Source organism: Streptomyces sp. WZ-12, assembly GCF_028898845.1.
In the GTDB taxonomy this organism is placed as follows: Bacteria; Actinomycetota; Actinomycetes; order Streptomycetales; family Streptomycetaceae; genus Streptomyces.
The window spans coordinates 5,309,579-5,366,200 of sequence record NZ_CP118574.1 but is presented as its reverse complement, the minus strand read 5'-3'; the positions used below and the strand labels follow the sequence as shown (position 1 = coordinate 5,366,200).

General features: G+C 71.5%; 52 protein-coding genes, 1 tRNA gene and 1 pseudogene (2 of these 54 only partly in view). 28 read left to right on the top strand and 26 right to left on the bottom strand.

Annotation, left to right across the window (positions count from 1 at the left end; all coding sequences use genetic code 11):
• Both PV796_RS23310 and PV796_RS23305 read left to right on the top strand, forming a co-directional pair.
• A protein-coding gene (locus tag PV796_RS23310; RefSeq protein ID WP_274915298.1) for a sodium:solute symporter family protein crosses the window boundary here: on the top strand, positions 1-666 show its 3' portion. The gene continues 1,002 nt to the left of window position 1, outside the view; 666 of the gene's 1,668 nt are visible here — the last part of the coding sequence; its start codon lies off the left edge, out of view; it ends in the stop codon at positions 664-666.
• Between the two features lie 21 nt (positions 667-687).
• On the top strand, positions 688-1,008 hold the full coding sequence (locus PV796_RS23305; RefSeq protein ID WP_274915297.1) for a hypothetical protein: 321 nt from the start codon (positions 688-690) through the stop codon (positions 1,006-1,008).
• Here the strand turns inward: PV796_RS23305 and PV796_RS23300 are convergent.
• From PV796_RS23300 to rsmI, 9 genes are all read right to left on the bottom strand, one after another.
• Positions 978-1,673, bottom strand: a complete 696-nt coding sequence (locus tag PV796_RS23300) for a response regulator transcription factor (RefSeq protein WP_274915296.1) — start codon at positions 1,671-1,673, stop codon at positions 978-980. The genes PV796_RS23305 and PV796_RS23300 overlap by 31 nt on opposite strands.
• Before the next feature lie 183 nt (positions 1,674-1,856).
• Positions 1,857-3,659 (bottom strand): ABC-F family ATP-binding cassette domain-containing protein, encoded by a 1,803-nt coding sequence (locus PV796_RS23295; RefSeq protein WP_274915294.1) that lies wholly within the window; start codon positions 3,657-3,659, stop codon positions 1,857-1,859.
• 159 nt (positions 3,660-3,818) lie between these two features.
• The gene (locus PV796_RS23290) at positions 3,819-5,192 is read right to left on the bottom strand and encodes a hypothetical protein (RefSeq protein ID WP_274915292.1); all 1,374 of its coding nucleotides are present in this window, start codon (positions 5,190-5,192) and stop codon (positions 3,819-3,821) included.
• Positions 5,193-5,304: 112 nt separating this feature from the next.
• A complete protein-coding gene (locus tag PV796_RS23285) occupies positions 5,305-6,243 on the bottom strand; it encodes a 4-(cytidine 5'-diphospho)-2-C-methyl-D-erythritol kinase (protein WP_274915291.1) in 939 nt (312 codons plus the stop codon).
• Entirely contained in the window at positions 6,240-7,139 is a 900-nt protein-coding gene (gene rsmA / locus PV796_RS23280) for a 16S rRNA (adenine(1518)-N(6)/adenine(1519)-N(6))-dimethyltransferase RsmA (RefSeq protein WP_274915290.1), read from the bottom strand. Before rsmA ends, PV796_RS23285 begins: the two co-directional genes overlap by 4 nt.
• Entirely contained in the window at positions 7,136-8,344 is a 1,209-nt protein-coding gene (locus tag PV796_RS23275) for a ubiquitin-like domain-containing protein (protein ID WP_376566181.1), read from the bottom strand. Before PV796_RS23275 ends, rsmA begins: the two co-directional genes overlap by 4 nt.
• A gap of 62 nt (positions 8,345-8,406) precedes the next feature.
• Positions 8,407-9,282, bottom strand: coding sequence for a TatD family hydrolase (locus tag PV796_RS23270; protein WP_274915287.1), 876 nt, complete (start codon positions 9,280-9,282; stop codon positions 8,407-8,409).
• A 33-nt stretch (positions 9,283-9,315) separates the two neighbouring features.
• Positions 9,316-9,789, bottom strand: coding sequence for a hypothetical protein (locus PV796_RS23265; RefSeq protein ID WP_274915285.1), 474 nt, complete (start codon positions 9,787-9,789; stop codon positions 9,316-9,318).
• 242 nt (positions 9,790-10,031) lie between these two features.
• Positions 10,032-10,916: a 16S rRNA (cytidine(1402)-2'-O)-methyltransferase gene (gene rsmI, locus PV796_RS23260; protein ID WP_274915283.1), complete on the bottom strand. Its 885-nt coding sequence runs from the start codon at positions 10,914-10,916 to the stop codon at positions 10,032-10,034.
• A gap of 108 nt (positions 10,917-11,024) precedes the next feature.
• Here rsmI and PV796_RS23255 point away from each other — a divergent pair, with 108 nt between their 5' ends.
• The 4 genes from PV796_RS23255 to PV796_RS23240 all read left to right on the top strand — a co-directional run bounded on the left by PV796_RS23255 (position 11,025) and on the right by PV796_RS23240 (position 15,650).
• A complete protein-coding gene (locus tag PV796_RS23255) occupies positions 11,025-12,764 on the top strand; it encodes a dolichyl-phosphate-mannose--protein mannosyltransferase (RefSeq protein WP_274915282.1) in 1,740 nt (579 codons plus the stop codon).
• 174 nt (positions 12,765-12,938) lie between these two features.
• Positions 12,939-14,591, top strand: coding sequence for a penicillin-binding transpeptidase domain-containing protein (locus PV796_RS23250; RefSeq protein ID WP_274915281.1), 1,653 nt, complete (start codon positions 12,939-12,941; stop codon positions 14,589-14,591).
• Positions 14,592-14,676: 85 nt separating this feature from the next.
• A complete protein-coding gene (locus PV796_RS23245; RefSeq protein WP_274915279.1) occupies positions 14,677-14,805 on the top strand; it encodes a hypothetical protein in 129 nt (42 codons plus the stop codon).
• Positions 14,802-15,650: a DMT family transporter gene (locus PV796_RS23240; RefSeq protein ID WP_274915278.1), complete on the top strand. Its 849-nt coding sequence runs from the start codon at positions 14,802-14,804 to the stop codon at positions 15,648-15,650. Before PV796_RS23245 ends, PV796_RS23240 begins: the two co-directional genes overlap by 4 nt.
• Before the next feature lie 119 nt (positions 15,651-15,769).
• Here the strand turns inward: PV796_RS23240 and PV796_RS23235 are convergent, their stop codons facing one another.
• Entirely contained in the window at positions 15,770-16,552 is a 783-nt protein-coding gene (locus tag PV796_RS23235; RefSeq protein ID WP_274915277.1) for an SDR family NAD(P)-dependent oxidoreductase, read from the bottom strand.
• A 92-nt stretch (positions 16,553-16,644) separates the two neighbouring features.
• Positions 16,645-17,835 carry a serine hydrolase domain-containing protein gene (locus PV796_RS23230; protein WP_274915276.1) on the bottom strand — a complete coding sequence of 397 codons (1,191 nt, stop codon included), beginning with the start codon at positions 17,833-17,835 and terminating at the stop codon, positions 16,645-16,647.
• Positions 17,836-18,036: 201 nt separating this feature from the next.
• Between PV796_RS23230 and PV796_RS23225 the strand changes: the two genes are divergently transcribed.
• Together PV796_RS23225 and PV796_RS23220 are read left to right on the top strand one after the other, a co-directional pair.
• Entirely contained in the window at positions 18,037-19,251 is a 1,215-nt protein-coding gene (locus tag PV796_RS23225) for a cytochrome P450 (RefSeq protein WP_274915275.1), read from the top strand.
• A gap of 133 nt (positions 19,252-19,384) precedes the next feature.
• A complete protein-coding gene (locus PV796_RS23220) occupies positions 19,385-22,729 on the top strand; it encodes a S41 family peptidase (protein ID WP_274919190.1) in 3,345 nt (1,114 codons plus the stop codon).
• A gap of 167 nt (positions 22,730-22,896) precedes the next feature.
• Here the strand turns inward: PV796_RS23220 and PV796_RS23215 are convergent, their stop codons facing one another.
• The 4 genes from PV796_RS23215 to PV796_RS23200 all read right to left on the bottom strand — a co-directional run bounded on the left by PV796_RS23215 (position 22,897) and on the right by PV796_RS23200 (position 26,655).
• A complete protein-coding gene (locus PV796_RS23215) occupies positions 22,897-23,100 on the bottom strand; it encodes a hypothetical protein (protein ID WP_274915274.1) in 204 nt (67 codons plus the stop codon).
• A gap of 146 nt (positions 23,101-23,246) precedes the next feature.
• A complete protein-coding gene (locus PV796_RS23210; RefSeq protein ID WP_274915273.1) occupies positions 23,247-24,125 on the bottom strand; it encodes an SDR family oxidoreductase in 879 nt (292 codons plus the stop codon).
• The gene (locus PV796_RS23205) at positions 24,122-25,108 is read right to left on the bottom strand and encodes an alpha/beta fold hydrolase (protein WP_274915271.1); all 987 of its coding nucleotides are present in this window, start codon (positions 25,106-25,108) and stop codon (positions 24,122-24,124) included. The genes PV796_RS23210 and PV796_RS23205 overlap by 4 nt, the downstream gene beginning before the upstream one ends.
• A complete protein-coding gene (locus PV796_RS23200) occupies positions 25,105-26,655 on the bottom strand; it encodes a flavin-containing monooxygenase (RefSeq protein WP_274915270.1) in 1,551 nt (516 codons plus the stop codon). Before PV796_RS23200 ends, PV796_RS23205 begins: the two co-directional genes overlap by 4 nt.
• 288 nt (positions 26,656-26,943) lie before the next feature.
• Here PV796_RS23200 and PV796_RS23195 point away from each other — a divergent pair, with 288 nt between their 5' ends.
• Positions 26,944-27,714 carry a MerR family transcriptional regulator gene (locus PV796_RS23195; RefSeq protein ID WP_274919189.1) on the top strand — a complete coding sequence of 257 codons (771 nt, stop codon included), beginning with the start codon at positions 26,944-26,946 and terminating at the stop codon, positions 27,712-27,714.
• Positions 27,715-27,748: 34 nt separating this feature from the next.
• Here the strand turns inward: PV796_RS23195 and PV796_RS23190 are convergent, their stop codons facing one another.
• Positions 27,749-28,552: an exodeoxyribonuclease III gene (locus PV796_RS23190; protein WP_274915269.1), complete on the bottom strand. Its 804-nt coding sequence runs from the start codon at positions 28,550-28,552 to the stop codon at positions 27,749-27,751.
• A gap of 82 nt (positions 28,553-28,634) precedes the next feature.
• Here PV796_RS23190 and PV796_RS23185 point away from each other — a divergent pair, with 82 nt between their 5' ends.
• The 4 genes from PV796_RS23185 (at position 28,635) to PV796_RS23170 (ending at position 31,683) form a co-directional block, all read left to right on the top strand.
• On the top strand, positions 28,635-29,117 hold the full coding sequence (locus tag PV796_RS23185; RefSeq protein WP_274915268.1) for a GNAT family N-acetyltransferase: 483 nt from the start codon (positions 28,635-28,637) through the stop codon (positions 29,115-29,117).
• Positions 29,118-29,229: 112 nt separating this feature from the next.
• Entirely contained in the window at positions 29,230-30,177 is a 948-nt protein-coding gene (locus PV796_RS23180; protein ID WP_274915267.1) for an ABC transporter ATP-binding protein, read from the top strand.
• Positions 30,174-31,157 carry an ABC transporter permease subunit gene (locus PV796_RS23175; protein WP_274915266.1) on the top strand — a complete coding sequence of 328 codons (984 nt, stop codon included), beginning with the start codon at positions 30,174-30,176 and terminating at the stop codon, positions 31,155-31,157. The genes PV796_RS23180 and PV796_RS23175 overlap by 4 nt, the downstream gene beginning before the upstream one ends.
• 139 nt (positions 31,158-31,296) lie before the next feature.
• Entirely contained in the window at positions 31,297-31,683 is a 387-nt protein-coding gene (locus PV796_RS23170) for a GntR family transcriptional regulator (protein ID WP_274915265.1), read from the top strand.
• 65 nt (positions 31,684-31,748) lie between these two features.
• Here the strand turns inward: PV796_RS23170 and PV796_RS23165 are convergent, their stop codons facing one another.
• The gene (locus tag PV796_RS23165) at positions 31,749-33,065 is read right to left on the bottom strand and encodes an ATP-binding protein (protein WP_274915263.1); all 1,317 of its coding nucleotides are present in this window, start codon (positions 33,063-33,065) and stop codon (positions 31,749-31,751) included.
• A 68-nt stretch (positions 33,066-33,133) separates the two neighbouring features.
• Positions 33,134-33,598, bottom strand: coding sequence for a hypothetical protein (locus PV796_RS23160; RefSeq protein ID WP_274915262.1), 465 nt, complete (start codon positions 33,596-33,598; stop codon positions 33,134-33,136).
• A gap of 280 nt (positions 33,599-33,878) precedes the next feature.
• On the opposite strand from PV796_RS23160, the gene PV796_RS23155 reads away from it, so the two are divergent.
• Together PV796_RS23155 and PV796_RS23150 are read left to right on the top strand one after the other, a co-directional pair.
• Positions 33,879-34,670 carry a MerR family transcriptional regulator gene (locus PV796_RS23155; RefSeq protein WP_274915261.1) on the top strand — a complete coding sequence of 264 codons (792 nt, stop codon included), beginning with the start codon at positions 33,879-33,881 and terminating at the stop codon, positions 34,668-34,670.
• A gap of 12 nt (positions 34,671-34,682) precedes the next feature.
• Positions 34,683-35,945, top strand: a complete 1,263-nt coding sequence (locus tag PV796_RS23150) for a glycosyltransferase (protein WP_274915260.1) — start codon at positions 34,683-34,685, stop codon at positions 35,943-35,945.
• Positions 35,946-36,264: 319 nt separating this feature from the next.
• On the opposite strand, the gene PV796_RS23145 is transcribed toward PV796_RS23150, so the two are convergent.
• From PV796_RS23145 to rfbB, 3 genes are all read right to left on the bottom strand, one after another.
• Positions 36,265-37,650, bottom strand: coding sequence for a class II 3-deoxy-7-phosphoheptulonate synthase (locus PV796_RS23145; RefSeq protein ID WP_274915259.1), 1,386 nt, complete (start codon positions 37,648-37,650; stop codon positions 36,265-36,267).
• 118 nt (positions 37,651-37,768) lie between these two features.
• Positions 37,769-38,638 (bottom strand): glucose-1-phosphate thymidylyltransferase RfbA, encoded by an 870-nt coding sequence (gene rfbA, locus PV796_RS23140; RefSeq protein ID WP_274915258.1) that lies wholly within the window; start codon positions 38,636-38,638, stop codon positions 37,769-37,771.
• A 59-nt stretch (positions 38,639-38,697) separates the two neighbouring features.
• Complete coding sequence (gene rfbB / locus PV796_RS23135; RefSeq protein WP_274915257.1) at positions 38,698-39,672, bottom strand: dTDP-glucose 4,6-dehydratase; 975 nt, start codon at positions 39,670-39,672, stop codon at positions 38,698-38,700.
• Positions 39,673-40,156: 484 nt separating this feature from the next.
• Here rfbB and PV796_RS42415 point away from each other — a divergent pair.
• From PV796_RS42415 to PV796_RS23095, 9 genes and pseudogenes are all read left to right on the top strand, one after another.
• Positions 40,157-40,570 (top strand): annotated as a pseudogene (locus PV796_RS42415) (acyltransferase); the annotation flags it as partial.
• Positions 40,571-40,618: 48 nt separating this feature from the next.
• Positions 40,619-41,095 carry an acyltransferase gene (locus PV796_RS23130; RefSeq protein WP_446750695.1) on the top strand — a complete coding sequence of 159 codons (477 nt, stop codon included), beginning with the start codon at positions 40,619-40,621 and terminating at the stop codon, positions 41,093-41,095.
• Positions 41,095-42,366, top strand: a complete 1,272-nt coding sequence (locus PV796_RS23125; protein WP_274915255.1) for a hypothetical protein — start codon at positions 41,095-41,097, stop codon at positions 42,364-42,366. The genes PV796_RS23130 and PV796_RS23125 overlap by 1 nt, the downstream gene beginning before the upstream one ends.
• Complete coding sequence (locus tag PV796_RS23120) at positions 42,363-42,941, top strand: hypothetical protein (protein WP_274915254.1); 579 nt, start codon at positions 42,363-42,365, stop codon at positions 42,939-42,941. The genes PV796_RS23125 and PV796_RS23120 overlap by 4 nt, the downstream gene beginning before the upstream one ends.
• 119 nt (positions 42,942-43,060) lie before the next feature.
• The gene (locus PV796_RS23115) at positions 43,061-45,283 is read left to right on the top strand and encodes a prenyltransferase/squalene oxidase repeat-containing protein (protein WP_274915253.1); all 2,223 of its coding nucleotides are present in this window, start codon (positions 43,061-43,063) and stop codon (positions 45,281-45,283) included.
• On the top strand, positions 45,280-46,521 hold the full coding sequence (locus tag PV796_RS23110; RefSeq protein WP_274915252.1) for an MFS transporter: 1,242 nt from the start codon (positions 45,280-45,282) through the stop codon (positions 46,519-46,521). The genes PV796_RS23115 and PV796_RS23110 overlap by 4 nt, the downstream gene beginning before the upstream one ends.
• Positions 46,518-47,444, top strand: a complete 927-nt coding sequence (locus tag PV796_RS23105) for an NADP-dependent oxidoreductase (protein ID WP_274915251.1) — start codon at positions 46,518-46,520, stop codon at positions 47,442-47,444. The genes PV796_RS23110 and PV796_RS23105 overlap by 4 nt, the downstream gene beginning before the upstream one ends.
• 122 nt (positions 47,445-47,566) lie before the next feature.
• Positions 47,567-48,505: an alpha/beta hydrolase gene (locus tag PV796_RS23100; protein WP_274915250.1), complete on the top strand. Its 939-nt coding sequence runs from the start codon at positions 47,567-47,569 to the stop codon at positions 48,503-48,505.
• 156 nt (positions 48,506-48,661) lie between these two features.
• Entirely contained in the window at positions 48,662-48,994 is a 333-nt protein-coding gene (locus tag PV796_RS23095) for an ArsR/SmtB family transcription factor (protein ID WP_274915249.1), read from the top strand.
• 427 nt (positions 48,995-49,421) lie between these two features.
• Here PV796_RS23095 and PV796_RS23090 read toward each other — a convergent pair whose 3' ends face one another.
• On the bottom strand, positions 49,422-49,742 hold the full coding sequence (locus PV796_RS23090; protein WP_274915248.1) for a hypothetical protein: 321 nt from the start codon (positions 49,740-49,742) through the stop codon (positions 49,422-49,424).
• A 132-nt stretch (positions 49,743-49,874) separates the two neighbouring features.
• Here PV796_RS23090 and PV796_RS23085 point away from each other — a divergent pair, with 132 nt between their 5' ends.
• The gene (locus PV796_RS23085; RefSeq protein WP_274915247.1) at positions 49,875-50,324 is read left to right on the top strand and encodes a hypothetical protein; all 450 of its coding nucleotides are present in this window, start codon (positions 49,875-49,877) and stop codon (positions 50,322-50,324) included.
• A 211-nt stretch (positions 50,325-50,535) separates the two neighbouring features.
• Here the strand turns inward: PV796_RS23085 and PV796_RS23080 are convergent, their stop codons facing one another.
• Complete coding sequence (locus PV796_RS23080) at positions 50,536-51,030, bottom strand: hypothetical protein (protein WP_274915246.1); 495 nt, start codon at positions 51,028-51,030, stop codon at positions 50,536-50,538.
• A gap of 606 nt (positions 51,031-51,636) precedes the next feature.
• On the opposite strand from PV796_RS23080, the gene PV796_RS23075 reads away from it, so the two are divergent.
• Positions 51,637-52,098 carry a hypothetical protein gene (locus PV796_RS23075; protein ID WP_274915245.1) on the top strand — a complete coding sequence of 154 codons (462 nt, stop codon included), beginning with the start codon at positions 51,637-51,639 and terminating at the stop codon, positions 52,096-52,098.
• Positions 52,099-52,328: 230 nt separating this feature from the next.
• On the opposite strand, the gene PV796_RS23070 is transcribed toward PV796_RS23075, so the two are convergent.
• Positions 52,329-52,511 carry a helix-turn-helix domain-containing protein gene (locus tag PV796_RS23070; protein ID WP_274919188.1) on the bottom strand — a complete coding sequence of 61 codons (183 nt, stop codon included), beginning with the start codon at positions 52,509-52,511 and terminating at the stop codon, positions 52,329-52,331.
• A 228-nt stretch (positions 52,512-52,739) separates the two neighbouring features.
• On the opposite strand from PV796_RS23070, the gene PV796_RS23065 reads away from it, so the two are divergent.
• The gene (locus PV796_RS23065) at positions 52,740-53,651 is read left to right on the top strand and encodes a hypothetical protein (protein ID WP_274915243.1); all 912 of its coding nucleotides are present in this window, start codon (positions 52,740-52,742) and stop codon (positions 53,649-53,651) included.
• A gap of 137 nt (positions 53,652-53,788) precedes the next feature.
• On the top strand, positions 53,789-55,414 hold the full coding sequence (locus tag PV796_RS23060; protein ID WP_274915242.1) for a hypothetical protein: 1,626 nt from the start codon (positions 53,789-53,791) through the stop codon (positions 55,412-55,414).
• Positions 55,415-55,673: 259 nt separating this feature from the next.
• Here the strand turns inward: PV796_RS23060 and PV796_RS23055 are convergent.
• Positions 55,674-55,746 (bottom strand) — tRNA-Ala (locus PV796_RS23055).
• A 76-nt stretch (positions 55,747-55,822) separates the two neighbouring features.
• Positions 55,823-56,622: the 3' portion of a divisome protein SepX/GlpR gene (gene sepX / locus PV796_RS23050; RefSeq protein WP_274915241.1), read on the bottom strand. It continues 235 nt past the right edge of the window; only the last 800 of its 1,035 coding nucleotides appear in the window; its start codon lies beyond the right edge, outside the window; its stop codon occupies positions 55,823-55,825.

Below are 56,622 nucleotides of genomic sequence, written 5' to 3'. Positions count from 1 at the left end.
CTGCCCAACGGCGTGCTGGGCATCGCCGTCACCGGCCTGCTGGCCGCCTTCATGGCCGGCATGGCCGCCAACGTCTCGTCCTTCAACACCGTCTTCACCTACGACATCTGGGCCAAGTACGTGAAGCGGGACCGGCCCGACGGCTACTACCTGCGCTTCGGCCGGCTGATCACCGCGATCGGCGTGCTGGCCTCGATCGGCACCGCGTTCATCGCCTCGTCGTTCTCCAACATCATGGGGTACCTCCAGACCCTGTTCTCCTTCTTCAACGTGCCGATGTTCGTGGTCTTCATCATCGGGATGTTCTGGAAGCGGGCGTCGATGAAGTCCGGCGTCTGGGGCCTGCTCGCCGGCACCACCGCCGCGATGGTCAACTACTTCTGGATCTACAAGCAGGGCATCATCGCCATCCCCACCGACCAGGGCGCCAACTTCGTCTCCGCGATCGTCGGCTTCGTCGCCGGCGCGGTGGTGATGGTCGCCGTCACGCTCTTCACCGAGCCCAAGCCGGCGGCCGAACTGGCCGGGCTGGTCTGGGGAACGACCGCACCGGGCCTGGAAGAGCCGCCCGCCGAGGGCGACGACGCCTGGTACCGCAAGCCCGCGCTGCTCGGCTGGGGCGCCGTCGCCCTCGCCGCGCTGTGCTACCTGCCCTACTCGCTCTGACCGACGCCCCGGAGACCCGCCATGTCTGAACTACAGCACGAAGTGAGCGAGTTGGAGCGCAGGTCGGCCACCGCCGCCCGGCTCTTCGACGTCCGGCGCATCATCGGCGGCCTGTTCGTCGTCTACGGCGTGCTGGTCACCGTCGCCGGGCTCACCGCCTCCGACGCGGACCTGAAGAAGGCCCAGGGCATCAACGTCAACCTCTGGACGGGCCTGGGCATGTTCGTGCTCGGGGCGGCCTTCCTGGTGTGGCTGCGGCTGCGGCCCATCGCCCCGCCGGCCGCGGCGGACGACACGGCCCCGGAGGATGCTCAGGAGGCCGGGCGCGACACGGCCGGCTGAACCCGCTGGACCCGCTCCAACAGGCCGGTGCGGGCGGCCAGCGCGGCCGCCTCCAACCGGGAGCCGACCTCCAACTTCATCAGCACCCGCTGCACATGGGTGCGGGCGGTGCTCGGCGCGATGTCCATGCCCGCCGCGATCACCCGGGTGTCCTCGCCCTCGGCGACCCGGATCAGCACCTCCACCTCGCGCGGGGTCAGCAGCGACAGCAGCCGCGCCCCCTCGTCGTCCGGCTGTGCGACGGGGTGCAGCAGCTCCTCGAACGCCTGCTGGAGCAGTTGCGGGGCGACCGCCGCCTCGCCCGCCCGGGCCTTGATCATGGCCCGCTCGACGCCCTCGATGCGCTCGTCGTTACGGACGTAGCCGGAGGCACCGGCGGCGAAGGCGGCGGCGATCCCGCGCGGACTGGGCACCGGGCCGAGCACCACCACCGCGATTTGCGGCCGCTCCTTCTTGATCCGGACGACCGGCTCGAACGCGCCCGGCTCGGCGGGCCCGGCGGTACCCAGCAGGCAGACCTCCGGCGCCCGGCTCACCACCAGCTCCGCGGCCCCGGCGCTGGGCGCGGCGGCCGCCAGGACGCGGTGCCCGCGCAGCTTCAGGGCCGAGGCGAGCGCCTCGGCGAGCAGGCGGTGATCGTCGACCACCATGAGCCGCACGCCCATCGAACCAGCCCCCTCCGCGTCGCTGCCCGGCTGTGTGTTCCCGGGAAGCTACACGCTCGGCTGCCGATCCGCTCCCCCTAGGCCGGAGAAGACCACCGGAACGCGGGAATCCACGCCATTCGGGGCCGATTGCCGCCCCCGCGCACGAGCCGCGCGCGGGGCGACGCGGGCGTCCGGCAGGGGCTACGCGTCCTCCGCCAGCTCCAGCCAGCGCAGCTCCAACTCCTCGCGCTGGCCGCCCAGTTCACGCAACTGGGCATCGAGCCCGGCGATCTTCTCGAAGTCGGTGGCGTGCTCGGCCATCTGCGCGTGCAGCGCCGTCTCCTTCTCCCCGATCTTGTCCAGTTGTCGCTCGATCCGCTGGAGCTCCTTCTGCGCCGCGCGATTGACCGCGGCCGGCTTCTTCGGCGCCGCGACGGCCGGCTGCGCGGGGGCCGGCGCCGCCGCCTCGATCACCTTCTGCCGGCGCTCCAGGTACTCGTCCAGGCCGCGCGGCAGCATCCGCAGCGCCGCGTCGCCCAGCAGCGCGAACACCCGGTCCGTCGTCCGCTCCACGAAGTACCGGTCGTGGCTGATGACGATCATCGACCCCGGCCACCCGTCGAGCAGGTCCTCCAACTGCGTCAGCGTCTCGATGTCGAGGTCGTTGGTCGGCTCGTCCAGGAACAGGACGTTCGGCTCGTCCATCAGCAGCCGCAGGATCTGCAACCGCCGCCGCTCACCGCCGGAGAGGTCCCCCACCGGCGTCCACTGCTTCTCCTTCGTGAACCCGAACTTCTCGCAGAGCTGACCGGCCGTCATCTCCCGGCCCTTGCCGAGGTCCACCCGGTCCCGGATCTGCTGGACGGCCTCCAGCACCCGCAGCGCCGGATTGAGCTCCGCGACCTCCTGCGAGAGGTAGGCCAGCTTCACGGTCTTGCCGACCACGACCTTGCCGGCCGCCGGCTGCTGCTCGCCGCCACTACGGGCGGCCGCCTCCAACGTCCGCAGCAGCGAGGTCTTCCCCGCGCCGTTGACGCCCACCAGACCGATCCGGTCCCCCGGCCCCAACTGCCACGTCAGGTGCTTCAGCAGCACCTTCGGCCCGGCCTGGACGGTCACACCCGCCAACTCGAAGACCGTCTTGCCGAGCCGGGTGGTGGCGAACTTCATCAGCTCGCTGCTGTCCCGCGGCGGCGGCACGTCCGCGATCAGCTCGTTGGCCGCCTCGATCCGGAACCGCGGCTTGCTGGTCCGCGCCGGCGCACCGCGCCGCAGCCACGCCAGCTCCTTGCGCATCAGGTTCTGCCGCTTGGCCTCCTCGGAGGCGGCGATCCGCTCCCGCTCGGCCCGCGCGAAGACGTAGTCGGAGTAGCCGCCCTCGTACTCGTGGACGGCGCCGCGCTGCACGTCCCACATCCGCGTCGCCACCTGGTCCAGGAACCACCGGTCGTGGGTGACGACCACCAGCGCGGACCGCCGGCCGGCCAGGTGCCGCGCGAGCCACGAGATCCCTTCCACGTCAAGGTGGTTGGTCGGCTCGTCCAACACGATCAGGTCCTGCTCGGCGATCAGCAGCTTGGCCAGCGCGATCCGCCGCCGCTCGCCACCGGACAGCGGCCCGATGACGGTGTCCAGCCCCTGCGTGAACCCCGGCAGGTGCAGATCCCCGAAGAGCCCGGTCAGCACGTCCCGGATCTTGGCGTTGCCGGCCCACTCGTGATCGGCGAGATCCCCGATCACCTCGTGCCGGATGGTCGCGGCCGGGTCGAGCGAATCGTGCTGGGTCAGCACGCCCAGCCGCAGGTCACCGGCGTGCGTGACGCGGCCGACGTCGGCGGACTCCAGCTTGGCGAGGATCCGGATCAGCGTGGTCTTGCCGTCGCCGTTACGACCCACGACGCCGATCCGGTCGCCCTCGTTGACGCCGAGGGAGACACCGTCGAGCAGCGCACGCGTCCCGTACACCTTGTCGACGGCTTCCAGATTGACGAGGTTGGCGGCCATCTCACTCCTGATCTGTGCGTCCCCTTTAGCGGGGCTCGGTCGGCCTCCAAGGGTAGTCGGCGCGGGGCGGGTGCCTCGGGGGAGGAGGGCGGGCCCCCACGGGGCCGCGGCGGGTCGGTCACCCTTGGTGATGACGCGCGCCGCTGCGGCCGCCCCGCGTCAGTCCAGGTACTCCATCGTGATCGGCGCGCTGTTGTTCGTCAGGTCCGGGTCCTGGCGCCCCGGGTCGGGCTTCACGGTGATCGTGCCGCGCGCGCCGTCGACCCGCTCGTCGATGCGGAACCGCAGCGTCGGCTCGGTGGTCAGGGGGCCGGGGCAGATCACCTTCCGGTTCTTCCGGTCGAGGTAGGAGCAGTAGAGGTCTTCGCTCACGTCCCCCTCATGGCTCCCCTCCACGCTGACGCCCTCCGGCAGGGTCAGCACCGTGTCGCCCTCGTAGTAGCCGTCCACGCCCATCAGGTCGATCGAGGTCTTCTTGCCCACCTTGCCCTTGAGGGTGAAGCCGTTGACCTGCGCGTCGTGGGTCCGGGTGGTGTGGAAGCCCAGGTAGCCGGTGGCCCGCTCGGCGCTGTACCCGCTGAAGTCGCCGCCGTCGACGGGGCGGAGCCCGAGCGGCGCGCCGGTTCCCCGCGGGGCGGAGTCGGGCAGCAGCGCGGTGGCCGGGGTGTCGTGGGCCCGGTAGACGGTGTAGGAGAGCATGCCCTGTCGGCCGGTGTCGTCGATCACCGCCGTGAGCGGCGCGGCGGTCTCGTACGCCGCCCCGGCCGGCAGCGGCCCGGAGAACCTGCAGACCGCCTTGGTCGGCGAAGCGGCCTTGTCGTAACGGCAGTTGCGGTACCGCTTGGGCAGCGTCGCCTGCCCGTTCACGTCCACCACGACGTTGAGGTCGTCGTCGAGGGCGAGTTGTCCGGCATTGCCGAAGGCCGGCCGCAGCTGAAGCTCGGAGCCGGGCTTCAGCTCGGTCCGGTCCTCTCCCATGGGAACGGTCAAGCTCGGTGCGCCGTGGACCAGTTGTGTGGTGTGGTGGATGGTGGGGGCGTTGGTGCTGGTCACGGTGATGTTGAGGGGCTCGGCCGCGCCCTTCGCCGCACTCGCTCGCGCCGTCATCTTGAAGAGCACGAGGCTCCGGTGGTCGCCGGTTTCGATGTTCTTCGGAGTGCAGGTGACGAGGTGACCGGAGGCTTTGCACCCGTGCTCCGGACTCATGGTGTGGTACGTCGCCGTCTTCACGGCCGACAGGTCGACGGTCACCCTGATGTTCTCGGCGCTCAGCGGGCTCCTGCCCGGGGAAGCCCGGCTCGCCCCCAGGTCGATGGCGAACAGCTCGTCCTGGGGGCCGCGTTCGGTGCGTTCCGCTTCGGAGTGCCACCGGAGGTACTGCGTGTGGAGCGTGTCCCCGAACGACAGCTCCGCCCTCGGGGAGGGCTGCTCCGCGCCGCACGACGTCACCGCCCCGCCGACCACGACCACCAGGGCTGCCGCCCCGGCCGTGGTCACACGTCGCCGCCGGGTGCCCGCTCGTGAATCCGTCATGCACGATCAGACCCGAGCAGCGGGCCGACCGGTTGCCGGCTGGCGGACACGGTACGGACACGGATCGGACACGGCCCGAGCGGGCCGGCGGTGCCGAACGGTCGTGACGGGCCTAGCCGTTGGCGAGGACCGTCGCTCCCGGCGCCGGTGCCACCGCCGGGCGGGCCGTGCGGCAGGTGCCCGAGGTGCGCAGGGCGGCGGCTATCCGCTCGGCGTCGGCGGCGTCGGCCGCCAGGAACGCGGTGGTCGGGCCGGAGCCGGAGACCAGGGCCGCGAGGGCGCCGGCGGCGGTGCCGGCGGCGAGGGTGGCCGCCAGCGACGGCCGCAGCGAGACCGCCGCCGCCTGGAGGTCGTTGTCGAGCGCACCGGCCAGGGCGGTGGCGTCGCCGGTGCGCAGGGCGTCCAGCAGGGCCGGGTCGGGCTCCGGGTCGGGGACGTCGGCGGTGGTCGCGCCGAGGCCCGCGGTGTCCCGCAGGCGGTCGCACTCCTTGTAGACGGCCGGGGTGGACAGGCCGCCGTCGGCGACCGCGAAGACCCAGTGGAAGGTGCCGCCGACGGGGAGCGGCTCCAACAGCTCGCCGCGGCCGCGGCCCAGCGCCGCGCCGCCGACCAGACTGAACGGCACGTCGCTGCCCAACTCCGCGCAGATGGCGAGGAGTTCACCCTGGGTGGCGCCGGTCCCCCACAGGGCGTCGCAGGCCAGCAGGGCGCCGGCGGCGTCCGCGCTGCCGCCGGCCATGCCGCCGGCGACCGGGATGTCCTTGGCGATGTGGAGGTGGACGTGCGGCTCCAGGCCGTGGCGGGCGGCCAGCGCGCGGGCGGCGCGGGCGGCGAGGTTGGAGTCGTCGAGGGGGACCTGGTCGGCGTCGGGGCCGGTGCAGGTGAGGGTGAGGGCGTCGGCGGGGGTGGCCGTGACCTCGTCGTGGAGGCCGACGGCGAGGAAGACGTTGGCCAGGTCGTGGAAGCCGTCGGGGCGGCGGCCGCCGACCGCGAGCTGGACGTTGACCTTGGCGGGGACGCGGACCGTGACGGGGGCGGCGTCGCCGGTCATCGGGTGGCCTCCTGGTCCGCGGCCTGGACCTTGTGCTCGGCGATGGCGATGAAGGACTCGATGGTCAGGGACTCGCCGCGGGCCTGCGGGGAGACACCGGCGGCGACCAGCGCGGCCTCGGCCGCCTGCGCCGAGCCCGCCCAGCCGGCGAGGGCGGCCCGCAGCGTCTTGCGGCGCTGGGCGAACGCGGCGTCGACGACGGCGAAGACCTCCTTGCGGGAGACGCGGGAGGGCAGCGGCTCGGCCCGGCGGACGAGCGAGACCAGGCCGGACTCGACGTTGGGCGCGGGCCAGAAGACGTTGCGGCCGATGGCGCCGGCCCGCTTGACCTCGGCGTACCAGTTGGCCTTGACCGAGGGGACGCCGTAGACCTTGTTGCCGGGGCCGGCGGCGAGCCGGTCGGCGACCTCGGCCTGGACCATGACCAGGGTGCGTTCGATGGTCGGGAACCGCTCCAGCATGTGCAGCAGGACGGGGACCGCGACGTTGTAGGGGAGGTTGGCGACCAGCGCGGTGGGCGCCGGGCCGGGCAACTCGGTGACGTGCAGGGCGTCCTGGTGGACCAGCGCGAAGCGGTCGGCGCGCTCGGGCAGTCGGGCCTCGACGGTGGCGGGCAGGGCCGCGGCGAGGACGTCGTCGATCTCGACGGCGGTGACCCGGTCGGCGACCTCCAGCAGGGCCAGGGTCAGCGAGCCGAGGCCCGGGCCGACCTCGACGACCACGTCGTCGGGGCGGACGTCGGCGGTCTTCACGATCCGGCGGACGGTGTTGGCGTCGATGACGAAGTTCTGGCCGCGCTGCTTGGTCGGGCGTACGCCCAGCGCTGCGGCCAGTTCCCGGACATCGGCGGGGCCCAGCAGGGGGCCGGATTCGTCGGTGGTCTTACGCTCGCTCACCCGTGCAGCTTACGGCCGCAGACCGGCCAGGGGCTCGCGCCCCTGGTGACGTAGAGCTTCTTGGCCCGGAAGGTCTGCTCCTGGGCGGGGGCGTCCTGGGGGCGGCCGGTGCCGCCGAGTCGGTGCCAGGTGCCGACGTCGAACTGGTAGAGGCCGCCGTAGGTGCCGGTGGCGTCGACGGCGTTCGGGCGGCCGCCGGCCTCGCACCGGGCGAGCTCGCCCCAGGCCAGGCCGTCGGCGCCGCCCACCGAGGTGGGCAGGGCCGCGGTGCCGATGCGGACGATCTGCGGGCGGGGCTCCGCGACCGTCTCCACCGCCACCTTCCGGGGCTTGCGGCGGACCCCGTTGACGGTCTCCAGGCGGTAGGTGACCTGCCGCAGCCCGGGCACGCCGGGGCGGACCACCTCCTCGGTGCCGCGGGTCAGGCGCGGGTCGGGCCGCTTGACGGTGCGGAACGGGACGGGCTCGTCGCGGACCTCGGTGGTGCCGGTGATCCGCAGCACGGAGACGGTCTGGCCCTCGCGCGGGAAGCTGTCCGGCGGCACCGAGGTGGTGTCCTGGTCTCGCAGCGCCAGGCCGCTCTGGGCGAGGGCCTCGCGGACGGTGGCGGCGGTGGTGCGGACCCGGTGCTCGCGGCCGTCGGCACGGAAGACCACGGTGCGTTCGGTGCGGACCGCCAGCTCCAGGCCGTGCCGGCCGATGGGCTGGGAGCGGGAGGCGGAGAGGTAGGCGCCCTCGGCGCGGACGCCGAGCTGGTGCAGCGCCCCCTCGACGGTGTCCGCGGTGGTCCACACCCGGTGTTGGTGCCCGTCGAGGGTGAGGTGGACGGGCCGGCCGTGCCGGACCACGACCTCCGCACCGCTGGCGAGGCCGGCGTCGGCGGTGGGGGCGACGATGTCGTGCGGGCCGACGGCGAGGTCCTGGTCGGCGAGGAGTCCGTCGACGTCGTCGGCGAAGGTGTGCAGGGTGCGGGGGTGGCCGTCGACGCTGAGCTTGACGGCCTTGTCGTGGGCGACGAACGCGGTGGTGCCGCCGGCGAGGAAGGCGACGACCAGGGCGCGGGGCACCAGCCGGCGGAGGCGTTCGGGCGCGCCGACGGCGGGGCGTCGGCGGTGGCCGCCGCGTCCGGTGCGGTGTCCGCTCTGCGAAGGACTCAACGCTCCACCTGCCACGGGTGTCGTCCGGTAACCGGTCAAGCGCGGAATGTAGCGGAGCGGGGGCGGCGGGCCCAACTCGCGCGGGGGTGGCGCGAGTCGGGCCACGGGGGTCAGTAGTCGAACGCGCGGGCGGTGTTCTCGGCGATGACCGAGGCCAGCGCGTCCTCGGTCAGGCCCTTGACGTCGGCCATGGCGCGCAGGGTGTGCGGGATGAGGTACGGCGCGTTGGCCCGTCCGCGGTACGGCGCGGGGGTGAGGAAGGGTGCGTCGGTCTCGACGAGGACGAGCTCGGGCGGGGCCACGGCGAGGGCGTCGCGCAGCGGTTGGGCGTTCTTGAAGGTGACGTTGCCGGCGAAGGACATGAAGTAGCCGGCCGCGGCACAGGTCTTGGCCATCGCGGCGTCGCCGGAGTAGCAGTGGAAGACGACCCGGTCGGGCGCGCCCTCCTCGCGCAGGATCCGCAGCACGTCGTCGTGGGCCTCGCGGTCGTGGATGACCAGGGCCTTGCCGCGCCGCTTGGCGATCTCGATGTGGGCGCGGAAGGAACGCTGTTGGGCCGCGACGCCCTCGGGGCCGGTGCGGAAGTAGTCCAGGCCGGTCTCGCCGACGCCGCGGACCTCGGGGCGGGCGGCGAGCGCGTCGATCGCGCCCAGCGCGTCGTCGAGGGCGGCGTCGCCGCCGGCCCTCCGCGCCCGCTGCCGGGACCATCCGTCGGGATCCCCCAGCACGATCCGCGGAGCTTCGTTGGGGTGCAGCGCGACGGCGGCGTGCACCCGCTCGTGGGCGGCGGCGGTGTCCGCGGCCCAGCGCGAGCCGTTCACGTCGCAGCCGACCTGGACGAGGGTGGTGACGCCGACGGACGCGGCCTTGGCGAGGGCCTCCTCGACCGTCGTCTCCTGCATGTCCAGGTGGGTGTGCGAGTCCGCGACCGGCACCCGGAGCGGTTCCGGCAGCGGCGGCGGGGTGTCTTTGTCCTGCGGGGCCATGGCCGCGATCCTACGAGGACCGCGGCCGGCGCCTCACTTGCGGTGGTGCTGGAAGGGGTGCAGCAGGTCGGAGAGGTGCCAGCGGTGCCGCTCGGGGTCGGCGGTGCTGCCGGTGCGACCGTCGTCCGCGCGGGGGCCGGCCTCCTCGTGGTGGGTGGCCTTCCGGTGATGCGGACGCTCGTGCAGGTGCGCGATCGCGTCGGACACCATCGAGACCTGCCCGGAGCGCATGATGCGGACGACGTGGCCGCCGCAGTTGAGGCAGGTGGGATGGGTCAGGGGGGACGGCACCCGCTCGCCGTCCGCGTAGTAGACGGCGTGCGTGACGCCCTTGGGGTCCACCTGGTGCTCGATCTCGTACGCCTGCTCCCAGCCGTGGCCGCAGCTCATGCAACAGAAGGCGTACGCCTCGTGGGCGGCGGGCTCGGGCCGCCGGGGTTGGGGCGGGAAGGTACTCGCGGATGCCGCGCCGGAAGCGCCGCCGGTGGTCTTGGTGATGTCGCTCATGTGCGCTCCTCTTGTCCGCTGGACAAGCTCTCCGGGGACCGAACGTCCCGGTTCCCAGGGAACGCCTTTCACGGCGGGAGCGCAGCCGTCCTGGCACCTATTGGCCCAGATTTGGCAGCTCGTAGGACAAACGCACCAGATCCCGGGTGATCGCTTTACCTTCGATGCCGGCCATTTACCTTCCCGACGGTCGCATTAGGCCCGTGAGCTGGGCTTTTATGCTCTCCCGAGCGTGCACACGCTCAGCCGGGCAGGCCGGGCCCGGAATTCTTTGCCGCATCCTTGGCCGCGTTCTTGGCCGCCACCACGGCGTCGAAGACCTCCCGCTTGGGCAGCCCGACGTCCGCCGCCACCGCCGCGATCGCCTCCTTGCGGCGCTCCCCGGCCTCCTCCCGGATCCGCACCCGGCGCACCAGCTCCTCGGCGTCCAGCTCACCCGGCCCGCTCTCAGGGGCACCCTCGACGACGATCGTGATCTCCCCGCGGACGCCCTCGGCGGCCCAGGTCGCCAACTCGCCCAGCCCGCCGCGCTTGACCTCCTCGTAGGTCTTGGTCAGCTCGCGGCAGACCGCGGCGCGGCGGTCGGCGCCGAAGACCTCGGTCATCGCGGCGAGGGTGTCGTCCAGGCGGTGCGGGGCCTCGAAGTAGACCAGGGTGCGGCGCTCGCCCTCGACCTCGCGGAGCCGGGAGAGCCGCTCCCCCGCCTTGCGCGGCAGGAAGCCCTCGAAGCAGAACCGGTCCACCGGCAGCCCGGACACCGCGAGCGCGGTGAGCACCGCGCTCGGGCCGGGCACCGCGGTGACCTTCACCCCGCGCTCGACGGCGGCGGCGACCAGCCGGTAGCCGGGGTCGGAGACCGACGGCATGCCGGCGTCGGTGACCAGCAGCACCCGCGCCCCGCCGGCCAGCGCCTCCGCCAACTCCGGCGTGCGGGCCGCCTCGTTGCCCTCGAAGTACGACACGACCCGGCCGGCCGGCACCACGTCCAGGGCCTGGGTGAGCCGGCGCAGCCGCCGGGTGTCCTCGGCGGCGATCACGTCGGCGGCGGCCAGTTCGGCGGCGAGCCGCGGCGGGGCGTCCGCGACGTCGCCGATGGGCGTCCCTGCAAGTACCAGCGTTCCAGTCACCTCCCCATCCTCCCAGCCCGGCGCCGGTGCCCCCCGCGGGCCCGTGCCGGTGACGTGCGGTACCGGCCCGCGGCGCGGGCCACCCGCCTCCGGAACCGCTTCCCTACGATGGGCCGGGTGACGAGTGACACCACCGCGACGCACGCGGCCGCCCCGCACGCCTCGGAGCCGACCGACCGGCCTCCGGTGTGGCAGCGGCGCCTGCGCCGGTTCGGATACGCCGGCCGCCCGTCGGCCGACATCCGGACGCGGCTGGTGGCGCCGTTCCCCGAGCCGGACGGGCGGGTGTGGGCGCTGCTCGGCGCCGGCCCCAACCTCACGTCCCGGCTGGCCCGTTGGTCGGGCTGGATCGGGCCACTGCTGGTGACGGCGTTCGCGGGCGTGCTGACGTTCTGGAACCTCGGCAGCCCGCGGAAGGTGATATTCGACGAGACGTACTACCCCAAGGACGCCTGGTCGCTCCTGCAGTACGGCTACGAGGGCACCTGGGCGAAGAACGCCAACGACGCCCTGCTGGCCCACCCCCCGCAGATCCTGCTCTCGCCGGAGCACTCGTACGTCGTCCACCCCCCGATGGGCAAGTGGCTGATCGCGCTGGGCGAGTGGGCGTTCGGGATGAACCCCTTCGGCTGGCGGTTCATGACCGCGCTGCTCGGCACGCTGTCGGTACTGCTGGTCTGCCGGATCGGGCGGCGGCTGCTGCGCTCGACGGCGCTGGGGTGCCTGGCCGGCGCCCTGCTGGCGGTGGACGGGCTGCACTTCGTCATGAGCCGCACCGCGCTGCTCGACCTGATCGTGATGTTCTGGGTGCTGGCCGGCTTCGGCTGCCTGCTGGTGGACCGGGACCGCACCCGGGCCCGGCTGGCGGCGGCGCTGCCCGACGGCCCCGAGGGACTGGCCCGGCCGGACGGCGAGATCGGCGCCCGGCTGCGGCTGGGCTGGCGGCCCTGGCGGATCGCGGCCGGGCTGTGCCTGGGCCTGTCCGCGGCGACGAAGTGGAACGGCCTGTACTTCCTGGCCGCGTTCGCGCTGATGTCGGTGCTGTGGGACATGGGGGCGCGGCGCACGGCCGGGGCCCGGCGCCCGTTCCGCGCGGTGCTGCGGTGCGACGCGCTGCCCGCGTTCGCCTCCACCGTCGTCGTCGCCCTCGCCACCTACCTCGCGTCCTGGACGGGCTGGATCGTCACCAAGGGCGGCTACTACCGGGACTGGGCCACCTCCCCCGAGGGCCAGCACGGCTCCTTCACCTGGCTCCCGGACTGGCTGCGCAGCCTGTGGCACTACCAGACCGAGGTCTACGCCTTCCACACCGGACTGACCACGCCGCACACCTACCAGTCCAACCCCTGGAGCTGGCTGGTCCTGGGCCGCCCGGTCTCGTACTTCTACGAGGACCCCAAGGCCGGACAGGACGGCTGCACCGCCGCCGAGGGCTGCGCCCGCGAGGTGCTGGCGCTGGGCACCCCGCTGCTGTGGTGGGCGGCCTGCTTCGCGCTGCTGTACGTGCTGTGGCGGTGGCTGTTCCGGCGGGACTGGCGGGCCGGGGCGATCGCCTGCGGCGTCGCGGCCGGCTATCTGCCGTGGTTCCTCTACCAGGAACGGACCATCTTCCTCTTCTACGCCGTGGTCTTCGTGCCGTTCCTGTGCCTGGCGCTGGCGATGATGATCGGCGCGCTCATCGGGCCGCCGCGCGCCGACGAGCGGCGCCGCACCTTCGGCGCGGTCGGCGCCGGCGTCCTGGTGCTGCTGATCGTCTGGAACTTCATCTACTTCTATCCGCTCTATACGGGCCTGCCGATCCCGAAGAGCGCCTGGCACGACCGGATGTGGTTCGACAGCTGGGTCTGAGCGGCCGGCCGGGCCCCACCGCCCGTTGTGACGAAACCGTCACGACGGTTCGACGGTGCGTCACCGGACCGTGCCCTGATCGAGACTCACCGCTTGCCCGTGTCCCTTAGAGTGCGAGGGGCGTTCTTGGGTGCGTACCTGAGGACCTCAAGCTCCTGGGAGGGGATCGTTGGCATGCGCCGCGAGGTGAAGTACGGGCTGATCGGCGGGTCGGTGGCCCTGGTGGTGGGAGTGGTCGGCGGCTTCACGCTGTTCGGCGGCTCGGACGGGGCGTCGCCCCAGGCCGTCCGGTCCGCCGACGCCAAGTCGGGCGACGGCGCCTCGGTGCCGACCGGCCCCCTGACCGCCAAGGAAGTCAACACCACGGCCCAGGCGTTCCTGACGGCCTGGCAGTCCGGCGACACCGCGAAGGCCGCCGCACTGACCGACGCCCCGGACGCCGCCCGCACCGCGCTCGCCTCCTTCGCCCAGCAGGCGAAGTTCACCAAGGTGACGCTGAAGCCGGGCACCCCGACCGGCGACAAGGTGCCGTACACGGTCGGCGCGCAGATCTCCTACAAGTCCGTGCAGACCCCCTTCTCCTACGGCAGCGCGGTGACCCTCAAGCGCGACAAGGCCACCGGTAAGCCGCAGATCGCCTGGCAGCCCTCCGCGCTCTACCCGGGCCTGGCCAAGGGCGACGAACTGCGCACCGGCGAGGCCGAGGCGCCGCCGATCAAGGCGGTGGACCGCAACGGCACCGAGCTGACCGCCAAGGACCACCCGACGCTGTCCGCGGCACTGGACAGCCTGCGCACCAAGTACGGCACGAAGACCGACGGCAAGCCCGGCGTGGAGCTCTACATCCACCGCGCCAAGGCCGCCGACAGCAACAAGCAGCAGCCCGACAAGACCCTCAAGGTGCTCTCCCAGGGCGCTCCGGGCACCCTGAAGACCACGCTGGACGCCACGTTGCAGACGGCCGCCGAGAACGCCGTCAAGGGCAAGAAGTCGGCGTCCGTCGCGGCGGTGAAGCCCAGCACCGGCGAGATCCTGGCGTTCGCCAACTCCCCCGCGAACGGCTTCAACGTCGCCACCCAGGGGTCGTTGGCGCCCGGCTCGACGATGAAGATCGTCACCGCGGCGATACTGATGGACAAGGGCCTGACGGCGCCGGACAAGAAGGACCCCTGCCCGCAGTTCGTCACCGTCGGCGGCTGGAAGTTCCAGAACCTCAACAAGTCCGAGATCCCGGACGGCACCTTCGCGCAGAGCTTCGCCGCGTCCTGCAACAACGCCTTCATCGGCCACGCCAAGGACCTCAGCGACGACGACCTGACCAAGGAGGCCCGGGACGTCTTCGGCCTCGGGCTGAACTGGGCCACCGGCATCCCGACCTTCGACGGCACCGTCCCGGTGCAGCACGACGCGCAGATGGCGGCCTCGCTGATCGGCCAGGGCGGCGTCCGGATGAACCCGCTGAACATGGCCTCGGTCGCCGCCACCGCCCAGTCCGGCACCTTCCGCCAGCCGTTCGTCGTCGCCCAGTCGCTGGACAACCGGGCGTTCGCCAAGGCGGCGCGCACCATGAAGCCGGACACCGCGGCCAACCTCAAGTCGCTGATGAAGCTGACCGCGACGTCCGGGACGGGCGCCGAGGCGATGCAGGGCCTCAGCGGTGACCTCGGCGCCAAGACCGGTTCCGCCGAGGTCGACAACCAGGACAAGCCCAACGCCTGGTTCGCCGCCTACCGCAACGACCTGGCGGCCGCCGCGGTCGTCCCGGCCAGCGGCCACGGCGGCACCAACGCGGGCCCGCTGGTCCGCGCCCTGCTCGCCGCCAACTGACGCCCGTGGACACCCCGTTGCCCGGGGTGTCCACCGGCCGGAACCCGTTCGCATGGCCCGCACACCCTTCGTTACCGTGCGGGCCATGAGCGATTTCGCAACCGGTACCGAGACCCCACCGCCCGCCACCGTCAGCGACGCCCACCCACGCTTCGCCGGAGCGCTCGCCCACGGCGGCGGCCGACTCGCCCACGTCCGCGAGCAGACCGCGTGACCCCGCTGGTCGTCGCGGCCGTCCTGCTGGCCGCCGTCACCCACGCCAGTTGGAACGCGCTGGCCCACGGCATACGCGACCAACTCCTGGCCTTCACCCTCGTCGGTGGCGGGGGCACGCTCTGCGGCGCGCTCCTGGCCTGCTTCACCCCCCTGCCGGCGGCCGCCGCCTGGCCCTACCTGCTCGCCTCCTCCGTGCTGCACGTCGTCTACCAAGCGCTGCTGATGCAGTCCTTCCGGATGGGCGACTTCGGCCAGATGTATCCGATCGCCCGGGGCACCGCGCCCCTCGTCGTCACCGTCCTCGCCGCGGTCTTCGTCCACGAGGTACCCGGCGGCTGGGCCCTTGCCGGCGTCGCGCTGGCCTCAACGGGCCTGGTGGGACTGGCCCTTTGGGGCATCCGCGGCGCCGGCTCCCGCCCCCACTGGCCGGCGATCCTCGCCGCCCTGGCCACCGGCCTGTCCATCGCCTCCTACACCACCGTCGACGGCCTGGGCGTCCGCGCCTCCGGCAGCGCGCTCGGCTACATCGCCTGGCTGATGATCCTCGAAGGACTGGCCATCCCCGCCTACGCGCTGGCCACCCGGCGCGGCCGACTCGCCGCCGAACTACGGCCGTTCGCCCTGCGCGGCCTGCTCGGCGGCCTGCTGTCGGTCTTCGCCTACGGACTCGTGCTGTGGGCCCAGACCCGCGCACCGCTGGCCCCCATCGCGGCGCTGCGCGAGTCGTCGATCATCGTCGGCGCCGTGATCGGGACGCTCTTCTTCAAGGAACGGTTCGGTCTGCCGAGGGTTGCGGCGGCGGGGGTGATGGTGGTGGGGATCGGCCTGATGCTCGCCGGCTGACGGCCGCCTGGGCGGCCGGTTCCCTCCCACGTTGTCGGCCCTCCGCCCCCGACCCCTCCTGTGCGATGCGGGCCGCCGCCCCGGTGGGGAGTTGAGGTTCACCCGGTGCGGGGTGGGGTTCAACTGCCCTTGAGGGCTTGGCGTAGTTCGGGGTTGGCGGGGAGGAGGCCGCCGTCCACGGGGAGGGTGATGCCGGTGACCCAGGAGGCGTCGGGGGAGGCGAGGTAGGCGACGGCGGCGGCGATGTCGTCGGGGCGGCCGACCCGGCCCAGGGGGTAGACGGTGGCGGCGCGGGTCAACTTCTCCTCGCGGCCCGCCCAGTTGGGGGTGTCGATGGTGCCCGGGGCGATGAGGTTGACGCGGACGCCGCGGGGGGCCGCGTGGCCGGAGAGGGTGCGGGTCAGGCTGGCCAGGCCGGCCTTGGCGGCGCTGTAGGCGTGGTTGCCGAAGTCCTGGATGCCGTTCACCGAACCGATGTTGACGATCGAGCCGCGGCCTTCGGCGGCCACCAGGTGCGGCAGCGCGGCCCGGGCGCAGCGCATCGCGCCGGTCAGGGTGAGGTCGAGGTCGGCGGCCCACTCGTCGTCCGGGGTGTCCTCGAAGAGCGGGGCGTCGGGATGGCAGCCGAAGGCGTTGTTGACCAGGGTGTCCAGGCCCCCGAACCGCTCCACGACGTACCCGACGGCCGCCTCCACGGCCCCCCGGTCCCCGACGTCGCAGACCCGCCCCTCGGCCGCACCGCCGTCCGCCCGGATCCCCTGCGCGACCCGTTCGGCCCGCTCCCCGTCGATGTCGGTCACCAACACCCGTGCCCCCTCGCGCGCCACCCGCCGAGCCGCGGCCTCCCCGATCCCCCGCCCGGCCCCCGTAACCAGCACCCGGTATCCCTCAAGTCGCCTCATGGGCCAGTACTTACCCGGACGGGAGCCCTCGCTCCCACCGGGGCGGGGACCCGCACGGCGCGGAAGGGGCGGGGCCCCGCCCCAACGGCGGGTCAGCCGACGACGTGGGAAGCCAGCGCGCGCACCAGCGCCTGCGCCCGCGGGTCGGCGGTCACGTTCCGCTGCATCCCGTTCGTCACGTAGCCGACGGCGACCCCGCTCTCCGGGTCGGCGAAGGCGAGCGCGCCGCCGCGGCCGGGGTGGCCGAACGAGCCGGGACCGAGCAGCGGGGACGCCGGGCCGTGCAGCATGAAGCCCAGGCCGAAGCGGGTGTTGACCAGGAGCGTGCGGTCCGGGCCGGCGGACTCCTCGGTGCGGGCGAGGGTCAGCGTCGCCGGCGCGAAGAGTCGGGGGTGACCGTCGACCGGCCCGATCAGCGCGGCGTACGCGCGGGCCAGGGCGGGCGCCGTGGCGATGCCGGCGGAGGCGGGCAGCTCCGCCGCCCGGTAGGCGTCGGAGTTCTCGTCGGGCGCCGGGGATATCGCGCCGAAGGCGCGGTTGGTGAGCGAGTCGGGGTCGGCGTACGCGTCGGAGACCGCCTTCTTGGGGCGGACCCGCAGGCCGGCGGCGGCCGGGCGGGGCGGGGCCTCGACGGGGGCGAGGCGGCCGACGCGGGGGCGGGCCGCCTCGGGGAGGCCGATCCACAGGTCGAGGCCGAGCGGCCCGGCTATCTCGTCGGCGACCCAGGCGCCGAGGGTGCGGCCGGTGACCCGCAGCACCAGTTCGCCCAGCAGCCAGCTGTAGGTCTGGGCGTGGTAGCCGTGGTCGGTGCCGGGCGTCCAGGCGGGGGCCTGCGCGGCGAGGGCGGCCGGGCCGCTGGTGCCGTCGATGGCCTGGGCGGGGGTGAGCGGGGTGTCCAGGACGGGCAGGCCCGCGCGGTGCGCGAGGAGGTGGCGGACCAGGACGCGGTCCTTGCCGGCGGCCTTGAACTCGGGCCAGTACGTGCCGACCGGGGCGTCCAGGTCGAGTTGGCCGCGCTGGTGCAGCAGCAGCGGGACGGTGGCGGCGATGCCCTTGGTGGCGGAGCGGACGATCTGGGCGGTGCCGGGCTCCCAGGGGGCGGCCTGGGGGTCGTCGGGATCGGCGTCGCCGTCCTTGGTGCCGGCCCAGAGGTCGACGACCTTGCGGCCGTCCCGGTAAACGGTGACGGCCGCCCCGCGCTCGCCGCGCTCGGCGAAGTTCGCTGCGAAGGCGTCCCGGACCGGCTCGAAGCCGTCCTCGACCGTGCCCTGGACGTCCACCACTGTTCCTGTTTCCCGTTCTTCCGCCGCTTAAGGTGACCCATCAATGGTGCAACGCCGGGATCCATGCTCATGACCAGGGGCACCGCCAGGGCCACGGGCCGTGGCGTTCCTCACACTTGGGCGCGGGCGGGCCCGGAACGCCGGCGGATCCGGCCCGGCACCGTCCTTGACTGTTGTGCCCCGCTCCCCCACCCTCCGGCCATGGCAGCCCAGGAAGCACCAAAGGCTCCGCGCGCGAGGTTCGTGCCGTGCGGGGGCGAGAGCTGGCGCACCCCGTGGGGGAGATACGCGGCGCTGCGGGACACCGCGCCCGCGCACCATGTCGCGGACGGCGACTACTGGGTGCTCTCCCGGTACGCGGACGTGCTCGCCGCCGCCCGGGACACCGCGCGGTTCTCCTCCGCCGCCGGCCTGACCTTCACCTACGGCGAGCGGGAGCGGCTCGGCATCACCGACGCGGCGCCGCTGGTGATGCTGGACCCGCCGGAGCACACCGACTTCCGGCGGCTGTTGACCCGCGGCTACACCCCGCGGCGGGTGGCCGCCATCGAGCCGGACGTGCGGACCTTCGTCCGGGAGCGGCTGGACCGCATCGCCGACCTGCCCGGCGGCTGCGACATCGTCGCGGAGCTTTTCAAGCCGCTGCCCAGCTTCGTCGTCGGCCGCTATCTGGGCGTGCCGGAGGCGGACCGGGCCCGCTTCGACGACTGGACGCACGCCATCGTGGAGGCCACCACGCTCGGCTCGCCGCTGGCCGCGGCGACGGCGGTGGGCGAACTGCTGGGTTACTTCGCGGAGTTGGCGGAGCGGCGGCGCGCCGAGCCGGCCGATGACACCGTCTCCGATCTGGTGCGGCTGCTGCCGCCGGGCGACGACGCGGCGCTGCTGCGCATCCTCGGCTTCGCCTTCACCATGGTCGCCGGCGGCAACGACACCACCACCGGCCTGTTGGGCGGCGCCGCCGAGCTGCTGACCGCCCACCCGGACCAGCGCCGCCTCCTGCTCGACGCCCCGGCCCGGCTGCCGGCGGCCGTCGAGGAGCTGCTGCGGCTGACGTCCCCGGTCCAGTGCCTGGCACGGACGGTCACCGCCGACACGGTGCTGCACGGCCGCACCGTCCCGGCCGGCCGTAAGGTGCTGCTGCTGTACGGGGCCGCCAACCGCGACCCGCGGGCGTTCGGCCCGGACGCGGAGCGGCTGGACCTCACCCGGGACGGCCCCCAGCACCTGGCGTTCGCGCACGGCCCGCACCACTGCCTGGGCGCGGCCGCGGCCCGTCTGGTGGCCCGGGTGGCGCTGGCCGAACTGCTGGGCCGTTTCCCGGACTTCGCGGTGGACGCGGCCGCCGGCACCTTCGCGCGGGGCCACTACGTCCGGCGGTACGCCGCGCTGCCGTTCGTCCCGGGCCGGCGGTGACCGGTTTCGGTCACGGGTGACGCGGGGTGAGCGCGGCGGGGTGGCCGAACGGGCCGAGTTGCCGCCCGCTCCCGGCGCCGAAACCATGGGGGACGTGAGCGATGCACCCGAGGCCGGCGTCCCGCGTGGCCGGCTGCGCCGCGTTCCGACCGGGCCGGGCCGCCCGCCCGGTTCGTACCTGCGCTTCCCGCACCTCCACGGCGACCTGCTGTGTTTCGCCGCCGAGGACGACCTGTGGCTGGCGCCGATCGCGCCGGAGGGCGAGGAGCCGGGCCGGGCCTGGCGGCTGACCGTGGACCGGACCCGGGTCGGTCACCCGCGGTTCTCCCCCGACGGCTCGCAGATCGCCTTCACCAGCTGGCGCAGCCTGGACCCGGAGGTCCATCTGGTGCCGGTGGCCGGCGGGCCGGCGCGGCGGCTGACGTACTGGGGCAGCACCGACGCCCGGGTCTGCGGGTGGACGCCGCCGGACGGCGAGGGCCAGGCGCAGATCCTCGCGGTGTCCTCGCACGGCCAGCCGTTCTCGTACTACTCGTGGGCGTACTGCCTGCCGACCGAGGGCGGCCCCGGTGGCCAGCTCCCCTGGGGGCCGGTCGCCGACATCGCGCTGGCCGATCTCGACGGGGAGCGCCGCACGCTGCTGCTGACCGGCAAGCCGCCGCACGAGCCGGCGTCCTGGAAGCGCTACCGCGGCGGGGCGACCGGCCGGATGTGGCTGCACGGCACCCGGCTGCTGCCGGACCTGCACGGGCATCTGGACTCGGTGATGTTCACCGGTGGCCGGATCGCCTTCCTCTGCGACCACGAGGGCGTCGGCAACGTCTACTCCTGCCTCCCGGACGGCACCGACCTGCGCCGGCACAGCGACCACCCGGACTTCTACGCCCGGCACGCCTCGACGGACGGCTCGCGGATCGTGTACCAGTGCGCCGGCGACCTGTGGCTGATCGACGACCTGTCCCCGGGCGCGGCGCCGCGGAAGCTGGCGGTGCGGCTGGGCGGGCCGCGGGCCGGCCGCCGCACGTACCAGGTGCCGACCGCCTCGCACGTCACCGGCCTGGCGGTGGACGCCACCGGGCGGGCCAGCGCGGTCGGGGTGCGCGGCAGCCTGTACTGGCTCACCCACCGCGACGGGCCGGCCCGGACCATCCACGACACCCCGGGCGTGCGGGTGCGGCTGCCGGTGATGCTGGGCGCGACCGGCCGGATCGCGTATGTGACGGACGCCGAGGGCGACGACGCCGTCGAGGTCGCCGACCTGCCGCGGGCCAGCGGTCCTGGCACCCCGCGCCGGTTGGCGGCCGGGGCGCTGGGCCGGGTCCACGAGCTGGTCCCGGCGCCGGACGGGGAGCGGCTGGCGGTGGCCACGCACGACGGGCGGCTGCTGCTGGTGGACGTCGGGGAGCCGGCGGAGGAGGCCGACGGCGGCGCGGTGGGCGGGCCGCCCGCGGTGGTCACCGAGCTGACCCGCTCCGGCAACGGTCCGGTCCGTGATCTGGCGTTCTCCCCCGACTCCCGCTGGCTGACCTGGTCGCACCCGGGCATCGGCCGGACGCTGCGGCGGATCAGCATGGCCCGGCTGTCCGACGGGCACGTCGTGGACGTCACCAACGGCCGCTTCGAGGACGAGCAGCCGGTGTTCACCCGGGACGGCCGCTATCTGGCCTTCCTGTCCTGGCGGGGCTTCGACCCGGTCTACGACGTGCACACCGGCGACCTGTCGTTCCCGTTGGGCTGCCGCCCCTACCTCGTCCCGCTGTCGTCGGCGACGCCGTCCCCGTTCGCGCTGTCCCCGGAGGGGCGGCCGGCGGCCGGCGGGCTGGACCCGGACGAGAACCCGGTGCCGAGCGGCGAGGGCCCGGTGTTGGTGGAGGTGGAGGGGCTGGCCAACCGGGTCACGCCGTTCCCGGTCGCGGCGTCCAAGTACTCCTCGCTGCGGCCGGTCAGCGGCGGGGGGCTGGTGTGGCTGCGCTGGCCGATCTCCGGCGCGCTGGGCGAGACCTTCGCCAACCCGGCCGACACCTCCGGCCGCCCCACCCTGGAGCACTTCGACCTGACGAAGGCGCGGCGCACCGAACTCACCAGCTCCCTGGACGGGTTCGCGCTCAGCGGCGACGGTACCCGGCTGGTCGTCAACGACGAGGGCGAGCTGCGCGCGGTGCCGGCGAACGAGCCGGCGGACGGCGACACCACGGTCCATCTGGACCTGCGGCGGATCCTGCACGACGTGGATCCGGGGGCGGAGTGGCGGCAGGCGTTCGACGAGGCGGGCCGGATCGTCCGGGCGTACTTCTGGGACCCGAAGCTGTGCGGGATCGACTGGGAGGACGTGCTGGCGCAGTACCGGCCGCTGCTCGAACGGGTCGCCAGCCCCGACGAGTTCGCCGATCTGCTGCGCGAGGTGCTGGGCGAGCTGGGCACCTCGCACGCCTATGTCGCCGGGGCCCGGCGCAACGAGGGGCCGCCGCACTACCAGCGCCCGATCGGCCTGCTGGGTGCCAACTTCACCTACCGGGACGGGCGTTGGGTGGTCAAGCGGATCCTGCCCGGCGAGTCCTCGGACTCCAAGGCCCGCTCGCCGCTGGCCGGCACCGGCATCCGGGAGGGCAGCGCGCTCACCCATGTCGACGGGCGGCCGGTGGACCCGGTGGCCGGCCCGTTCCCGCTGCTGGGCGCGGCCGGCGGCACCACCGTCGAGCTGACCTTCGCACCGCCGGAGACGGACGGGAACGGCAACGGGCACGCCCGCCGGGTCGCGGTGGTCCCGCTGATCGACGAGCGACCGCTGCGCTACCAGGACTGGGTGGCCAAACGGCGGGCGGTGGTGCGGGAGTTGAGCGACGGCCGGTGCGGCTACCTCCACATCCCGGACATGGGCGGCTCGGGGTGGGCGCAGTTCAACCGCGACCTGCGGCGGGAGGTGGCGATGCCGGCGCTGATCGTGGACGTCCGCGGCAACGCCGGCGGCAACATCTCCGAGCTGGTCATCGAGAAGCTGACCCGCGCGATCATGGGCTGGGACCTGACCCGGGACGCCGAGCCGGTGTCGTACACCAGCAACGCGCCGCGCGGCCCGGTGGTCGCGGTGGCCGACGAGATGACCTCCTCCGACGGCGACATGATCACCGCGGCGTTCAAGCTGCAGGGCATCGGCCCGGTGGTCGGCACCCGGACCTGGGGCGGGGTGGTCGGCATGACCGGCCGGCACCGGCTCGCGGACGGCACCACGATCACCGTGCCGATGAACGCCGCGTGGTTCCGCCTCTACGGCTGGGGCGTGGAGAACCACGGCGTGGAGGTCGACATCGAGGCGCTGCGCTCCCCGCTGCACTGGGCGGAGGGCCGGCACCCCACCCTGGGCGTCGCGGTGCGCACCGCACTGGAGTTGCTGGACCGCCATCCCGCGGCGAACCCGCCGGACCTGTCGGACGTCCCGGACCGTCGTCGGCCCCCGCTCCCGCCGCGCGCCGACGGGTGACGCCCCAAGCGTCCCAACGAAAGTTCCCCGCCCGCCAGTTGAGGGCATTCGGTATACCGAACACGTCGAAGGGGCGCACCCGGTGCTCCGGGTGCGCCCCTTCTTGACGGCGAACGACCCTCGTTGAAGGACGTCAAACGCCCGTCAGTGCGGCGGGCGTTGGCGCGTCAGCTCTCGAAGCGGTCCTCGGCGTCGTCCACGCCCTGCTGGCCGCGCTCGCGGGACTGCTGGCCGCGCTCCTGCGCCTGCCGGCCACGCTCCTGGCCCTGCTGCCGGCCGCGCTCGGCGCCCTGCTGACCTTGCTGGGCACGCCGCTTGGCCTCGTCCTTGAGCTGCTGCGCCTTGTCCTTGAACTGGTCTTCGATGCCCATGCTGTTCACTCCTGTGGGGGTGTCGGGGATCGGGCTCGACCAGCGTGACATGAACCGACATTGGTCGCATTTCGATCACAATCGGGCACTATCCGTGAGCGGCCCGGGCCCGCGCGGGCGGCCACCGGGCCCGCACCCGCGGCGCGTTACCCGCTCAGCCGGGCCTTCTCGTCCGCCTCGCCGCCCGCGCCGACCAACCCGGGGCGGAACCCGTCGAGCCGGTCCCCGAACCGCCGCATCTCGCGCTGCCCCACCGTCCCGATGAGCGAGGGGAGATGGCCGCGCACCGCCTGCATCCCGCGCAGCCACCACTGCCCGTAGACGTGCGCGGAGCGGCGCTCGACGCCGTCGGCTATCCGGTCCACGGCCGGGCCCAGCGGATAGGTCTTGTTGGACGGCCAGGGCAGTCGGGCGCGCAACTCCCGCATGATGTCCTCCTGGTCGGCGCCGCGCACCATGTCGGTGTCGGTCCAGCTCAGATAGCCGACGCCGACCCGGACCCCTAGGTGTCCGACCTCGGCGCGCAGGCTGTGCGCGAACGCCTCCACGCCCGACTTGGAGGCGCAGTACGCGCTCATCATCGGCGCCGGCGTGAGCGCGGCGAGCGAGGCGATCTGGAGGAAGTAGCCGCGGGACTCCCTCAGTACCGGCAGGAACGCCCGCGCGGTGACCGCGCTGCCGATCAGGTTGACCTCGATGACCCGCCGCCAGGCCACCGGGTCGGAGTCCCCGAACGGACCGCCGGTCGCCACCCCGGCGTTGGCGACCACCGCGTCGACCTTCCCGAAGCGGAGCTTGACCTCCGCGGCGATCCGGGACAGCGCCTCGTGGTCGGTGACGTCGGCGTACCAGTGGTGCGCCGGGCCGTGCAACGAGGCGGCGACCTCGCGCAGTTCGTCGGGCTCCAGGCCGACCAGCGCCAGGGTCGCCCCGCGCGCCGACAGCTTCCGCGCCAGCAGCGCCCCGACCCCGCGCGCCGCGCCGGTGACGACCACGACCTGCCCGTCCAGCTTGCTCCCGTTCACGCCGCCTCCTCCTTCTTCGTGTTCCTGCTCTTCTGCCGCTGCGGGGTGGGTCGTTGCTCCTCGGGGGCGGGGGCCGTGGCCAGATGGTCGCGGGCCAGCTCCCGCAGCCGGCCGGCGACCGCGTCCGGGTCCTCGACGGGGGTCATGTGGCCGAGCCCGGGCAGCGCGGTGAGCCCCGCGCACTGCGGGAGGACCGAGGCCAGCCGCCGGGCGTGCACGAACGGGGTGAGCCGGTCCGCGGTGCCCGCCAGGACCGCGGTCGGCAGCGCCAACCTGGAGACGCCGCGGGTGAGTTGGAGCCCGTAGAGCACGTGCCCCCAGCGGGCGCGGACCCGCGACGGGCAGGCGTGCACCATCCGGGCGCACGCCTCGATCTGCTCAGCGCTCGCCTTGGGGCCCAGCGTGACGTACCGCAGCGCCGCCCTGGCGACCGGGGTGATCGGGCCGAGCGGGGCGCCGGAGCCCAACAGCAGCCGGTGCGCCAGGCGCCGGCCGCCGGGGGTGGGCAGCGGGAACACCCGGCACTCCGCGGGCAGATCGGCGCAGCCGGTGCTGCACAGCAGGGCGGCCGCGGCCCGTGCGCGCAGCTCCGGCCGCTCGGCGGCGGCCATGATCGTCATCCCGCCCATGGAGTGCCCGCCGACGACGGCCCGTTCGCCGGGCTCCAGGGCCTGTTCCAGGACGGCGACCAGGTCGTCGGCGAGTTGGCGGGTGCCGTAGCCGGCGGGCGGGACGGCCGGGCTGCGGCCGTGGCCTCGCTGGTCGTAGAGCACCACCTTGTGGGTGTCGGACAGTTCCCGGACGACCGGGGCCCAGAAGGCGGTCGAGCAGGTCCAGCCGTGCGCCAGGACCACCGCCGGGGCGCCCTGTGGGCCGTGCACCTCGGCGTGGAGCCGGGAGCCGTCGGCGGAGGTGACCTCCAGGGTCCGGCGGGGGGCGGGCGGGGCGTAGCGGCCGCGGGTGGCGTGTGCCGGGCGGGTCATGCCGCCACCTCCTCGGTCTGCGCGGTGGTGCGGGCGGCGGCCGGGGCCGGTGCGCCGTCCGGTGCGCTGCGCGGGGGCCGGATCACCTCGTACTCGGCGAGGTCCACCTGCCGGGTCTCCCGCCGGAACTCGGCGGTGGTGCCCGGCCAGGCGGTGGTGTTCCGCCCGTTGGCGTCCAGGTACCAGCTGTCGCAGCCGCCGGTGTTCCACACCGTGCGCGCCATCCGCCGCTGGACGGTGCGGGTCCACGCGTCGACGGCGGACTGCCGGGCGTCCAGGGCGATCCGGTCGCCGAGGACGTCGAGTTGGCGCAGGTAGTCGACGAGGTAGTTCAACTGCGACTCGATCATCAGGATCATCGAGCTGTTCCCGAGGCCGGTGTTGGGCCCGATGATGGTGAGGAAGTTGGGGAAGCCGGCCGCGCTGCTGCCGCGCAGCGCCTCCATGCCGTCCTTCCACTCCTCGGCGAGGCTGGTGCCGCGGGCCCCGATGACCCGCTCGGCGATCGGCAGGTCGGTGACGTGGAAGCCGGTCCCGAAGACGATCGCGTCCGCCTCGGCCTCGCTGCCGTCCGACGCGACCAGGACGTTGCCGCGGATCTCGCGCAGCCCGGAGGTGACCACGTCGACGTTGGGCTCGACCAGCGCCGGGTACCAGGTGTTGGACAGCAGGATCCGCTTGCAGCCGATGCGGTAGTCGGGCGTCAGCCGGGCCCGCAGCGCCGGGTCCTTGATCGCCTTGTGCATATGGGACTTCGCCAGCCGCTCGACCAGCCCCAGCTCGCCGGGCCGCTTGGTGAACGCGCTGACCTGCAACTCCCGGATGCTCCAGAGGAGTTGGCGGCGGAGCTGACGGGTGGCGGGCACCCTGGTGTGCAGCCACCGTTCCACCCCGCTGATCGGCCGGTCGGCGCGCGGCATCACCCACGGCGGGGTGCGCTGGAACACCGTCAGCCGCCCGACCCGCGGCTGGATCGCCGGCACGATCTGGATGGCGGAGGCGCCGGTGCCGACCATCGCGACCCGCTTGCCCCGCAGGTCGTAGTCGTGGTCCCAGCGCGCGGAGTGGAAGACCTTGCCGGGGAAGTCCGCCAGCCCCGGGATGTCGGGGATCTGCGGGTCGGAGAGCGGCCCGGTGGCCGACACCACCACATCGGCGGTGTACGCCCCCTGGGCGGTGTCGATCTCCCACCACAACTCCGTGCCGTTCCAGCGCAGTTGTCGCACCTCGGCGTTGAAGCGGAGGTGCGGACGCAGCCCGAAGGTGTCCGTCACCCGCTCCAAGTAGGCGCGGATGTGCGGCTGTCCGCTGAAGTTGCGCGGCCACTGCGGATTGGGCGCGAACGAGAACGAGTACAGGTGCGAGGGCACGTCGCAGGCGCACCCCGGATAGCTGTTGTCGCGCCAGGTACCGCCCACCGAGTCCGCCCGCTCCAGGACCACGAAGTCGGTGATCCCCGCGCGCCGCAGCCGCACCGCGGCCCCCAGGCCGCCGAATCCCGATCCGATCACCGCCACCCGCACATGCCGCCGCCCGTCGTCGGCCATGCCGCCACCTCCCGTGTCGACGCTCCACCGTCCCCCAATCGCGCCAGCAATCACTGGCGCGATTGGCACGGTTGGAGCGTAAGGCAGTCCCGTACCGAGCGGTAGGGGGCAGGCGGCAGGAAGTTACCTCCGGTCACCCCCGGCCCCCGGCGGCGCCGGCCCGCTTAGGCTGGGCCCGTGGCAGACCAGGCGGCAGCACCTCCCCCCGAGCACGCGCACCCCCGCGCCCATAAGGACGACATACCCCCCGGGGAGCCTCAAACAGCCCCGAAGGTGCGCGAGTTCCGCATGGCCGACCTGGCCAGGGAGGCCGGCATCACCGTCCGCACGCTGCGCTTCTACCGCGAGCGCAAGCTGCTGCCGCCGCCCCGCCGGGAGGGCCGGATCGCCTGGTACAGCGAGCACCACCTGGCCCGACTGCGCACCATCACCGCCCTCTTGGAGCGCGGCCACACCCTGGGCGGGATCGCCGAGCTGTTCACCGCCTTCGAGACCGGCCGCGACGTCGGCGAACTCCTGGGCCTGCCCAGCCCGTTGCTGACCCCCTGGTCCGAGGAGACCCCGGTCCGCCTCGCGCCGGAGGAACTGGCCGACCACTTCAGCGGCGAGGTCACCGCGGAGAACCTCACCGCCTCACTGGCGATCGGCTATCTGGCCGTGGACGGCGACGAGTTCGTGCACATCAGCCGCCGCCTGCTGGACGCCTCCACCGACCTCGTCGCCCAGGGCATCCCGCTCGGCGCCGTCCTGGAGGCCGGCCGCAAGGTCCGCGCGCACGCCGACGCGCTCGCCGACGTCTTCACCACCCTGATCCGCGCCCACGTCGTCACCACCCTGCAGGACCTCCCACGGGCCACCGAGACCGTGGAGAGCCTCCGCCCGCTCGCCAAGGGCGTCGTCGAGGCCGAGGTCTCCATGGCGATGGACCGCCGCATCCGCGCGGAACTGGAGAGCCTCCTGAGCGGCGCGAAGGCGGTGGACGCCCGGGGAGACGCGGCCCAGGAGGACCCGCCCCAACGGGACGCGCCCCACAACGGGCAACCGCCCGGGCAGGGTTGACCCTGCCCGGGCGGTACCCGGAAAACCCGGCGCGCTACGCCCCGTACACCACCGTCACCGGCGCATGGTCGCTCCACCGCTGGTCGTAGCTCTCCGCCCGCTCCACGTACGCCTTGACGGCACGAGCGGCCAACCCCGGCGTGCACAGGTGGTAGTCGATGCGCCATCCCGCGTCGTTGTCGAACGCCCGCCCGCGGTAGGACCACCACGAGTACGGCCCCTCGACCCCCGGGTGCAGCGCCCGGACGGCGTCCACATAGCCGCCCTCGGCCGCGGCCAGCACGGTGGACAGCCAGGCCCGCTCCTCCGGCAGGAAGCCGGACTTCTTCTGGTTGGCCTTCCAGTTCTTCAGGTCGGCCTCCTGGTGCGCGATGTTCCAGTCGCCGCAGACGACCACCTCGCGGCCGTCCGCCGCCGCCCGCTCGCGCAGCCCGACGAGATAGGGCAGGAACTCCGCCATGAAGCGTTCCTTCTCGTCCTGCCGCTCGGTGCCGACCTCGCCGGAGGGCAGGTAAAGGCTGGCCACCGTCACCCCGGGCAGATCGACCTCGACGTACCGCCCGCTGTCGTCGAACTCCGCCGACCCGAAGCCGATCCGCACCCGCTCCGGCTCCCGCCGGGTGTAGAGCGAGACCCCGGCCCGGCCCTTGGCGGCCGCCGGGGCGTGCACCACGTGCCAGCCCTCCGGCTCCCGCACCTCGGCCGGCAACTGGGCGGTCTCGGCGCGCACCTCCTGAAGGCACAGCACATCGGCGTCGGTCCCGGCCAGCCACGGCAGGAAGCCCTTCTTGGCCGCGGCCCGCAGCCCATTCACGTTCACACTGGTCACGGTCAGCATCCCGGCACCCTAACCCGCCGGCCCGCCGGCCCCGCCCCGGCCGCCTTCCGGTCCGCCCGCCCGCTTCCGTACGCTTCCGGGAATGGAGATACGCGCCGTCCGCTACGACCACCCCGACGCGACCCGCCTCGACGAGGAGGTCCAGCAGGAGTACGCCCGGCGCTACGGGGACGGGGACCTGACGCACCTGGCCCCGGAGATGTTCCTGCCGCCGCTCGGCCTGTACCTGATCGCCTACGAGGACGACCGGCCGCTGGCCACCGGCGGCTGGCGGGTCCAGGAGGACACCGCGGAGGGGTACGCCCCCGGCGACGCCGAGATCAAGCGGATGTTCGTGGTGCCGGGCGCCCGCGGCCGCGGGCTGGCCCGACGCATCCTGGCCGCCCTCGAAGACGACGCCCGGGCCGCCGGCCGCCTCCGGATGGTGCTGGAGACCGGCACCGAGCAGCCCGAGGCGCTCGCCCTCTACGCCTCCAGCGGCTACGCCCTGGTCGAGAAGTTCGGCTACTACCGGACCTACGAGTCCAGCCGCTGCATGGCAAAACCGCTGGTCACGGCCGAGTAGCGGCCCGGCCGCCCGCCCTTTCCCGACCCGGCGGGACTCCCACGCTTTGACAGGCCCCTGACCGCTCTCCATACTCATTCCACTAATGAACTAGTTAAAGGGGGGATCTCGCATGCACGACCCGAGCCCGGGCCCCTGGGCGATCGAGGCCGACAACGTGGGCAAGCAGTACCGCCGCCGCTGGGCACTGCAGGAGTGCTCCTTCCGGCTCCCGACCGGGCGGGTGGCCGCCATGGTCGGCCCCAACGGCGCCGGCAAGAGCACTTTCCTCGGCCTCGCCGCCCGCCTGCTCCAGCCGACCACCGGCACCCTGCGGCTCGGCGGCGTCCCGGTCACCGACCCGAACGTGCTGACCCGCGTCGCCTACCTCGCCCAGGACAAGCCGCTCTACCCGCGCTTCACGGTCGCCGACACGCTCCGCCTCGGCCGCGAGCTCAACCCGACCTGGGACCAGGCGCTCGCCGAGCGCATCGTCCGCTCCGGGAACATCCCGCTCACCGCCAAGGTCGGCGCGCTCTCCGGCGGCCAGCGCACCCGCGTCGCCTTCGCGCTCGCCTTCGGCAAGCGCCCCGCGCTGCTGCTGCTCGACGAGCCGATGTCCGACCTGGACCCGCTGGCCCGCGACGAGCTGTCCGGCCTGCTGATGGCCGAGGCCGCCGAGCACGGCACCACCGTCCTGATGTCCTCCCACCTGCTGTCCGAGGTGGAGGAGATGTGCGACTACCTCCTCGTCCTGGCCGGCGGCCGACTGCGGATGGCCGGCCCGACCGACCAACTGGTGCCCGCGCACGCCCTGGTGACCGGGCTTGCCGCCGACGGCCGGGTGCCCAAGGAGCTGACCGACCGGCACACCCTCGTCGACGCCCGCGTCAACGGGCGGCAGTTCAGCGCGCTTCTCCGCCCGACCGCCCCGCTCGCCACCACGCCGGCGTCCAACGGGGGCGCCGGCTGGGACGTCGTGACGCCGAGCCTGGAGGAGATCCTGCTGGCCTGCATGCGCGCCCCGGACGCCCCCACCCTGATCGTGGACGACGCCGACGAGAAGGAGACCGCGGCATGACCACCGCCACCACGCACCTCGAAACCGCCGCGTCCCCCGGCGTCCGCACCGGCCCGCTGCGCGGCGTCCTGTGGCTGGTCTGGCGCCGGCACCGCGCCGCGCTGCTCACCGGCATCCTGGTCACCCTCGCCGCCTGCGCGCTCTTCTCGTACCAGCGGATCGGGCTGACGGAATTCCTCGGCGGCCAGAACGCCACCCGGGCAGTCTTCAACGATGACTTCCTGCGCAGCTACGGCCCGATGTTCAACGGCGACATCCAGTTCCTCCAGCTCATTCCGGTGGCCGTCGCCGTGTTCCTGGGCGCCCCGCTGATCTCCTCCGAACTGGAGCGCGGCACCCTCCGGTTGGTGACCACCCAGTCCGTCAGCCGCGGCCGCTGGCTCGCCGCCACCCTGGCGCTGCCGCTGACGATCGTGATCGCGTGCACCGCCCTGCTGGCGACGGTCTTCCAGTGGCTCTGGTCGCCCGCCCACTCCCTGGCCGTCGGGGGCGACTGGCTGCACAGCGGCCCGTTCGACGTCACCGGCCCGATGCTCACCGCCGAGACCCTCTTCCTCACCGCCTGCGGCGTCGCCCTGGGCAAGCTGATCAAGCGGACGGTGCCGGCGATGGCGGCGACCGCGGTCGCCGCCATCGTGATGAGCGTCGTCTGGGGCGAGAAGCTGATGCCGAAGCTGGGCACGCTGCGCAGCCTCACCTACCCCGTCAACGGCGAGGCCCCTGCCCTGCCGGACGACGTGATCCGGATGGACGACTGGGTGGCCACCGCCGACGGCCGGCTCTTCGGCTTCGGCACCTGCGTCAACGACGCCCACCCCGACGCCTGCCGGGCCGACAAGGGCATCGTCAACCACGTCACCCAGTACCTGACCTTCGACCAGATGCCCGGCATGCAGTGGCTCGGCGCGGGGATCCTGCTGGCGCTGACCGCGGTGGTGCTGGCGTTCGTGGTGTGGCGGGCCCGCCGGCGGCCGCTCTGAACGGGCGAGCGGGCCACCGCGGCGGGCGCTTTGACAGCCGCCGCGGGCGGCCCGATCATCAAGCGGTCGACGGGCGCGGCGCCGGCGGACGCGCCGGACGCGCCGATCGCACCGCACCGTGCACGGAGGAAGGAAGGGGGTGAGCGCCGTCGAGTTCCGGATCGACCGCCGCAGCGGCGTCGCCACCTACCTCCAGATCGTCCAGCAGGTCCAACAGGCGCTGCGGCTGGGCATCCTGGTGGAGGGCGACCGGCTGCCCACGGCCGCGCAGGTCGCCGCGACGACCAAGGTCAACCCCAACACCACGCTCAAGGCGTACCGCGAGCTGGAGCGCGAGGGCCTGGTCGAGCCGCGGCCGGGCCTGGGCACCTTCGTCAGCCGCACGCTGGCCCGCCCGGACTCGGCCGCGGACGCCGTGCTGCGCGAGGAGTTGCGCGCCTGGATGGACCGCGCCCGCGCCGAGGGCCTGGACCGCGAGGACGTCCGGGCGCTGCTGAACTCCGTCCTGGAGGACCGCTTCCCGTAAGGCGTGAGCGCCGGCCGTCCTCCTACGGGAGGGACCAGCCCTCCCGTAGGAGGACGGTCCCGGCATCACACCCCGTCGCCGCTCTCCCCTCTCCCGCTCCCGTCCCCGTCGGGGCACAGCGCCCCCCGCAGATCAACGGTGGCCTGCGCCCCGCCCCCGGGCGGATTGGCGAAGCCCAGCCCGGCGCCGAGCACCCGAGCCTGACCGGCCGCGATGGTCAGCCCGAGCCCCAGCCCCGTCCCGCCGCGGCCGCCACCGGTGCGGAACCGCTGCGGGCCGTGCGTCAGCAGCGACTCCGGGAAGCCCGGCCCGGTGTCCCGGACCCGTATCACCCCGTCGTCGACCTCGACGGTCACCGGCGCCGCCCCGTGCCGCCGGGCATTGCTGATGAGGTTGACCAGGATCCGCTCGACCCGCCGCGGATCGGTCTCCACCAGCCCGTCGACCAGCACCCGCACCCGTATCCCGCCGTTCGCCCCCGCCCGGGCCGCGCCGGAGCCCGCGCCCGCGGAGGCCGCGCCCCCGGACCCGCCGCCCTGGCCGGCCGCCGCCGCGACCGCCCGGTACGCCAACTCCCCCAGCGGCCGCACCTCCCGGTCCGCCTCCTCGGTGCGGGCGTCCAGCCGCGCCACCTCCAGCACGTCCTCCATCAGCCCGCGCACCCGCTCGGCCCGGTCCCGGACCATCTCGGCGGGCCGGGACGGCGGCAGCAACCCGGCCGCGGTGACCAGCCCGGCGACCGGCGTGCGCAGCTCGTGGGCGATGTTCGCGGTGACGTCGCGCTCGGCCCGCAGCCGCCCGGAGAGCGCCTCGGCCATGGTGTTCACCGCCGCGGTGAGCTGCGCGATCTCGTCGTTCCCGGTGCGCGGCAGGCGCGCGCCCAGGTCGCCCTCGGCGATCCGCTGGGCGGTCGCGGCGGAGGCGGTCAGCCGCCGCCCGAACCGGTGCGCGACCAGCAGCCCGACCACGCAGCCCAGCGCGGTCCCGGCCGCCCCGGCCCCCCACAGCATCCGGTCCAGCGCCTCGACGGTCTGCTGCTCCCGGTCGTAGGGGCGCTTGAGCGCGACGATGTCCGGGCCCAGCCTGGTGGCCGCCCACAGGTACGGCGTCCGGCCGCTGAGGTCCAGGTAGACGCCCCGCCGGCCGCCCTCGGCCAGTGCCTTCAGCGGACGCGGCAGGTCAGGGGGGTTGATCAACCCCCGCCCGGTGTCAATCCCGGCGGCCCGGTCCTGGGCGGTGGTCTGCAGCCGGCTGTCGAGGGTGTGCCCGGACAGGTCGAGCTGCGCGTTGACGGTGTGGTGGTGGACGAGCACGCCGACGAGGACCGCGACCACCGCCGCAGTGGCGGAGATCGCGATGCCGATCTTGGCGCGCAGCCCCATCCGTTCCCTTCTTCCGTTCCTCTCGGCCCCCGGCGCGTCCCCGCGCCCGCGGCCTCCCGGACGCCGCGCTACTCGACGTCGGGCAGGTGCAGGCTCACCCGTCCCAGCTCTGCGGCCTTCGCGCCGTGGAGCTCGGGCGAGACCACCCCGGCGCTGGAGTAGTACGCGAACCCCGGCAGCCGCTGGAGGCCGCTCAGCGTCACCTTGACCCGATACGGCTCGCGGGTGCACTGCGGGGCGCACCAGTTCCCGCTCAGTCCGCCGGAGGCCACCGCGGTCGGGCCGCCCCAGGACTCCCAGCGCAGCCCGGTCAGGCGCGCGGAGTCCCCCAACGGGAGCGCGTCCGGGCGCTGCAACGGGCGCCCCAGCGTGTCCGCCGCGTAGACCGGTCCGATCCGCGCGGACGGCGCGACCGCCGGCCCCTCGTCCCGCAGCAGCGGCCGGGGCCCGCCGCACCCCGCGAGCGCGGCGGCGAGCAGCCCGGTGAGCAGCACGGCACCGGCGGCCTTGGCGGTGGCGGTCGCTGGTCTCACGGATTCCTCGGGCGGACGGACGGGCTGGGGCTGCGCACCAGGTGCACCCTGCGTGCACAGGGACGTACCGCCGTGCGCACACAAGAGCGAATACCTGTTTCCCGACAAATGTAACGGCGCTCCCCTCGAACCGACGCCCCGATCGTCTCCTCCGCCCCAACCCTCCCCCTACCCCTCCCTTGACCCTCACGCAACGTCAGGCCGCACCCTTGATCGACACCGCACCGCGACCGGCCGCCGACGGCCGCGCGGCGCCATCACCCGCACGAAAGGCGCCCCCATGGGATACCCGGTAGGCCAGGTCTCCGCCGTCGCCGGGGTCACCGTCCGCACCCTGCACCACTACGACCGCACCGGCCTGCTCCGCCCCAGCGACCGCAGCCCCGCCGGCTACCGCCTCTACAGCGACGCCGACCTCGCCCGGCTCCAACAGATCCTCTTCTACCGGGAGCTCGGCTTCCCGCTCGACGAGATCGCCACGATCCTCCAGGACCCCCAGGCCAACGCCCTCGACCAGCTCCGCGCCCGGCACCGCCGGCTCACCGGGGAGATCGCCCGGCTCCGGCGCCTGGTCGAGGTCGCCGAGCAGGCCATGGAGGTCCAACAGACCGGCGTCCGGCTCACCCCGCAGGAGCGCTTCGAGGTCTTCGGCGAGATCGCCTTCGACCTGACCTACGCCACCGAGGCCGAGCGCAAGTGGCGGCACAGCGAGGGCTACCGGACCTCGATGGCCCGGGCCGCGACGCACTCCAAGGCCGACTGGGCGCGGATCATGGCCGAGGCCGCCGACTGGCGGGCCCGCCTGCTCGCCGCCCACGACGCCGGCGAACCGGCCGACGGCGAGCGGGCGATGGACCTCGCCGAGGAGCACCGCCAGCACCTGATCCGCTGGTTCACCCCCTGCCCCACCGACATGCACGCCCGGATCGCCGACGACTTCGCCGCCGACCCCCGCGCCTTCACCCTGCTCGTCCCGCCCACCGAACAACGCCCGGGCCTCGCCCCGTACGTGCGCACCGCGGTGCACGCCAACGCCGTCCGCCAGTCACCCCCCGACCCCACCGCCCCCTGACCGGAGGCCGCCATGAACATCCTGCTCACCGCCGCCGGTTCGCTCGGCGACATCGCCCCGTACACCGGCCTCGGCGCCCGCCTGCGCACCGCCGGCCACGACGTCACCGTCGCCACCCACGACACCTACGCCCCACTCATCCGCGCCGCCGGCCTCACCTTCCGCCCCCTCCCCGCCGACCCGCGCGCCACCGACCCCGCGGACGCCGCCACCCCCACCACCCGCCGCGCCCTGCTGCGCCGGGCCGCCGCCTTCATCGAGCAGCTCGGCAACGGCATGGCCGACGCCGCCACCCCCGACACCGAACTGCTCCTGCTGTCCACCACCACCGCCCCGCTCGGCTGGCACCTCGCCGAGGCCCTCGACATCCCCTCCGTCGGCGCCTACCTCCAACCCACCGCGCCCACCCGCGCGTTCGCCCCCGTCGTCGGCGGCGGCCGCTCGCTCGGCGGCTGGGGCAACCGCGCCGCCGGCCACCTCTCCCTCCGCGTCGTCGACCGCCTCCACGCCGACGCCGTCCGCGCCCTCCGCACCCGCCTGGACCTGCCCCCGGCCACCCCGCGCGCAACCCGCCGCCGCGCCGAGGCCGCCAACTGGCCGGTCCTGCACGGCTTCAGCGAACTCCTCGTCCCCCGCCCCGCCGACTGGCGCCCCGGCCTGACCCTCACCGGCCACTGGTGGCCCCACCTCGCCCCCGACGCCCAACTCCCCACCGAACTCGACGACTTCCTCACCTCCGGCCCACCCCCGATCGCCATCGGCTTCGGCTCCATGTCCACCACCGACGCCGAACGCCTCAGCACCCTCGCCGTCCGCGCCCTCCGCCGCGCCGGCACCCGCGGCATCCTCCTGGCCGGCAACGCCAACCTCACCGCCCCCTCCCCCTCCGACGACATCCTCACCCTCTCCACCCCCGTCCCCCACGCCCTCCTCTTCCCCCGCCTCGCCGCCGCCGTCCACCACTGCGGCGCCGGCACCGCCGCCGCGGCCCTCCGCGCCGGCATCCCCTCCGTCCCCGTCCCGTTCACCGGCGACCAGCCCTTCTGGGCCGCCCGCCTCGCCTCCCTGGGAGCCGCCACCCCCGCGCTCCCCTTCACCACCCTCACCGAAAAACTCCCCCTCGACGACGCCGTCACCCGCCTCGCCACCGCCCTCACCCAGGCCACCACCACCCCGGCCCTCCGCACCCGCGCCCAATCCGCCGCCCACCACCTCACCACCGAAGACGGCCCCACCACCGCCCTCCACACCCTCACCCACCACTTAGCCCCCTGACCTCACCCCCCCTCAACACCCCACAAACGCAAAAGCCCCCACCGATCTCCCGGTGGGGGCTTCCCTGTTGCAGTGGGCCGTTCGTGGGTGGGGCTGACCTGCGGCTACGGAAGACGCTCACTTGGGGCTTCCCAACAACCTGGGCCAAATTTCCCACATGGATGCACCGCACACGCACTGCACCGCTACCAACGCCTGCCTGGTCGATACGGACGCGCTGCGCCGAGCCTGCCTGAGCCTGTGCCCGCACCGGCTTGTTCCCCGTCGCGATGGAGGCCACGCTGGCGATGGCTAACCGACAGAATGCGCTGAGCTGATCTTATACGGTGCTTCCCCGCCGTCGTCGGGCGGTATCCAGCAGGAACTCCGCTACCAGGAAGGCGAGATCGAGGGACTGGCGACGGTTCAGGCGCGGGTCGCAGGTTGACTCGTACCGGGAAGCCAGGTCCACGAAGTTGATCTCGTGTCCGCCACCGACGCATTCGGTGACATCATCTCCGGTCAGCTCCACGTGGATGCCGCCGGCGTGGGTGCCGAGTTCGCGATGGACCTCAAAAAAGCCGCTGACCTCGTCAAGGACGTCGTCGAAGCGGCGAGTCTTGTGACCAGAGGGAGCCTCGATGGTATTGCCGTGCATGGGATCGCAGATCCAGGCGACCTGAGCACCGGAAGCAGTGACCTTTCCCACGAGGGAAGGAAGCACGTCGCGAACCTTCTCACAGCCCATCCGGGTAATGAACGTGAGCCGCCCGGGGACCCGCTTGGGGTCGAGGCGGTCGACGAGACGCAGTGCGGTATCAGCCGTCGTGGCCGGGCCGAGCTTGACGCCGATCGGGTTAGCGATATGGGAGAAGAACTCGATGTGGGCGCCGTCGAGGGCGCGGGTCCGCTCACCGATCCACAGCATGTGGCCGGAAGCTGCATAGGCGACCCCCGTCAGCGCGTCCCGGCGAGTCAGAGCCGATTCGTAATCCAGCAGAAGTCCTTCGTGGGAGACGAAGAACTCCGGTCGGTCGAAGTCCTCGGGCCGTGCCCCGGTGGCGCGCATGAAGTCGAGGGTGTGGTCGATGCGGTCGGCCAGCCGCTCATACTGAGTCTTGAGCGGAGATCCCTCGACGAAGTCCCGGTTCCACTCGTGAACCTGGCCGAAGTCGGCGTATCCGCCTGCCATGAACGCCCGTACAAGATTGAGAGTGTTGGAGGACGCCTGGTATACGCGCAGCAGCCGCGTCGGGTCCGGGATACGGGCATCGGCGGCGAAGGGGAAGCCGTTGACTGCGTCGCCCCTGTACACCGGCAGGGTGAGACCGTCGCGAGTCTCAGTCGACTTTGAGCGGGGCTTGGCGTATTGCCCGGCGAGGCGGCCCACGTTCACGACCGGTACGGCGGCGGCGTAGGTGAGGACGGCGGACATCTGGAGCATGGTGTTCAGCTTGCTGCTGACGGCGTCGGCGCTCGCCCCGCTGAAGGTCTCGGCGCAGTCGCCGCCCTGCAGGAGAAAGGCCTCTCCCCGCGCCACGGCGGCAAGGCGGTCGTGAAGCCGGGCGCATTCGCCCCACAGGACCAGGGGTGGTAAAGAGGCGAGCTGCTCCGTCACAGCATGGAGGGCGACCGGATCCGGCCAGGCCGGCTGCTGGGCGGCCGGCTGGCCGAGCCAGGAGTCCGGCAGGACGCGATCGGGCGCGCCCGGAAGGAGTGTGTCCACGACGTCTCCTGACTGAATCTGTGTGAGTCGTGCTACCCGTCCGGGCAGCTTGATGCGGTGAGTGGAGGAAGAGAACACGGCCCGCTGGGTGGAGCCAAGGGCTGTACGGCTATGGCTGTCAGGAAGCCGCGAGCTCCATCACGTAACGGCCGTAGCCAGAGGACGGCGAGAGGTTCTTGCCGAGCAGCGCCAGTTGCTGCTTGTCGACGTAGCCCATGCGGTAGGCGACCTCTTCCAGGCAGGAGATGCGGATGCCCTGACGCTTCTCAAGGACCTGGACGAACATCGCGGCCTCCAACAGGCTGTCGTGTGTGCCCGTGTCGAACCACGCCGACCCCCGCCCTAGATTGACCAGGCGTGCCCTTCCCTCACGAACGAAGGTGAGGTTCAGGTCCGTGATCTCCAACTCGCCGCGCGCCGATGGTTCCAGGTCCGCTGCGCGCTGCACAGCCTCGGCGTCATACATGTACAGGCCCGTGACGGCGAGGTTCGACGTGGGCTGGGCGGGCTTCTCCTCCAGCGAGATGATGGTTCCGTCGTCGTCGACGGTCGCGACGCCGTAGCGCTCCGGGTCGCTCACCGGGTAGCCGAAGAGCGTACAACCGTCCAGACGCGCGGCCTCCTGGCGAAGCATGTCCGGGAGCCGGTGTCCGTAGAAAATGTTGTCGCCGAGGACGAGGCAGATCTTCTCGCCCTGGGCGAAGGGCCCAGCTATCACGAGGGCCTCTGCGATGCCCCGCGGTGCGTCCTGGGCGGCGTAGCTCAGGGAGATGCCGAGTCTGCTGCCGTCCCCGAGGAGTAACTGGTACGTCTCCAGGTACTCGGGGCCGGAGATGATCAGAATCTCCTGGACACCGGCCTGCATGAGTACGGACAGCGGGTAGTAGATCATTGGTTTGTCATAGACGGGCAGCAGCTGCTTGGAGTGGACGCTGGTGAGCGGGCGCAGCCGGGTTCCGGAGCCGCCGGCGAGGATGATGCCACGCATCGTTTCTCCCTTGAGGTCGTCGATCGTCTGTGGGGCGGAACGTAGGTTGATGTGACGCGTCAGGCGGCGGCTGTGGTGAGCGGTTCCCACCAGGAGGCGTTGTCGCGGTACCAGGAGACCGTCTGCGCCAGACCCTCCTCGAAGTTGACTCGCGGACGGTAGCCAAGGGCCCGCAGCTTGCTGTCGTCGAGCGAGTAGCGCCGGTCGTGGCCCTTGCGGTCGGACACCGCGCGCACCGATGACCATGTGGCGCCACACGCCTGGAGGATGGACTCGGTGAGCTGACGGTTGGTCAGTTCCCGTCCTCCGCCGATGTTGTAGACCTCACCAGGGATGCCCTTCGCAAGGACGATGTCGATGCCGCTGCAGTGGTCGTCGACGTGAAGCCAGTCTCGAACGTTGAGGCCGTCGCCGTAGAGGGGAACGGTACCGCCGCGCAGGAGGGTGGTTGCAAAGAGCGGGATGACCTTCTCGGGGTACTGGTAGGGCCCGTAGTTGTTGCTGCAGCGGGTGATGCTGACATTCATGCCGTGAGTACGGGCGTACGAACGCACCAGCAGGTCAGCGCCCGCCTTGGCCGCCGCGTAGGGGGAGTTGGGGGCGAGCGGCCACTCCTCGGTCCAAGAGCCGGAGTCGATGGACCCGTACACCTCGTCCGTGGAGACATGGATGAACCGCGGTACGTCAGCACGCAGGGCGGCCTGCAGCAGATTGTGCGTGCCCAGGACGTTGGTCGTGACGAATTCGGCGGAGCTGCTGATGGAGCGGTCGACGTGGGTCTCGGCGGCGAAGTTGACCACGGCGTCGACACCGGTCAGCAGTTCCGGGACCCGGTCAGTGTCCGCAATGTCACCCTGCACGAAACGCAGCGCTGGGTGGTCGGAAACAGGTGCGAGGTTCGCGAGGTTGCCAGCATAGGTCAGCTTATCGAGGACAGTAACCCTGTCGGCCGCGATATCCGAGCGCCCGTCGAGCAGTCGACGGACATAATTACTGCCGATAAAACCGGCTCCACCGGTTACCAGCACGTGCATGATTAACCCACCCTTTGACGGTTCGCCCCGGGGGTTTTGGTGAAATATCCTCGACGGCCGCGATCTGGCGTCGGAAAGAGTTAGCTCACGCCAAGACTCCCCCGGGTTTGGCGTAGCGTGAACGAGGGCCTGCAAGGCCAACGACTAGGATCGTAGAACATCGAACATGCCTGCTGCAACAAGGTTCTGAGGCGAAGACATCGAGAGGTCGGCGGAAGAATAAACTCCGATTAAGGGGAAAGTCATGGAGGGGTAAAGGAACCTCGATCTTGGTCAATCGGAATGCCGCCCTCCCAGTAATGGGCAGCATGTGCGTGCGGCGCTGTGGCGCATCGGGAGCCTCACTAGAATTCCGGATAGAGCTTGCGTATTCGAAGCGACGCTGGATAGTTTCGGCTGCCATGAAGCTCCCAGATGGCTGTCGAGGCCGTATCCAGTGGTCACCTTCCCCACTTCTGGCGAGCGCGAGCTGGAACGGGGTGTCATGTTTATGAAATCCGACCGCGGCTCTCCCGCGGGGGTGTCTGCTGAAGCGCTGATTGAGGCGGAGACGGAGATCTGCCCGGACACAACCGTCGGGTCAGGTTCCTGGATCCGCTTCGGGACGGCGGCCCGCGCATCCGTTGTAGCGGGTGGGGTTTTCGTCGGCTTCCGTTGTCTGTTGGAGGCCGCACACATCGCTTCTGGATGTCAGATCGCTTCCCTTGCGCGCATAGGCAACCGAGGCGGAGCACCGGTCCAGGTGCAGGCCGGTGCCTGGATCGGCGCGCGGGCCGTGGTTGCCCCCGGTGTCCGCGTCGGGCCTGGCGCCGTGGTGGCGGCTGGCGCCCACGTCACGGCCGACGTGCCGCCAGATGCAATCGTCGTGGGGCGCCCCGCGCGTGTCCTGCGCCACCGCCAACCGGTCGAGGACGGGGCCCCGGACTTCGGTGCCATCGTCGCCAGAGTGCGCGCCCGCACAGACTCCAACCGCCGGCCACTGCCAGATGGTTGGACCGCGGCCGGCGGTGGCGTGCTCGACGCCGACCTGTCGGGCGGCCCCAGCGTCGAGCTGGGCGCCGGCGTCATCGCCATAGGGCGCGCCGATGGGCCGTCACCCCGTGGTGGCCTACGCGTCGGCCCCAACGTGCGGATCGGCGAGCTGTCCATCCTGGAGGCTTCCGATGGCATCGACATCGGGGCCGGAACAGAGCTCAGTCCCGGGGCGCTTGTCGTCTCCAGCGGCCATGACCTGACCCGGCGCTCTCTGCCTTGGCAGGGCGGTTCCGTGTCCATCGGCGCGGGCGTGCGTATCGGCGCGGGCGCGACCATCGTCGGCCCCTGCGCCATTGGCAATGACGCTGTGATCACTGCCGGTGCCGTCGTCGTGGGGGACATCCCCGCCCGGCACACCACATCTGGAGTCTTGGAGAGGAAGAGTTGATGAGGATCGTCCTGGCACCAGCACCGACGGGTTCGGGGCACAACATGCGCGCCCTCGCCCTCGCTCGGGAGCTTCGCCGCCAGCTCCCGGAAGTGGAGCTGACTGTTCTACTCGGTTCCCTGCAGTCGACGTTCGGCCCGCTGTTCGGCGAGGCAGGCGTCAGTGTGGTCGATGTCGCCGGCGACCTTGTCGACCACGCGACGCGCAGCAACCTCACCCGCGAGCTGGACTGGCAGACGTACATCAAGGGGTACCTCGCACCGGCCTTCGTCAACGGTGAGCGGGTGCTTGGCTATCTCTCGTACTACCAGGATCTCAAGCCGGACCTGGTGGTCAGCGACTACAACATATCGGCGAGCATGGCGGCCACCCTCAGTGGCACGCCCCATGCGTTGGTCACGGAGCGGTACGACTTCACCCTCTTCCAGATCGACGACCGCACTCTTGAGTCGGGCGGCTTCCGGGTGAACCGGGAGGACCTGCGGCGCGGCCGTAACTCGTTGCACTCGGTCTTCAAGTGGATCGTCGACACGGCGGAGGTGGTTCTGACCGACAAGCCTTACGTCCCAGAGCTCGATGATGGCACCGCCGTGGCCCGCGCGCTGGTCGAGGGCAACGCCGTCTTCACCGGCCCCATGATCCGCGAAGTGCCCGAGCGTCAGGACGGCTCCGTGGTCCGTGCGTCGCTCGGCCTCGGTCCCGGGCCGATCATGGTCGGTTCCGTTGGCGGCACCACGATGTTCCGAGAGAACAAGCAGCAAGTCATCGAAGACTACATACGCACCCATCAGCGTCTGAAGCAGGACCACCCGGACCTCCAGCTCGTCTTGCTTGGCCGCGAGCAGGTGGAGGCGCCCGACGACGTGGTGGTCCTCACCTATTTACCCGACTGGATGCCGCTGCTGCAGGAGGCCGACGTGCTGCTGTCGGCGCCGGGGTGGATCACGGTGACCGAGGTGGCTGCCCTGCGCGTGCCCACTGTCTTCGTACTCAGCAGCCTTGGGGAGTACCACGAGGTCGAGGCGTCCGAGCGCCTCGGCCGACTTGGCTTCCCCTCCCTCGTTGCGCCCCCAGTGGACGAACTAGTGGACGTGGTGGGCCCGTTGATCGGGAACCGGGCCACCGAGCCGACTCCCGCCCAGCTCGCCGTTGCACCCGAAGGGCCGGGCACAGCCAAGGCTGCGGGTCTGCTTGCAGTTGCCGCCCTGACCGCCAGGGCCCGAAGCGAATACCAGGCGCCGGTCGGCGAGGCCGAAGGAAATCAGCGGTGACTGCACCTGAGCGAACCGGCGAAGCGGCGATGGCCGCTGGCGCCACGCGCATGCTGCTGACAAGCGACGGCTCGACCACCCTTCTCCTGGAGGCGCTGCTCGGCTGCCGCCTGACCGTGCAGGTCGACCGCCAGGAGCTGGTGCCCGCGCCTCGGCTCGATCCAGCGGCCATCGCCGCCCTCGACCTAGCCGCCGAGGGCGCCGCAGTGGAACGCATCTCTGCCCTGCGCACCCCCGGCGGGGTATCGGTCAGCCGGAACACCGTGGTCTTCACGGCGCCGCCCGCAGGATGGTCCGGGTCTGCCAAGGACCTCGCACCCCTCGGCAAACGGCTGCGCGAACAACGCACGCGCCAACACCGGGAAGTCCTGTCCTCCGGTAGCGCGGTGTGGGCAGAGGACGGCCAAAACAGGCCATGCGCATACAAGGCGTACGTCATCACGTGCGACGACGGCAGGCGGCTGTACGTGCATGAGCGGTTCAGCCCCGACCATGTGCGCCTCCCCGCGGACGATTGGCCGGGCCGAGACGCAGCGGCCGGGGCAGAGCGAGCGCGTCAGCCGCTCACTGGCTGAAGTCCACACCCCACCTAGGCCGACCGCCCGATGCCTGTTAGCATCATGACGGCTAATTCGATGTTTCACGAATAACGAATGAAGTCCACCTGACGACCTGTCCAGCCAGGAGCTAGTCCATGAGTCCGCCTTCCCAGCGCGCCTTCGTCCTAGAGCAGGTCCTGGACGAGCATGCCCGTGTCCCCGCAGTCATCGGGCGGGACGCGGGCGATGTGATCACCCCGGACCGCACCTTGCGCGATGCCGCACTCGCCCTGCTCGTGCTGCCCGGTCCCAGCGACCGGCGCCTTGCGATCCAACTTCTCGCGTCATTGAGGGAGTTCGACGACTCCGAGTACCCCGGCAGTCACGAGCTCCTCGATGTCACCGGAGCCGCCCATCCGGTCGGTGACGTCCGCACACCCGCAGATCAGGCACTCGCCGCCTGGGCCCTGTACCGGGCGAGCGCCCTGCTCGGCGACGACGGGCTCGCCGCCGTGGCACGCGACCGCCTACGACAGGTGACGGAGGCGGTGACCGAGCACAGCTGGCCAGCGCGCCTCGACCGGACCGGGGCCATAGTCCTGGACGGTGCGAGTCCGCTGGATCAGGCCGCGGTCCTGGTTCTGGCCGCCGACGCGGTGGACGACGGGGCGCCCGAGTGGTCCGCTTTCCTCGACGCTGCCGCTCTGCATCTGGAAAGGTACGTCGCCGATGTCGGCGTCTGGGCTTGCCTAACCCCGCGCGGCGACCCGGACACCGTGCACGGCCACCGCGTCCGCGCCTCCGCTCTGGCCGCCCTGGCCTGGTCCGCGTTGCACGAGCGCGGCCGGGGGTACGGGCACGACCGCGCTGCCGGCCACGCACGGCAGGCGCTGCTGCACATCCACGCCCACCACCCGCATGTCGGGGCCGGGGGGTACTGGGACCGCAGCGACGTCTCCTCCGTGGTTCGCGTCGACCCGGTGGCTGCTCTGCACGGGCGACCTGATTCGCCGTTTCCTGCCAAGCTCGTCGCCGACCATGCCCTGCTCGTTGTCGCTGTCCGTAGGGCTGCTGCCCTCGACGGCGGCAGCGACGAGGCGGCCGCACAGCTCAAGTCGCTGGCCGAAAGGGCAGCCGCTGAGCTGGAGCGGTATAGCGACCCGCAGGCCGGTGGTGTCTTCCAGGGACAGGGCAGCTGGTTCTCGACACCAGTTGACCCCACGGTCCCGCTGGCCCGGCACGTCATGGCACCGCCGCGCAGCACCGGCTCGTTCGCCGTCGGCAACACCACGTATGTGCCCTTCCACGAGAAGCATGCTCTGACACAGCTCCTCGCTCTGCGGGCGCTTGGCGACCAGGTGCCTGCCGTCCCACCCGGCCCTCCGGCCCCGGCCGAGCCACCACGGCCACAGCCCTTCGACAACGACCTGTCCTGGGTGACGAGCGCGCCGCTGTCCGAGGGCCTCGTCGACGTTCCGGGCTATCTGCGCTGGCTGCGGTCGACCGCCTCGGGGCTCGGCTACGGCCTGACTCCGTACCGGGCGCCGCTCAGTCTCAGGTCCGACCGCACCGCGCAGACGTTCTCCATACTGCACGTGGTCTCTGACCTTCTGGCCCTGGGCGAGCCGGTGCCCAACGTGCCGGGCGCGCTCACCGGGGTGTTCGCCACTCAGAACCCGGACGGGGGCTTCGGCGAGCAGCCCGGCCTTCCCTCCGAGGCTTTCACGACGTACTGCGCCGTGCTGACGGCGATCGTGCTGGGCGGTGGCGACCACCCAGCGTTCGACCGCGACGCGTGCGTGGAGTTCGTGCAGGCATGCCAGCGCCCCGAAGGCGGGTTCGGCAACGCGCCCGGCTACCCTCCCGACGCCTGGCACTCCCACCTCGCCGCGCTCACGCTGGTCGCGCTCGACGCCCGGCCGGAGCGCGAGGACGACCTGGTGGCGTTCCTCCTGAGCTGCCAGAACCCCGACGGAGGCTACGGCAACCTGCCCGGCTCGCCGTCGGACACGTTCGCCACCTTCCGCGTGGTGGACACCCTCGTCGCCCTCGGCCTTCGTCCGCCGCACGCGAAACAGACCATTGCCTGGCTACGTGGCCTGCAGACCGAGGCAGGCGGCTTCCGTTACCGGGAGTCCGGAGCGGAAAGCTTCGTCGGCTCCTACCACGCCATCGCGACGCTCTACGTGCTGGGCGAGCTGCCTGCCGATGCACCCGCCTGCATGCGGTATCTCGCAGCCCGGCAGAGCTCCGACGGCGGCTTCTCCCGGGCGCCCGGCGGGCCCTCGGAGACCACCGATGAAGGGTTCATCGCGATCCAGGCCCTCCACATGCTCGAAGGGAAGCTCAACCGCTCCTGGGCGGTGATGATGACATGACCAATACTGCCTCGACCTCGACCACGGCTACACCGGCGGCAAGCGCCGGCCAGACCGGTCCCTCGGCACGGACCGTCTCCCTGCTCTCCTTTGCCACCATGTTCGTGATCGGCACGGACACGTTCCTCGTCGCTCCGCTGCTGCCGACACTGGCCCGCACGTTCGACGTGTCCTCGGACGTCTCCGGCTGGATGGTCAGCGCCTACGCGCTCGGCTATGCGCTCTTCGCGCTGGTCGCGGGACCACTGTCGGACGGTCGCGACCGCCGCCGGGTGCTGCTGACCGGGCTCGTCGGGTTCATCGTGATGACCGCGCTGTGCGGCTTCGCGCAAGACTTCTGGACGATGATCCTGTTTCGGTTCCTCGCCGGGGTGAGCGCCGCGTTCGTCTCCCCACAGATCTGGGCCTCCATCCCGGTCTTGGTGAAGCCGCAGCAGATCGTACGCACCATGGGCTACGCCACAGCGGGCCTGTCCATCGCGCAGTTTGCCGGCATCCCGCTCGGCAGCTGGCTTGCGGCGGCCTCCTGGCACCTGCCCTTCTGGGTGATCGGCGGGGCTTCCGCACTGCTGTGGTTGCTGCTCGCCCGCTACTTCCCGTCGGTGCCGGGCCGCCCGGGGAGCACCGGTGGTGGCCTCCGGACCCTCTTCAGGCCTTACGGCACAGTGTTCGGCGGCGGCCGGCTGCGCTGGTTCCTCCTCGGCTACTTGGTCTTCCAGACAGGCAACTTCGAAGCAATCTCCTTCTTCGGCTCGTGGTTCACCAAGGACTTCCAGCTGAGCGTTGCCTCGGTAGGCACCGCCATGATGGCCGTCGGCGCGGGCAACGTGGTCGGCTCTCTGTTCGGCAGCCGTCTCGTGCAGCGCCTGGGGCTCTACCGCTCACTGCTGAGCGGCGTCCTCAGCATGGCTGCGCTGTACTGCCTGGTGCCGTTCTCGCCGAACCTCGCCACGGCCCTCGTGCTCCTCGCGCTCGTCATGATGGTCGCAGGGTTCGTCTTCCCGGTGTTCATGAGCATCCTGCAGCAGGAGACCGAGACCGCTCGCGGCACCGTCTCCTCGCTGGCCAACGCGGCCATGTACATCGGCACGACCATCGGCGGCGGCGTCGGCGGCGTCCTGCTGACCAAGGTTGACGGCTTCTACGGCGTCGCCGCCTTCGCCATCGCCGGGTACCTGGTCTCGCTCGTCGTGTACACAGCGGCCGGAGCCTTCCGCCGACGGGAGGCCGACGCATGAGCTCAGCCGTCCTCTTCGACCAGTACGGGACCCCCGACGAGCTGTACACCGCCGACGTCCCCGTTCCCTCCCCGGGCCCCGGCGAGGTGGTCGTCCGCTACACCGCGATCGGGGTCAACCCCATCGACTGGAAGATCCTGAGAGGCGACTTGCGGGCACATGTTCCACTGAGCCTGCCCGGCGGCTGTCTCGGCGTCGAGGCGGCGGGCGTCGTCGTCGATGTCGGCTCCGGCGTCCGGCGCTTCCGGGTCGGCGACCCCGTCATCCGCCACGGACGGCCCGGCGCCTATCGGACCTACGAAGCCGTACCCGCCTCCCAGGAGTCCGATGAACTCACCGCCCAGCCCGGCCGGTTCTCCGCCGAACAGGCCGCGGTCCTGCCTGTAGCCGCAGGCACTGCGTACTCGTCCCTGCGCCAGGTCGGACTGCGCGCTGGAGAGCGACTCTTAGTGCACGGAGCATCCGGCGGGGTGGGCCTTGCCACTATCCAACTCGCTGTGCTGACCGGCGCCGCCGAAGTGATCGGCACTGCATCGGCCCACCACCACGATCTGCTTCGGCGGCTCGGAGCGACACCGGTCGAGTACGGCGAAGGCCTCCTTGAACGCCTCACCGAGCTTGGTCCGTTCGACGTCTCGGTGGACTGCGCCGGCGGAACCCAACCCACCGAGACCGCAGTACGCCTGGTGGATGACCCCGCGCGCCGGGTCACGATCGTGGCGGACCCGCAGGCCCAGGCCAACGGAGTGCCGTATCTCGACCACGTACCACTGGAGTTGGCCTCCACGCTCGACCTGATCGGCCACAGCCCCTTCGAATTGCCCGTCACGGCGCGCTTTCCGCTGTCCCGGGCCGCGGAAGCGCTCACGCTTGGGCAGAAAGGCGGCCTCGGCGGAAAGATCGTGCTCATTCCCGAGGCATAACCGGCGGCGAGTGTCCTACCAGGGCCGAGAGGGACCGTCAGTCACTGGCCAGGCTCGCCAACCCCGCCCCGCTCCCATCCTGACTACCCATCACCACTTATCCATCGAACAGGGCTCAGAAAATGACCTACCGCTACGACGCTGACCTCGTCGCGGCCGCCGGAAACTTCGGTGTCTTCGACCTCACCAACCCCGCAGAGACCCGCGCCAAACTGATCGCGGCAAGCGCCGGCCGCCCTGCCCCCGACACCACCGGGGTCGAGGTGACCGATCTGGAGATCCCGGGCCCGGAGGACAACCCCCAGGTACCCGTGCGGGTTTACAGGCCCGCTGGCGTCGAGGAGGACCTGCCGGCGGTCCTCAACATCCACGGCGGAGGCTTCGTGATCGGCCGGATCGAGGTCGACGACGAGACGTGCTTGGACATCGCCCGACGGGTCAACGCGGTCGTCGTGTCGGTCGGCTACCGCCTGGCCCCGGAGCACCCCTACCCGGCCGGCGCCGAGGACTGCTACGCGGCCTTGCTGTGGCTGGCCAAGAACGCGGGCGAACTCCGTGTGGACGCCGCCCGGATCGCGGTCCACGGAATCAGCGCTGGCGGCGGCCTGTCTGCGGCCGTGACCCTCATGGCCCGCGACCGCGGCGGCCCCGCCCTCGCCTTCCAGTACCTCGACCTGCCGGAGCTGGACGACCGGCGGGATACGCTGAGCATGCGGCGGTTCACCGACACCCCTGGCTGGAACGCGCCGAACGCCGAAATCAGCTGGCGCCACTACCTGGGCGAGCGGGCAGGCGGCAACGAGGTGCCGGTGTACGCGGCTCCCTCCCGCGCTGAGGACCTCTCGGGGCTGCCCGCGGCGTACGTTGTGGCATTGGAGTACGACCCGTGCCGCGACGAAGCGCTGGCTTACGCCGAGAAGCTGTTCGCCGCAGGCATTCCCGTCGAGGTGCACGTGTTCTCCGGCGCTTACCACTTGGCGTATCTGATCCCGACGGCCAAGGTGTCCCAGCGGCGGGCCGAGGAACGGATCGCCGTGCTACGGCACGCTTTGCACAGCTGAGCAGGCGGGTTCCGGGGCTTGCAATAACCGCAAGCCCCGGAGCGGTACCCTCCATCCCAGCGATGTTCTATAATCGTAGAAAATTGAATTAAGCATTGCCGAGGCTTTATCTAGGGGGAGTGAGCCACGAGGCACGTGTCGACAAGGAGGTCGCGAATGCGTACCGAGCTCTACCACCCGGACCGGCGAGACATCTCTCTTGACAAGGTGCTGCACGCCTTGAGTGATCCGATCCGTCGCGACATCGCACGCGTCATGCACCAAGAGGGCCCCCGGGTCTGTGGACAGCTCAACTACCCGATTGCGAAGTCGACGCTTTCGCATCACCTTAAGGTGCTGCGGGAGTCCGGGGTCATGCACACCGAGGTGCGGGGCACCAGTCGAAAGATCACGTTGCGACGCGATGATCTTGACATTCGCTTCCCCGGCCTACTGGATGCCGTGCAGGTTACGGCTCCTGCTCCCGAGGAAGCGTCGACGGTCGCGTGAGCAGTAGTCGGCCCGCGGGCGGCCGCCAGGCGATGCTGTCCGGACTGTCAACAACCTAGGCGGGAACTGAGTTTCCGACTTGTATGGCTGTAGTGGAACGCGGTCGGGTTGGCCGTTCGTAGCGTTTCCGTCGGACGCTGGATCGGATGGCTCGTGAGGTTCCTGCCGCCTTTTCGAGGCTGGCTCTCCGGAAGTGCGCCACCGCCCCAGCGTCCGTCTGCGGCCTGATACAACAGCTTCGCTGGGTGGGGATCCGCAGTTGCGGTTCCGCCGAGGCCCGCGGCCGGTCTATCTCATCCAGCGAGCACCCGACGACACAGCCAGTGAGGTCGTGCAACTCGGCCTTGTGCCGCAACTCAAGGTACTCAAAGAACGCCGCTGGCACGCCCGACCGGTCCGGGGCGAGGGCTTGGCGTCGCAGAGCACCTTACCGAGTTAGACGTCGGCGTCGGCCGGCTCCATCCCCCCACAGCGGGCGGCCGAACCAGGCTCGGATCAGCTCCAGGTGGTTGGTGTCGTTGCAAATCGTGCTGTCAATCCAGACCGCCAAGGCTCGCGCGAGCACGAACCCCGACAGCACGTCGGTCTCGAACTCGGCGCGCTCCTTCTCGCTCACCGGCGCCATGTACTCGCGCAGATTGCGCACTACGGCCAGAGCCAACCCACGCCTCCACGACTTCATCCAGGCCGAAGGAATCCCGACAGGGATGAGGCTTGCATCCAGGGAGGAAGGCGGCTCGATGTTCACGGTGGCAATGCCCCACGCACGATGGCGACGAGCTGCTTGATCTCCGCCACTCGGACGCACAAGTAACGCAACCAGCCGCCCCTTTCCGCGCCACCCGTGGCTACTTGTGCAGACGGCCATCATGATGAGGTCATGCGCGTTCCGGCTCCCCGCTTCCAGCGCATCGCCACCCTCATCGCCATCGACTCGGACTACCAGGTCGCGCTGCTGCGCACCCCCAATCCCAGTACGCCCATATGGGGGCTGCCGCAGCGCCGAGTCGGGCTCACGGAGTCATACCGCGGAACAATCACGCGCCTCGCTGGTCAGCTCACGCCCGAGCGTTCAGTTCGCTGGGGCGATGTCATCGGCCACCTCTGGGCCCCAGCGCCAGAGAACAATGCAGCACGCACGGAGGTGCGCTACTTCATCGCACGGGCCAACCCTGCTGCGCACACCGGCATTTATGGAGACTTTCTTTTCTGGGTTCCGCGAGCTTCCCTTGGCACTTTTCTAGACCCGCGTCGACTTGAGGTCGCGGCCATGCTGGTCGATGGCTACCTCGATGGCTGGCTACCCGACGGGCCCATCACCCTCGACTGAGTCTGCGTGACAGACCCTTCCGCCCTCCTACCTGTACATAAGCGGCACCTGGAGGTGTACGCGCCAGCCTGTGCTGCGCCGAGACAGTAGCTTCCCGGCTCCAGAAGGTGCCCCTTTTGACGTCCGATGGCTGGGGCGTTCCCTTGTGCAGCACAGTCCCGCTCCACTCCTGCCCCAGAGGTGATCCGGAACTGGCGGCAGCGCCTCTTGCCTAATCTCCAGAGTCACTCTCAGCGGTGGCATCGGCCGGCACAATGGAAAACCACCCTGTCGGCCCCTCGACCAACCGACCCTCAGCCGCCAGCCGCTTGAGCCTTGCGCGGGTCGTTTCCTTCCGAGAAGGGACCTCGCCGATCGACATCGTGATGTCCCTGACTTTCATAGGCCGCCCGGAACGCGCCAGCAACGCAAGCGCCCGTTTCCGGGCCTCTTCCAGCCCGAGTGGTTCCGACGTCTGAGGCTCCACCGCTTCGCCTGCGTCGGCAGCCGGCTCCGCCTCCCTGCCCGGGTCAAGCAGGGAGGCGCCATCCGCTGCACGGTCTTCCGGCTTCGGGCGGCCGTCGACTGACAGTGACCGCAGAGTGTCGCGGGTGATCGTCAGACGGATCAGGCGTTCCTCGATAACAGTGACCTTTTCCCGCAGCGCGTCCAACTCGCCGCGGATGACGGCCTCTTCCCTGTCCAGCTGATCAAATAGTGACGTCATCGCCCACCCTGATTCTCAACCGCGAGTGTGAGTGCCAGCAGGCCAGAACGCTGCCAGAACTCGGGTCTACGGTAAGGGATTCGCCGGAAGACCGCAGGCGTACGGCGCAGCTCAACCACCTCTGGGCAGGCTACGCGCGCACTAGCGACAGCCCTCTCTCGAACCGCGAACCACCTGTCAGTGCCCTGACAGAGCTGAAGACAGCACCCCTTGCAACTTCTGGGCGGCTACGCGCGGAGGCCCCACACGCAACCCCAGAGGCCCACTGCACACCATGAGCCAACCTCAGTAGGCAGGTCAGGGCCGAAATGGTGCCAGGTCAGGACAACTCCCTGACCACTTGCAGGCGCTGTGGTAGCAGCCTTGCAGTCTCCGAGATCGAGGGGTTCTGGCCCCCAAGACCACCTAGAAGCCAGGCCTCTTGGGGCATCCCTATTTTCATGACGATCTCCAGGATTCGCTTCGAGCGCCCCTTGAGATCCTCTACAGTGAGCACGCATCGTACACGCGGGCCAGGAGACCACCGACGCCAGGGCCCCGCCAAACCTGCCTAGAAATACCGCAGTTGATGGAGCCTCATTGGTACCTGACACGGTCATCCAGCGCTTGGAGAGCGAGGAAGACGCCGCACGGGCAGAGTTGACTGGCCTTCAGGAGAGGCTCATAGCCTTGGAAGAGCGCCTCACCGCACTCTCCATCACACGGCGCACGCTCACAGAACTCCTACCTGCACCCCCCGTCGACGAGACGTCCTCTGCGGAGGAACCCCCTGGCAGTGAGCGGGGCAGGCCGTCGACCGAGCAGCCCTCGTATCCGAACAGGGCGCAGCAGACTACCTCGCGCAAGGCGCAGGGAGGACTCAAGGGACCCGAGGACCAGAAGATCGTCACGCTCATAGCGAGTGCCGACCGCCCCTTGCGGGCACGTGAGGTGACGATCGCTCTGGGCCAAGAGCCCTCGCGCTCGCAAGTGGAGGTGATCCGCCGCGCCTGCCTCAAACTTGCGAGGGCAGGTCGCCTGCGGGTGCTCAGCACCGGGGAACTCACCGGCCCAGAGGGAGCCGCCTAACGCAGAGCGACAGAGCACGGCGAATACCACTCGATGCCGGAAGGATCAGCCGGCGCTGAGCGAGGAGAAATAGTGGTGCCGCCGAGGGATCAGTCCCGGCGGCACCGGCACACGTCAGTCCAGGTAACGGCTTCGGCATGCCCACCCGAGCGTAGCCCAGCACGAGCTACGCATGGGCGTGCTGAGCCGAATTTGTCCTGCCCGCGCATACCGCGCGGGCATTCGGAGGTTCAGCAATGCCCCGATCCGGGCCCTTTGCCCCCCGGGTAGAGACCAACCCCGAGCCCGTCCTCCAGCCGGCTCAGCGTGGCTACATCCGGCCAACTATCACCCGCAAGGAGGTTAGCGACCGCCTGGCGGTTGACGCCGGTGAGGGCTGCGACGCGCCGCAGCCCGAGTCCCTGCCGGGCCATATGTCTGGTCAGGGCATGTGCGATGCCCTGGACGACCCGGGCTTCGGGGTGGCCGGGGATAGCCGCCTGGGGCCAGTTCTCCGGATCCCCGGCCAATTCCCTCGGCGGCACGCTGCGGCCTCGTCCTCCGGTCATCGGAATGCGCTCCTGACGGTCGAAGTGCACACTCACGACACAAGCGGCGATTTGTGTAGCCATTACTCGTGGTGTGTCCCTTTGGAGACGGAGATGAGCGGCACGATCGTCGATTACCGGCCGTCGGAAGAGCCGGCGGAGTGGCCTCTGGTCGCCGACGGCGTCCGCATGGTGGCCGCCGCGACCTGCGACTCCGTCCCGTACCCGGTGCACAGGCTGATGCCTGTGCTCTCCGGGCTGGCTGTGTACGCCGAGCGCGTCGGCATCGCCCGCGACCCACTGGTCTGGCTGGCGCCCGAGACGATGACCAGATTCCTGCTCGCACTGACGGATCTGGAGGGCAACTCGGTCCAGACGTACCGAAGCATCCTGCTGCGCATCCGTGAGGCACTGTTGTGGCTGGAGTACGGCCAGCAGCCCACCCCCCGGATGAGCGCCAAACGACAGCGCGCCACCCCTTACACGCCGCCGGAACTCGCCCGCTACCTGATGTGGGCCAGAACCTTGCCCCCGACATCCGCCATCGGCGGAAGTGCGGTGGCCCTGCTGGCGCTCGGCGCGGGGTGCGGCCTCACCCGCCGCGAGGTGCTGGCCACGCGTGGCACCGACGTCACCGTACTGCCGTCCGAGGCGGTCGTCGTCGCAGCACCAGGCAGTGACCGTCTGGTCGTCTGCCGGGCAATGTGGGAGGAAGTCCTCGCCGCGCGGGCCCGCGCGGCCGGCGACGGTTTCCTGTTCCTGCCCCAGCGCCAAACCGCCGCCCCGAAGAACGGCATCTCCAACTGGGCCAAGCGAAACCTCAAGGGCTCTTCCGGCCTGCCCGCCCTGAAACTGGCACGGCTGCGCAGCACCTGGATCGTGGAGCTGCTGCGACAGCGCGTCCCTGAGGATGTGATCGCCAGCGCGGCCGGTATGAAGTCGACCGCTGCATTGGCCCCTTACCGGGCATCGGTCCCACCACTGACCGCTGCGGCCGCCACCCGCATGCTGCGGGGCTCCGCATGAGGACTCCTGCCGACGATCCTCGCTACCAGCCCGGCAACGGACGCCCGCGACGCCCGTACCCGCACTCATACGAACCGTCCGAGCTGGCTTCCAGCAAGGTCATGAAGCTCCGCCGGGTCCTCCACCAAAGCGGCGTCGTGGACCTGATCGAAGCACAGTTCGCCGAGCTGCCGGGCCCGCCCGGCTACCCCATCCGCCTGGTCCTCCTCGGCCTGCCCTGCGCCAACTACGAGAGGGCCAGCAGCAATCTCGATGATGCCTTCGAGATCATCACCTTCGGCACCAGTGAGCGTCTGCGGACCGAACTCTCCATCCCTACCTGCGACATCGAGGACCAAGACGCAATCAACGCGCTGTACAACCGCTTCCACCGCGCCTGGACCCGCATGAACCGGCTGCTGGACGCGGCGCCGCACCAACGGCGCAGCCGACTCCCCAGAGCCGAGGGCCGCAAAATCGCCGCGCAGTGGAACGGCAAGAGCGGAGAGCGGGCCCTTCGCCACCTGGAAGAGCTCGCCAACCGGCTGGTCACCGCCCCGGTCCGTATCGCCTTCGCCAAGGGCCTGATGCGCCACTGGCGCGGCGATACGGCGATCGACACCACCGCCGTTCCGACCTGGGCCCACCGCCACACACGCAAGCGCTCCGCGCTGGAGGTCAGCGCCAATTGGCATTACAAGGGCGGTGGAGAGCGGGAGTTCGGCTTCAGCGCCACCCTCGCCATCGCAGCTCATGCCGATCCGGACCGGGCCGGGCGCTACCCACAGCTCATCCTCGGCATGGTGCTGCACACACCTGAGAAGGACATGGACCGTCATGCGCAGTACATCAGCGCCATCTTGGCCCAGCTCACCGACCTCCGGGGCTTCACAGCAGCAGACCGTGCGTACACGAAGCTTCTGCCAGAGAACTTCCACCAGCCAGTGCGGGCCCTCGGCTACCTGCCGGTGCTCGACTTCAGCAAGACCCAGGTCGCCGATAAGGCGGAGCACTACCACCAGGGCGCCATCGCCAAAGTGGGCCGACTGTTCTGCCCCCTCACCCCGCGCCGACTTCTCGACCTCTACTCGCAGATCCGTAGTGCCAAGAACGAACGTGAGCGCATCCCACTGCGTGAGCAGCTGCAAGAGATCGAGTCGTACGCGCTCACCCGCAAGGACACCCTCGACGACCGCGGCACCGAGCGGTTCTCCTGCCCTGCCACGAAGCTCAATTGCCCCTGGGCGCAAGAACGTGAGGGCGGCGGCACAGCGAAGAAGAAGCGGCCCGTGCCGGTCGTCATCGACCTCGACGTCCACAAGGCACGCGTCACGCACCCCGCCAATCGACCCACCGTCACGCCCCCCGAACTTCCCCTCGGCGACCGCCCCAAGTGCTGCCGCCAGTCCTCCGTCACCGTGCAGGCACACGTCATGCCCCGGATGCGGCAGGAACTTCCCTGGCAGACGCCTTCTTGGGCCCTGGCCTACCAGACGCTGCGTGCACACATCGAGGGCGGCAACGGACGTCTGAAGTCTGTCGACTCCGCCTTGCACGCACGTGAGAGGCGTCAGCCTCGGGGCCGTGTGGCCCAGACCCTCCTGTCCGCCATCACCGTCATGATTCACAACGTCAAGGAGCTTGAGCAGTACCTGGCCGCCAGCAAGAAGAGCGCCGTCACGGGCCTCGCCCTCGGGGCCGACGACGCCCTTCCGCCCTACCCGACTGCCGACGAAACAGTCACGCCCCGTTCCCGTTCCGTGGGGATAAGCCGCAGCCCTTGAGCAGGCCCCCGACCCGTAATTGAAAATCGACACGTCGCCAGACCGCAGGAGCCTGCCTCCATGCCTGCGGTCCCCGCGGCATGTCCGCATCCCAACCCCCGGTCCGATCCAACACGAACCGCCGCACTTCCCGGCGGCCCGACAGGCTGACTTTCACACAACTAGAGGCTCAAACGCCGAGATCCCGGTCAGACGGTGACCGTCTGACCGGGATCTCATGAACAGTTCGGGGTTTAACCCGCGAACGGCCCTGTTGCAGTGGACCTGAGGGGACTCGAACCCCTGACCCCCTCGTTGCGAACGAGGTGCGCTACCAGCTGCGCCACAGGCCCTTGCGACGAGTGAAACTCTAGCATCCTCTTCGCCGTGCTCGGAAATCGCTTCCGCCGCTGGTCAGTGCGAGGGGGCTCACTCGTTTGCCGCGCGCGGGCGGTCCTCGTCCTCGTACTGGTCGAAGAGCGGGGTACGGCCGCGGGCGCGGCGGCCCGGGTGGGTGGGGCGGTCCTGCGAACCGTTGGGGCGCGGGCGCTCGGTGACGGAGCTGGAGCGGGCGGAGCTCCAGGCGTCGTCGGCGTCCAGGTCGACGTGGCTGGTGGCGCGCGGGGCGACCGGGGCGGTGACGTAGGTGGGGAGCGGGACCGGGACGGGCTCCCAACTACCGGCGGCCGGACGGGGGCGCTCGCGCTGCTGGTCGACCCACTCGGCGTGGTCGGTCTGCTCGACGAGGGCGCGGGCGCCGGAGGCGTGCGGGGGCGCCGCCGGGCGGGACGGTTCCGGGGCGGGCTCGACGTCAGCGTGGGCGTCGGGCTGGTGGTCGGCGGCGGGCGGCTGGTCGGCCGCCTGGTGAGGGCGGGGCCGGCCCTCCCGCAGCCGCTGCGCTGCCGCCTCCGCCTTGCGCTGGTCCATGGTGAAGGTGAAGCGACGGCGCTCCTGGGCGCGCAGATGAACGATGTACACGGTCAGGAGCACGGCCGGCAGGGCGGGGGCCCAGAGGAAGCCCAGGCCGCCGACGGCCGCGGCGATCGCGCCGGCGGTGAAGGCGAAGAACAGCACGGTGATGGTGCGTCGGCGACGGGCCAGGACCTTGGCGCGCTTGGTGCGCTCGGCGAGCGAGGGGCGCTGCGGGGCGGCCTGCGCGCGGGCGGGGGTGTCGTCGCGGAGGGCCGGGGCCGGTTCGGGGTCGCCGAAGGACCGGGCGCCGGCCGGTT

Bases quoted from the DNA above. Each gene is read 5' to 3' on its own strand.
- PV796_RS23305 (WP_274915297.1), top strand. From the start codon at position 688: ATGTCTGAACTACAGCACGAAGTGAGCGAGTTGGAGCGCAGGTCGGCC.
- PV796_RS23300 (WP_274915296.1), bottom strand. From the start codon at position 1,673: ATGGGCGTGCGGCTCATGGTGGTCGACGATCACCGCCTGCTCGCCGAG.
- PV796_RS23295 (WP_274915294.1), bottom strand. From the start codon at position 3,659: ATGGCCGCCAACCTCGTCAATCTGGAAGCCGTCGACAAGGTGTACGGG.
- PV796_RS23290 (WP_274915292.1), bottom strand. From the start codon at position 5,192: ATGACGGATTCACGAGCGGGCACCCGGCGGCGACGTGTGACCACGGCC.
- PV796_RS23285 (WP_274915291.1), bottom strand. From the start codon at position 6,243: ATGACCGGCGACGCCGCCCCCGTCACGGTCCGCGTCCCCGCCAAGGTC.
- PV796_RS23270 (WP_274915287.1), bottom strand. From the start codon at position 9,282: ATGGCCCCGCAGGACAAAGACACCCCGCCGCCGCTGCCGGAACCGCTC.
- PV796_RS23265 (WP_274915285.1), bottom strand. From the start codon at position 9,789: ATGAGCGACATCACCAAGACCACCGGCGGCGCTTCCGGCGCGGCATCC.
- PV796_RS23255 (WP_274915282.1), top strand. From the start codon at position 11,025: ATGGGCCGGGTGACGAGTGACACCACCGCGACGCACGCGGCCGCCCCG.
- PV796_RS23250 (WP_274915281.1), top strand. From the start codon at position 12,939: ATGCGCCGCGAGGTGAAGTACGGGCTGATCGGCGGGTCGGTGGCCCTG.
- PV796_RS23245 (WP_274915279.1), top strand. From the start codon at position 14,677: ATGAGCGATTTCGCAACCGGTACCGAGACCCCACCGCCCGCCACCGTC.
- PV796_RS23235 (WP_274915277.1), bottom strand. From the start codon at position 16,552: ATGAGGCGACTTGAGGGATACCGGGTGCTGGTTACGGGGGCCGGGCGG.
- PV796_RS23225 (WP_274915275.1), top strand. From the start codon at position 18,037: ATGGCAGCCCAGGAAGCACCAAAGGCTCCGCGCGCGAGGTTCGTGCCG.
- PV796_RS23215 (WP_274915274.1), bottom strand. From the start codon at position 23,100: ATGGGCATCGAAGACCAGTTCAAGGACAAGGCGCAGCAGCTCAAGGAC.
- PV796_RS23205 (WP_274915271.1), bottom strand. From the start codon at position 25,108: ATGACCCGCCCGGCACACGCCACCCGCGGCCGCTACGCCCCGCCCGCC.
- PV796_RS23200 (WP_274915270.1), bottom strand. From the start codon at position 26,655: ATGGCCGACGACGGGCGGCGGCATGTGCGGGTGGCGGTGATCGGATCG.
- PV796_RS23195 (WP_274919189.1), top strand. From the start codon at position 26,944: ATGGCCGACCTGGCCAGGGAGGCCGGCATCACCGTCCGCACGCTGCGC.
- PV796_RS23190 (WP_274915269.1), bottom strand. From the start codon at position 28,552: ATGCTGACCGTGACCAGTGTGAACGTGAATGGGCTGCGGGCCGCGGCC.
- PV796_RS23185 (WP_274915268.1), top strand. From the start codon at position 28,635: ATGGAGATACGCGCCGTCCGCTACGACCACCCCGACGCGACCCGCCTC.
- PV796_RS23180 (WP_274915267.1), top strand. From the start codon at position 29,230: ATGCACGACCCGAGCCCGGGCCCCTGGGCGATCGAGGCCGACAACGTG.
- PV796_RS23175 (WP_274915266.1), top strand. From the start codon at position 30,174: ATGACCACCGCCACCACGCACCTCGAAACCGCCGCGTCCCCCGGCGTC.
- PV796_RS23165 (WP_274915263.1), bottom strand. From the start codon at position 33,065: ATGGGGCTGCGCGCCAAGATCGGCATCGCGATCTCCGCCACTGCGGCG.
- PV796_RS23155 (WP_274915261.1), top strand. From the start codon at position 33,879: ATGGGATACCCGGTAGGCCAGGTCTCCGCCGTCGCCGGGGTCACCGTC.
- PV796_RS23150 (WP_274915260.1), top strand. From the start codon at position 34,683: ATGAACATCCTGCTCACCGCCGCCGGTTCGCTCGGCGACATCGCCCCG.
- rfbA (WP_274915258.1), bottom strand. From the start codon at position 38,638: ATGCGTGGCATCATCCTCGCCGGCGGCTCCGGAACCCGGCTGCGCCCG.
- rfbB (WP_274915257.1), bottom strand. From the start codon at position 39,672: ATGCACGTGCTGGTAACCGGTGGAGCCGGTTTTATCGGCAGTAATTAT.
- PV796_RS23125 (WP_274915255.1), top strand. From the start codon at position 41,095: ATGAGGATCGTCCTGGCACCAGCACCGACGGGTTCGGGGCACAACATG.
- PV796_RS23115 (WP_274915253.1), top strand. From the start codon at position 43,061: ATGAGTCCGCCTTCCCAGCGCGCCTTCGTCCTAGAGCAGGTCCTGGAC.
- PV796_RS23110 (WP_274915252.1), top strand. From the start codon at position 45,280: ATGACCAATACTGCCTCGACCTCGACCACGGCTACACCGGCGGCAAGC.
- PV796_RS23105 (WP_274915251.1), top strand. From the start codon at position 46,518: ATGAGCTCAGCCGTCCTCTTCGACCAGTACGGGACCCCCGACGAGCTG.
- PV796_RS23100 (WP_274915250.1), top strand. From the start codon at position 47,567: ATGACCTACCGCTACGACGCTGACCTCGTCGCGGCCGCCGGAAACTTC.
- PV796_RS23095 (WP_274915249.1), top strand. From the start codon at position 48,662: ATGCGTACCGAGCTCTACCACCCGGACCGGCGAGACATCTCTCTTGAC.
- PV796_RS23085 (WP_274915247.1), top strand. From the start codon at position 49,875: ATGCGCGTTCCGGCTCCCCGCTTCCAGCGCATCGCCACCCTCATCGCC.
- PV796_RS23080 (WP_274915246.1), bottom strand. From the start codon at position 51,030: ATGACGTCACTATTTGATCAGCTGGACAGGGAAGAGGCCGTCATCCGC.
- PV796_RS23070 (WP_274919188.1), bottom strand. From the start codon at position 52,511: ATGGCCCGGCAGGGACTCGGGCTGCGGCGCGTCGCAGCCCTCACCGGC.
- PV796_RS23065 (WP_274915243.1), top strand. From the start codon at position 52,740: ATGAGCGGCACGATCGTCGATTACCGGCCGTCGGAAGAGCCGGCGGAG.